Source organism: Luteimonas colneyensis (assembly GCF_014836665.1).
GTDB classification, from domain to species: Bacteria; Pseudomonadota; Gammaproteobacteria; order Xanthomonadales; family Xanthomonadaceae; genus Luteimonas; species Luteimonas colneyensis.
In genome coordinates, this window is the sequence record NZ_JACSQJ010000002.1 from 345,252 (window position 1) to 400,244 (window position 54,993).

The following is a 54,993-nucleotide window of genomic DNA, read 5'->3' on the forward strand; positions in this document are numbered from 1 at the left end:
ATTCGCAGCATGTGCTCGGTGGGCACGTCGCGCCCCGCGAGCCTGCGAAGCGGTGCGGTGGGTCGGTGGAGCGGGGAGGGCTCCGTGGTGCCGGTGGATGCGGCGGTATGTGCGTGGGGAGCACAATCGTGGATCTTCGTACGGGGTGATGCTCATGGCGCGCGCGGCGGGTTCGATGGTGGGGTTGGCGACGGCGTCGGTGCTGTCGCTTCTTCTGGTGGGCTGCAGTGCGCGGCCCGTGGCGGCCCAGGGGGAAGAGGGCGGTGACGCCGCAGGGGACGTAATCAGCGGGGACAGGCTGGCGGAGCATCTGCGCGTGCTTGCGTCGGACGGGTTCGAGGGCAGGGCGCCGGCGACGGCGGGGGAAGAGAAGACGGTCGCCTACATCAGCCGGGAGTTCGCGGCGGCGGGGCTGGGGCCGGCGGGCGAGGCCGGGGGCTGGACGCAGGCGGTGACCTTGGCGCGGACGGAAATCGCGGGGCCGGTGGCGGCGTCGTTCTCGGTCGGGGGGCGGGAGTGGGCCCTGGCGAACGGTGAGGACGTGGCGCTGGAGACGCTGCATCCGGAGGGCGACGTGTCGCTGCGCGGGGTGCCGGTGGTGTTCGCGGGCTTCGGGATCACGGCGCCGGAACTGGGCTGGGACGATTACGCGGGCCTGGACGTGAGCGGCAAGGTGGTGGTGGTGCTGGTCAACGATCCGGATTTCGGGACGGCGCCGGGGCGCTTTGGCGGGCCGGCGATGACGTGGTACGGGCGCTGGGCCTACAAGTACATCGAGGCGGCGAAGCGCGGGGCGGCAGGAGTGCTGATCGTGCACGAGACGGCGCCGGCGGCGTATCCGTGGGCGACGGTGCGCAACGGGCGCGCGGCACCGCAGTTCGACATCGTGCGCGCGGACGCGGCGACGTACCACCTGCCGGTGCGCGGATGGATGCAGCGGGCGACGGCGGAGCGTCTGTTCGGGGAGGCGGGGCTGTCGTTCGAGGCGGCGAAGCGGGAGGCGCAGCAGGCGGGGTTCCGGGGGCGCGCGCTGGACGGCGTGGCGTTCTCGGCGGGCTTCGCGGTGAAGCGCAGCCGGATCACCAGCCACAACGTGCTGGGGCTGCTGCCGGGTGCCGGGCGCGCGGACGAGACGGTCATCGTGTCGGGGCATTGGGACAGCTTCGGCGAGGGGACCCCGGATGACAGCGGCGACGCGATCATCAACGGCGCGGTCGACAACGCCACCGCAATCGCGTCGATGCTCGAGATCGCGCGGGTGATGGCGGCGGGGCCGGCGCCGGCGCGCAGCGTGCTGTTCATCGCGCTGACGGCGGAGGAGAGCGGGCTGCTCGGGGCGACCCACTACGCCGCGCATCCGCTGCGGCCGCTGGCGACCACGGCGGCGGCGATCAACATGGAGATGTGGAGTCCGGACGGGCCGACGCGCGACATTTCGAGCTGGGGCCAGGGCAAGGTCTCGCTGGAGCGCGCGCTGGCGACGGCAGCCCGGGCGGAAGGGCGCACGTACTCGCCGGATCCCGAGCTCGAGGCCGGCTTCTTCTACCGCGCCGACCATTTCGCGTTCGCGCAGGCGGGCGTGCCGGCGATCACCGTCGGCCCGGGCATGGACCAGGTCGAGGGCGGCGTCGAAGGCGGCCGGGCGGCGCGGGCGGACTATTTCTCCAGGCGCTACCACCAGCCCGGGGATGAATTCGACGACGGCTGGGACATGCGCGGTCCCACCGCCGATACCGCGGTGGTGCTGCGGCTGGTGCGCGAGGTGGCCAACGCGTCGGCGTGGCCGGAATGGGATGCCGGCAGCGAGTTCCGCGCGGTGCGCGAGGAGACGGCGGGCATGCGTGCCCGCTGACCGGATGGTTCACGGCGCGCGGGCCCTGGCGGGCGCGTCGATCGAGGCCCAGGCGCGGGCCACGCGGGCGGCGTTCCTGGTGCCGGGGCTGGTGTTGGCGGCCTGGGCGGCGATCGTGCCGTTGGCCAAGTGCGCGCGGGGCTCGATGACGCGGCGCTGGGACAGCGTGGGCAGCCTGGTGGGTGCGGTGGGCGCGGCGGGGTTGCTCAGGCTGGGGTCGGCGCAACGCTGGCGGAGCGACCGCCCGGCAGCGGGAGGGCGGGGTTTCGCGCTGCCGCGGGTCGTGGTGGTGGTGATCGGGGCGGTGTGCTTCGTGTCCTTGCCGGGCTGGTGCTGCTGGCCCTGGTGCCCGGCTTCTGGACGGCGATGCTCGGCTGCGCGGTGCTCGGCCTGGGCTGCACCAGCATCGTGCCGGTGATGTTCAGCCTCGCCGGCGAGCAGACCCGGATGCCGGCGGAGCTGGCGATCCCGGCGGTCACCACGCTGGGGTATGCGGGCGTGCTGCTGTGACCGGCGCTGATCGGTTTCATGGCCGAGGCGGCGTCGCTGACTTCGGCGCTGGTGCCAGCGTCCGGCGTGCGGCACGCTGGCGCGATGGATCCCGAAACCCCCAGGCCCCACGCCCCCGCCTGCGACCGCAATCGCGATCCGATCCTCGCCGTGCTGCGGCGGCACTTCGCCGACCGCCGTCGCGTGCTGGAGATCGGCAGCGGAACCGGCCAGCACGCGGTGTATTTCGCGCAGGCGATGCCGTGGCTGGCCTGGCAGGCGTCGGATGTCGCCGTGCACCTGCCCGGGATCCGGGCGTGGCTGGCGGACGCAGCGCTGGCGAACACGCCGCCGCCGCTCGCGCTCGATGTGCTCGATGCGCGCTGGCCCGCCACCGGGGCCGACGCGGTGTTCACCGCCAACACGCTGCACATCATGGGCATGCAGGGCGTCGAGGCGTTCTTCCGCGGCGTCGGCGCGGTGCTGGCACCCGCGCCGGGCGGCATGCTGGTCGCGTATGGGCCGTTCAACTACGACGGCGGCTATACCAGCGACAGCAACCGCGCCTTCGATGCCTGGCTGAAGGCGCGCGACCCGCGTTCCGGCATCCGCGACTTCGAGGCGATCGATGCGCTGGCCCGCGCGGCCGGGCTGGCGCTGGTCGAGGACGTCGGGATGCCGGCGAACAACCGATGCCTGGCGTGGCGGCGGGTTGAGGGCACCTGACGCGCTCAGCGCGGAAGCGGAGACGGCGGCGGCACGGCGCGAAGCTGGCGCACCTGGCCGACAGCCCAGGTGGTGGCGATACAGGTGGCGGCGATCGCCGTCCACGACAGCGTGTCACCGCCGAGACCGAGCCGCAGCGCCCGCCATGCGGGAGCGATCGCGCCCGCGGCCGCGAGCGGTGCGGCGATGCCCAGGAGCAGGAGCAGGCCCCCGGCCAGGCGCCGCTCGAAGCCGGTCTGGGCGGCGTCACTGCGCGCGTGGATGCCGACGCTGGCCGGACGCGCCGGACTCGCCGCACGCGCCGGACTCGCCGCACGCGCCGGACTTGCCGCACGCGCCGCTACCGCGGCCGCGAAGCCGGCGGGCGGGGCGCTGCGCGGCGCGGTGGCGATCGCCGTCGCCACGAGCCGGTAGTCGTTCAGCGCAGCGTCGTCCGTGACGGGCAGGGCGACGTCCGTGGGGTGTCCATGCGCCTCCGGGGCCGCACCCTGCGCCCGGCCCCGGGAGGCCTGCAGGCCGCGCTCCTGTCGTGCCCATTCCGCGGCATCGACCGCGGGGAGGATGTGCTTCCTGGTCATGCCGGTACTCCCATGCGTGCGTCCAGCAGGTCGCGCAGCCGCCTGCGCGCGCGGAACAGGTGGCTCTTGATCGTGCCTTCGGCCAGTCCGGTGATGCCCGCGATGCCGGCGATCGGCATCTCCTCCAGATGGTAGAGCGCGAGCAACGTGCGCTGCAGCGGCGGCAGTGCCTCGATGGCGAGGTGAAGGTAGCGGGCGCGCTCCTGGTCCGATGCCGCGGCCTCGAGGTCGAAGCCAGATCCCCATCACCCTCTTCATCGCCGTCGCCTATGCCATCAAGGTGACGGTGGAGGCCTACACCCGCCGCCGCATCATCGAGACCCGTGGCTCGGAGGAGCTAGTGCGCGCACTGCTCGAGGGCGAGACCCGTCGGCGCCGGCAGTCGTCGCTGCAGTGGGGCGCGGTGATGGTGGCGCTGGCCGTGGGCTTCGGCCTGGTCGAGCTGACCGGCGTGCGCGAGGTGACCCCGGGCGTGGTGGCGCTGCTGCTGGGCGCGACCGGGCTCGGGCACCTGGCGTACTTCATGCTCGAAAGCCGCGTGAAATGAGCTGCCGGCCGGGCATCCCGTGATAGAACGGGCGCCTGTCCCTGGAAGCGAGGAGCCACGCATGCTCACCCGGCGTGAGTACCTGAAGTTGTCCGCCGCGGCGGGCGTGACGCTGGCGATCCGTCCGGGGCTGTTGCTGGCGCAGGACGCCCCGCAGGCGCTCGTCACCCGCGCGATCCCCGGCACCACCGAGCGGCTGCCGGTGGTGGGCCTGGGCAGCTCGGCCTCGTTCGCGCGCGTGGCCGGCGAGGGCGACGCCGCGCGCATCCGCGACATCCTGGAAAAGCTGGTGCGCCAGGGCGGCCGCGTGTTCGACACCGCGCCGAGCTATGGCGCCTCGGAGGAGGTCGCGGGCCGCGCCGCGCAGGATGCCGGGATCACCGACCGGCTGTTCTGGGCGACCAAGCTCAACGTCGCCGGCCGCGGCGGCGGCAAGGCCGATCCCGAGGCGGCGCGTGCCCAGCTGGACGCGTCGTTCGCGCGCATCGGCAAGTCGCCCATCGACCTCGTGCAGGTCCACAACCTGGGCGACGTGTCCACCCAGCTCGCCATCCTGCGCGAGGCCAGGGCCGCCGGCCGCGTCCGCTACATCGGCCTGACCACCACCTTCGAGCAGCAGTACGCGGATCTCGAACGGCACATGCGCGAAGAGGACATCGACTTCATCGGCGTCGACTACGCGGTCGACAACCGGACGATGGAGGAGCGCATCTTCCCGCTGGCGCAGGAGCGCGGCATCGGCGTGCTGGCCTATGCGCCGTTCGGGCGCAGGCGGCTGTGGGAACTGGTCGAAGGCAGGACGCTGCCGGACTGGGCGGCCGAGCATGACATCGCCACCTGGGGGCAGTTCTTCCTCAAGTTCGTGGTCTCGCATCCGGCGGTGACGGTGGCCACGCCCTCCACCAGCCAGCCGCGCAACCTGGTCGACAACCTGGGCGCGGCCACCGGGCGGATGCCCGATGCGGCGACGCGCAGGCGGATGGTCGAATACATCGAAGCGCTGGGCTGAGCGCGGCAGATGGCCGACGAGGTGATGGACGCGCACGCGGTGCTGTCCGCGGGCGGCGCCGGACACTGATCCAGCGCAAGCGGTGGCCGCCGCGGCGCGGCCATACTCGGCCCCTCTTCCACTGCAGGAGACGGGCATGGATCTCGAACTCGGGGGCAAGGCGGCGATCGTCACCGGTGCGGCCTCCGGCATCGGCCGGGCGATCGCGCTGGTGCTGTCGCGGGAGGGCGCGGACCTGGTGCTGGCCGACCTCGACGCCGCGGGCTGCGAACGCACGCTGGCGCTGATGCGCGCGGAGCGCGCCGACGCCCGCGGCGTGGTGGTGCGCGCCGACGCTTCGCGGTACGACGACCACGAAGCGACGGTGAATGCCGCCCTGGACGAATACGGCGGCCTCGACATCGCGGTCAACAACGCCGGCATCGGCGGCGAGCCGAAGATCACCGGGGAACTGGGGCCGGAGGCCTGGCGCCGGGTGATCGACGTCAACCTCAACGGCGTCTACTACGCGATGCATGCGCAGCTGCCGGCGCTGCTGGCGCGCGGCGGCGGCGCGATCGTCAACATCGCCTCCATCCTCGGCCAGGCGGGCTGGCGCACGGCCTCGGCCTACGTGGCCTCCAAGCACGGCGTCGTCGGGCTGACGAAAACCGCGGCGCTGGAATACGCCACCCGCGGCATCCGCATCAACGCGGTGGGGCCGGGCTTCATCGAGACCCCGATCCTGGGCGACGACCCGGAGGCGCTGGCGCAGCTGGCCGCGCTGCATCCGGTCGGACGCCTGGGCCAGCCGCAGGAGGTCGGCGACCTGGTGGCATGGCTTTCCAGCGCCCGCGCCAGCCTGGTGACCGGCGCGTACTACCCGGTCGACGGCGGCTACCTGGCGCAATAGCGCCCCGGCGGCCGGCCCGGGCTTGACCTGGGTCAGCGCGCGCCGGCAGGTGCGGCGCCAGCATGGGCCATCGGCGCCCCCGGCGCCGCATGCAGGAGACGATGATGGAATTCCACGTGCGCGCGTCGCAGCCGCTGCCGCCGCTGGCGATCATCGAGGACGCGCTGCTGGCCTTCGATCCGGCATCGGTGGTCGACGTCGACCTGGTGCAGGGCCTGCGCGTGAACGCGGCGATCGACGCCGCGGCGCTGATGGAGCTGCTGAACGGCATCGGCGCACGGGTGCTGCCCGGCGAGGTCGAACAGCAGCCTTCGGTCTGCTGCGGAGGCTGCAGCGGGTAAGGGTCTGCCCCCTTACGCCGCCTGCACGATCCGCAGCGGGTTGTTCCACTCCCTGAGCAGGTCCGCCTCGCGCGCCTTCGCCTTCTCCAGGTGGGCGTGCTTGACGTGGCCGTAGCCGCGGATGTGCTCGGGCACCGAGGCGATCTCGGCCGCGAGGTCGACGTTGCCGCCGTCCAGCGTCTCCAGCAGGCCGCCGACCGTGCGCTCGTAGTCGTCGATCAGCCGGCGCTCGGTGCGCCGCTCGCCGGTGTAGCCGAACACGTCCAGCGGCGTGCCGCGCATGCGCCTGAGCTTCGCCAGCAGCCTGAACGCGCTGAACACCCACGGACCGAAGGCCTTCTTCCGCAGCCGGCCCTCGGCGTCGCGCTTCGCCAGCAGCGGCGGCGCGAGGTGGAACTCCAGCCTGAAGTCGCCCTCGAACTGCTGCTTCAGCCTGCGCTCGAACTCGCCGCTGGTGTACAAGCGCGCGACTTCGTACTCGTCCTTGTAGGCCATGAGCTTGAAGAAATAGCGCGACACGGCCTCGGTGAGGTCGGTGCCGCCGGGCGCGCGGGTGGCTTCGGCGCTGCGCACGCGGGCGACGAAGTCGGCGTAGCGACGGGCGTACTTCGCATCCTGGTAGTCGGTGAGGAAGGCGGTGCGGCGGGCGATCAGCTCGTCCAGGCTGCGCGACAGGCGCGCGTCGTCCAGCGGCAGGAAGGCGATGTCGTCGCCGTCGGCGGCGCCGTCGCTGCCCGTCGCGGCGCCGGTCGCCGACGCGGGCAGGTGGCGCAGCCCGTCGTCGCGGCGCTGCGGCTTCGGCGCGCTGGTCGCACCCCACTCGTTGCCTTCCCAGTCGCCGGGCGGCAGCGGATCGAGCAGCGACGGCGTGGCTTCGGCGCGCGTGCGCGGATTGCGCACGATGCCGGCGGCTTCGTACACCGCCTCGATGTCGACCGCGGCCAGGCGGCCCCAGGCGAAGGCGGTCTTGTTCATCTCGATCGCGGCGCCGTTGAGTTCGACCGCGCGCATCAGCGCGTCCAGCGACAGCGGCACCAGGCCGCGCTGCCAGGCGTAGCCGAGCATGAACAGGTTGGCGGCGATGGCGTCGCCGAGCAGCGCAGTGGCGAGCTGGGTGGCATCGACCACGCTCAGCGCGCGCGCGGCCGCCGCGGCCTCGCTCATCGCCGCCTCGTCGCCGCCACCCAGCGCCTTGCGCACCGCGCTGATGATGTCGGTGGCCGGGAACTGCATGTCCGGCCGCGTGGTGAAGGTGCCGGGCATCGCCTCGTAGCTGTTGAGCACCACCTGCGAACGGCCGGCGCGCAGCTTCGACAGCGTCCAGTAGTCGTTGACCACCACCATGTCGCAGCCCAGCACCAGGTCGGCTTCGCCGGCGGCGATGCGCACGGCGTGGATGTCGGCCGGCTTCGGCGCGATGCGGATGTGCGTGGTGACCGCGCCGCCCTTCTGCGCCAGCCCGGTCTGGTCGAGCACGGTCGCGCCGCGGCCTTCCAGGTGCCCGGCCATGCCCATCAGTGCGCCGATGGTGACCACGCCGGTGCCGCCGACGCCGGTGACCAGGATGTTCCAGGGCCGCGTGCCGTCGCTGGCGAACACCGGCTCGGGCAGGTTGGCGAGCTTCGACAGGCCGGTGGCCGGCTTGCCCTTGCGCGGCTTGCCGCCGTGCACGGTGACGAAGCTGGGGCAGAAGCCCTCGACGCAGCTGAAGTCCTTGTTGCAGGCCGACTGGTCGATCTCGCGCTTGCGCCCGAACTCGGTCTCCTTCGGCAGCACCGAGACGCAGAACGACTTCACGCCGCAGTCGCCGCAGCCCTCGCAGACCAGCGAGTTGATCGCCACACGCTTGTCGGGGTCGACCATCTTGCCGCGCTTGCGACGGCGGCGCTTCTCGGTGGCGCAGGTCTGGTCGTAGATGAGCACGCTGGTGCCCTTCACCTCGCGCAGGCGCTTCTGCACGTCGTCCAGCTCGCGGCGGTCATGGAAGCTGACGCCGGCGGGGAAGATGGAGTGATCGCTCCATTTTTCGATCTCGTCGGACAGCAGCGCGATCACCTCGACGCCTTCGCTCCGCACCTGGTGCGCGATCTGTGGCACCGACAGCGTGCCGTCCACCGGCTGGCCGCCGGTCATCGCCACGGCGTCGTTGTAGAGGATCTTGTAGGTGATGTTGACGCCGGTGGCGACCGACTGGCGGATCGCCAGCGTGCCGGAGTGGAAGTAGGTGCCGTCGCCGAGGTTCTGAAAGACATGCTCGGTCGCGGTGAACGGCGCCTGCCCCGACCAGGTCACGCCTTCGCCGCCCATGTGGGTGAAGGTGTCGGTGCTGCGGTCCATCCACGTGACCATGTAGTGGCAGCCGATGCCGGCCATGGCGCGCGAACCGTCAGGCACCTTCGTGGAGGTGTTGTGCGGGCAGCCCGAGCAGTAGTGCGGAACGCGCGGGAACTGCGCGCGCGGCAGCGCCAGCGCGCCTTCCTTCTCCTCCATCCAGCGCAGCACGTCGCGGATGTGCTCCGAGTCATGGAAACGCTGGATGCGGCGCGCGATCACGCCGGCGATGGTCGCCGGGGTCAGCTCGCCGGTGGACGGCAGGATCCACTCGCCGGCCTCGTCGTGCTTGCCGACGATCGACGGGCGGCGGCCGCCGGCGAGGCCGAAGTCGAAGTTGTAGAACAGCTCCTTCATCTGGCTCTCGATGAAGGACAGCTTCTCCTCCACCACCAGGATGTCCTCGAGCCCGCGCGCGAAGGCGCGGATGCCCATCGGCTCCAGCGGCCAGGTCATGCCGATCTTGTAGACGCGGATGCCGAGCTCCGCGCAGGCGCGCGCGTCCAGGCCCAGGTATTCCAGCGCCTGCAGCACGTCGAGGTAGCTCTTGCCGGTGGTGGCGATGCCCAGGCGCGCGTTGGGCGAGTCGATCACCACGCGGTCGATGCGGTTGGCGCGCGCGAAGGCCTGGGCCGCCTTGACCGCATAGCGGTGCAGGCGCATCTCCTGCTCCATCGGCGGGTCGGGCCAGCGGATGCCGAGGCCGCCCGGCGGCATCTCGAAGTCGTCGGGCGTGACGATGTCGAGCGCGAACGGATCGACGTCGACCGAGGCCGAGGACTCCACCGTCTCGGCGATCGTCTTGAAGCCGATCCAGCGCCCGGTGTAGCGGCTCATCGCCCAGCCGAGCAGGCCCATGTCGAGGATGTCCTGCACGCCGGCCGGGTTGAGGATCGGCATCAGCGCGCTGGTGAACTCGCCTTCCGAGCCGTGCGGGAGCGTGGACGAGCGGCAGGCATGGTCGTCGGCGGCCAGCGCCAGCACGCCGCCATGCTTCGAGGTGCCGGCGGCGTTGGCGTGCTTGAACACGTCGCCCGAGCGGTCCACGCCCGGGCCCTTGCCGTACCACATGCCGAACACGCCATCGACCTTCGCGCCCGGGAACAGGTTGGTCTGCTGCGTGCCCCAGACCATGGTCGCGCCGAGGTCCTCGTTGAGGCCGGGCTTGAAGTGCACGTTCGCGGCTTCGAGGTGCTTGCGCGCGCGCCACAGCTCCAGGTCGAAGCCGCCCAGCGGCGAGCCGCGGTAGCCGGACACGAAGCCGCCGGTGTCGAGGCCGGCGGCCTGGTCGCGCAGGCGCTGCATCAGCGGCAGCCGCACCAGCGCCTGGACGCCGGAGAGATAGATCCGGCCCTGCGTGCGCGCGTATCTGTCGTCCAGCGTGTAGTCGGGGTCGGTGACGCCGCGGGTGAGCCCCGTGCTGGCGGAGGCGGGCGAGGAGAGTTCGGCGGTGCTGGTCATGCGGGACCCCGTGCGGGCAAGGCGCTGGCTGAGGGCGCGGCCCGGCCGCCCGGCACGGTGCGTGGGGGCGGACGGGGACGCGGAAGCGGCGCGGATTCTATCAGCGACGCCATTTTCATGACCTTTTCTTAACTCCTGCGGGCGCTACATGGGCCGCGGGGCCGACGGGGGACCAGGAGGTGGCGGCCATGCAGGAGCGTTGCGCGGAGGCGCCGCCGGTGGACGACGGCAGCAGCGCACGCAGGCACAACCAGGCGCTGGTCGCGCTGGCGCGGCAGTGCTGGACCGGGCGGCAGAGCCTGGAATGGGCGCTGGCCCGCATCTGCGAGACGTCGGCCGAGGTGCTCGAGGTCGACCGGGTCAACGTCTGGCGCCTGCATCCCGCGCATGGCGTGCTGCGCTGCATCCACGCCTACGACCGCCGCAGCGGCGAACACAACTATCCGGGCTACGACGAGGCCCTGGACGCCGACTCCGAATACGGCCGCCGCCTGGACGAGGTCCGGGTGATCGATGCCGCCGACGTGCACCGCGATCGCGGGCTGTCGACGCTGCGGGGCTATTTCGACCGCCACCAGGTCGCGTCCCTGCTCGACGCACCGGTCCGCGGAGAGGGCGCGCTCGTGGGCGTGGTCTGCCACGAACAGATCGGACGCCCGCGGGCCTGGAGCGCGGTCGAGCAGGCCTTCGCCGCCAGCATCGGCGACTACGTGGCGATGGTGACCGAGATCCATCGCCGCCACGAGGCCGAGCGCCGCCTGCGCTACCTCGAACTGCACGACGCGCAGACCAACCTGCCCAACCGCGACCACCTGCTCGAGGTCGCGCATAGCGCGCTGCGCCCGGCCGGCAGCGGCGAGCCGGCGATCACGGCCATCCACCTGCAGGTGGACTGCGGGGATGACGATCGCGGCGCAGCGCTGGTGGCCGTGGCCGCGGCGCTGCGCGAAGGCCTGGGCGAGGAGGCGACGCTGGCGCGGGTGCGCGACGACGCCTTCGCCCTGGTGCCCCATCGCAGCCTGCGCGAGGCCGACGCGCTGGCCCTGGCCGGCCGCTGCGTCGAACTCGTCGAGCGTGCGGGCGGTGGCCGCGGCGGGCTGCGCGCCGTGGCCGGGATCGCGTTCTCGCACGACCTCGCGGCGCCGTCGGCGGACATGCTGCTGCGCAATGCCGAGCTCGCCAGCCACCGGGCGCGCAGCCTCGGCCGCTTGGACCGCTGCGAGGTCTTCGACGCCGGCCGCCACCGCGCGCTGGTGGAGCGCATGCACCTGGAGCGCGCGCTGCGCGAGGCGCACCAGGAGGGGCGCCTGCACGTTCACTACCAACCGCTGGCGCGGCTCGTGGACGGAAGCTTCGTGGGAGCCGAAGCCTTGCTGCGCTGGCGTGACGACGTCGGCCAGTGGCGGCCGACCGGCGAGTTCATCGACGTCGCCGAGGCCTCGGGCCTGATCGTGCCGCTGGGTCGCTGGCTGCTGGGCGTGGCCTGCCACGCCGCGGCGGCCTGGCCGTCGTCCGCGTCCGGGCCGCTGACCCTGGCGGTGAACATCTCGGCCCGCCAGCTCGAACAGCCGGGCCTGGTCGACGACGTGGCCGCGGCGCTCGAGGCCAGCGGGCTGGCGCCCGGCCGGCTGTGGCTGGAGCTCACCGAGACCGCCCTGCTGGCGGACGCGCCGTTCGCGATCGCCACCCTGGAGCGCCTGCGCGAACTCGGCGTCCAGGTCGCGCTGGACGACTTCGGCACCGGCCAGTCCTCGCTGGCCCGGCTCAGGCACCTCCCGATCGACGGCCTCAAGGTGGACCGCAGCTTCGTCGCCGGCCTGCCCGGGGATCCGCTGGACATGGCGATCCTGGCCGCGATCGCGACGGTGGCGGCCAAGGCCGGGCTGAAGGTGGTGGCCGAGGGCATCGAGCGCGCGGAGCAGGTGCAGGCGGTCATGGACTGCGGCATCGCCCTGGGCCAGGGCTATCACTTCGGACGCCCGGTCCCGGAGGCGGAACTGCGTTCCATCTTCAGCCTGCAGGGCTGAAATCCCGGGGCGGTTGCCGCTACCATGGCGGCGGGGTACAGGGGCCCCGCTACCCGTATCGATGCAATGAACCATGCTTTCGCACGCCGGCTCGCCGCCCTCGTGCTTGCTTCGCTGCCCTTCGGTCTGTGCGCGCAGGATGTGCCACGACCCAAGGAGTTCTACTTCGAACCCGACACCGACGTGGCCAGTCCGCTGGTGCTCTATCCCGGGAACGACGACGCCACCATCGAGCGCCTGCTGAAGGTCCATCGACAGGGACGCCGTGGCGCCAGCCTGGCCGCCGCGCAGCTCGCGCACCTGTCCTATGCAGCCGGCCGTACCGACACCGGGGCCGCGCTGTACCAGGAGGCCAAGCAGAATCCCGACAACGCGCGCCAGCTCGATTCGCTGCACTGGAACCACGGCTGGGACCTGTACCGCAGCGGCGACGTCGCCGGCGCGGTGGCCCAGTGGCGGATCGCCGGCGCCGAGCGCCTGAAGGGTCCGGCCTGGCTGCCACCGACGCTTGCACTGGGGCTGTGGCAGCTGGACCGCCGCGACGAGGCCATCCGCTGGTACGCGGCCGCCGTGCGCACCGAGCCGACGCTGTGGACCTCGCCCGACCTGGCGCGCCTGCTCCCGGACTGGACCGACGAGGACCGCGCCGTGCTGGCGCGCGTGGCCGAAGCCTGGAAGGTCGCGCCGCCGCCCTGGCCCTGAGCCGGGCGTGCCGCCCGTGGCGGGCGGTGCGCCGCGTTCAGCCGCCGCTGCCGGCTTCGAGCGGCACGTCGTGCGCGCGCAGCCAGGCGCGCACCGCCTCGCGTTCGTCGCGCGCCCGCGCGTTAAGCAGGGCCTCGCGCATCTGGAAGTAGTAGGGCTGGAAGGTCTCGCCGGCCGAATTGGTGGCGTGCGCCGGGGCGCCGGCCTCGAGCAGCTCCAGCACGATGCCGCCGGCATTGATCGACCCAGCCGCGTGCAGCGGCGTGGTGCCGTTGTGGTCGGCCGCGCCGGGGTCGGCGCCTGCGGCCAGCAGCATGCGCACCTGTTCGCGGCCGCCGCCGAGGATGGCGCGCACCAGCGGGGTCTCGCCGGTCACGCGGTTGGGCTGGTCGGGGTTGGCGCCGCGGTCGAGCAGCAGCTTCAGCAGCGCCGGGTCGTCGCCGAAGGCGGCCACGTGCACCGCGCTGCCGCCGCCCGGGGCCTGGCGATCGGGATCGGCGCCGGCATCGAGCAGCACCTCGACCACGTCGGCGCGCCCCGCGGCCACGGCCAGCTGCAGCAGGCTGCTGCCGTCGCTGCCCGGGGTGTCGGGGTGGACGCCGCCGGCCAGGCCGGCGCGCAGGGCGTCGGCATCGCCGCGCGCGACGGCGTCGGCGAGCGGGGCAAGCTGCGGATCAGTGAAGGGATGGTCCAAGGTGGGGGCTCGGCTGCACGCGGCCGCGCTCGCCGCCAGGAGGAGGATCAGGACACCGCTGCGCATGGAGCCCGATGGTGCCACAGGCGCGTGTTATCGACGGAACAGGCTGCCGACCAGGTCGAACCCCGTCTCCAGCACGTTGCCGCCGAAGTCGGCCACGCCCTCGACCACGCGGCCGCCGCCGGAGACCAGGCCCGCGGCGATGTCGCCGACCGGACCGCCCACGCTGTTGTCGATGCGCTCGGCCAGCGCGTCGGTGCCGGTGCGCACGGTGTCGCCGGTGGAGTTGAACACGCCCTCGACCACGTCGCCGGCGATGCGGATCCCGCCCTCGACCACGTTGCCGCTGGCGATGTTGGTCTCCCATTCGCCGGCGATGTCGCCGACCAGGTCATGCGTGTTGCGCGCGAAGTCGTCCTGCAGCACGTCCGGCACCGCGTCGATCAGGCTGCCGGCGGTGCTCTGCGGCGGGTTCTGGTAGCCGGGCTGCCAGGGCTGCTGCTGGATCATGGCCTCGGTCAGCAGCTCGGGGCTGTGGCTGACCGCGCCGCGCACCAGGCCGGCCACGCCGCCCAGCACCGGCACGTTCAGCCGGTCCGCCGCCTCGAGCCCGGCGCCCAGTACCCAGGCCACGGGCGTCGACAGGCCGGTCTCGGCGTCGAGTCCGCGCGGCACCAGGGTCAGGTCCTGCACGCCATCGGGATCGACCACGATCTGCGTGCCCAGCGCGTCGGGCGCGGCGAGCGCGAACGGGCTGTTCTCCTGGAAGTTGGTCAGCAGGTCGTCGCCCATCGAGTACCGGCGGATCAGGCCGCCTTCGGCCAGGTCGCGCGCGGCCTGCGGGTCGATGCCGAGGCGGTCGAAGGTGTTGGGATGGATGCCGGAGGCGTCGAAGGTGACCGCCGGCACGCCGGAGGCCAGCGAGGCCACCGAGGCCAGGCCGCCGCCCTGCGAGTGCCCGGTGATGGCGAGGTTGGTGGCGTTGCCGTCGGCGTCGGGCGTGCCGAAGCGGCGCTCGAACTCGACCGCGGTGCGCGTGGCCAGGCCGCTGAACTTGTCGATCTCGTCGCTGGTGGTGAAGCCCGCGCCCTGGCGGAAGTTGTTCATCCAGTCGGTGCCGCTGCCGTCGGTGCCGCGGTAGGCGAGGACGAAGTTGCCGTTGCAGTCCTGGTAGATCTCGGCCTTGAAGTGCTGGGCGGTGAGCTGGTCGCCGCCGTCGAGGTACTGGGCGCGCCAGGCGGCGGGATCGTCGATGCCGCGGGCGGCCAGGTCGGCGTCGGTGACTTCGGTCCAGCCGGCCGGCGGCGCGCCGCGCGTGCCGTAGACGGCGGTGGCGAGCTGCGACAGCACGACGTCGAATTCCTGCGCCTGCTGGCCGCTGGCCAGTGCCGAGAGCTCGCCTGGGCCGACGCCGCCGGGGGCGCACTGCGGCGACTGCGACTGCGGTTGCGGCCCCTGGGGCGCGGCGGGCGACAGCGCGCCCAGCTGCGGGTGGTAGCCGGGCTCGTGGCGGCCCTGCAGCGGCTGCAGCGCGGGGGCGTTGGCGGCTTCCGGCGGCGCGGGCGGCGGAGGCGACGGCTGCAGGCCGCGCAGATGGAGGGCGGAGGTCGAGTCGTTGTCCAGGCGCGCGTGCAGCATGGGAGCGGTCCCGCAGGAGTCTGCGGCCAGTGGACCGCTCCCGCCGCCGCGGTTCAATCGGGGGCGCACCCTAGGTGGGCTTGCTAAGGTCGCGCTTCCGCCATCCCCGGTCCGCTTGCGAATGTCCCTGCAGCCACGCCTCCTCCTCGCCGCCCTGCTGTTGGCCACGGTGCCGGCCACCCATGCCGCCGACCGCATCACCGGCCAGCCCTTCGCCACCCGCAGCGAGGTGCATGCCCCGCACGCGATGGCCGCGACCTCCCACCCGCTGGCGACCCAGGTCGCGCTGGACGTGATGAAGGCCGGCGGCTCCGCTGTGGACGCGGCGATCGCCGCCAATGCCGCGTTGGGCCTGATGGAGCCGACCGGCAACGGCATCGGCGGCGACCTGTTCGCCATCGTCTGGGACCCGGAGACGCGCCGGCTGCACGGTTACAACGGCTCGGGCCGCTCGCCGCGCTCGCTCACCGCGGCCGAGTTCAAGCGCCGCGGGCTGACCGACATCCCCGCGCACGGCCCGCTGCCGGTGACGGTGCCGGGCACGGTCGACGGCTGGTTCGCGCTGCACGAACGCTTCGGGCGGCGCACGATGGCCGAGAATCTGGCGCCGGCGATCCGCTACGCGCGCGACGGCCATCCGGTGCACGAGACCATCGCCTACTACTGGGCGCGATCGGTGCCGCGGCTGTCGAAGTGGCCGGGCTTCAGCGAGCAGTTCACCGTGGCCGATGCCGACGGCAGCCGCCGCGCCCCGCGCAGCGGCGAGACCTGGAAGAACCCGAACCTCGCCGACACCCTGCAGAAGATCGCCGACGGTGGCCGCGATGCGTTCTATGCCGGCGACATCGCGCGCGTGATCGGCGACTACTTTGCGGCCAACGATGGCTTCCTCGCCTACGACGACCTGGCCGCGCACCAGGGCGAGTGGGTCGACCCGGTGTCCACAAACTACCGCGGCCATGACGTGTGGGAGCTGCCGCCCAACGGCCAGGGCATCGCCGCGCTGCAGATCCTCAACCTGCTCGAACCGTACGACCTCGCGTCCTACGGCTTCGGCAGCCCCGAGCACGTGCACCTGTTCGTCGAGGCCAAGAAGCTGGCCTTCGCCGACCGCGCGCGCTGGTACGCCGACCCCGCCTTCCATCCGGCGCCGGTGGCGAAGCTGGTGTCGAAGGGCTACGCCCGCGAACGCGGCAGGCTGATGTCGCTCGACCGCGTGCTGCGCGAGGTCCAGCCGGCCACGCCGCGCGAGCTGGAGGAGGGCGACACGATCTACCTCACCACCGCCGACGCCGACGGCATGATGGTCTCGCTGATCCAGTCCAACTACCGCGGCATGGGCAGCGGCATGGCGCCGCCGGGATTGGGCATCATCCTGCAGGACCGCGGCGAGCAGTTCGTGCTCGGCGACGCCTCGCATCCCAACGCCTACGCGCCGGGCAAGCGGCCCTTCCACACCATCATCCCGGCCTTCGTGACGAAGGACGGCAAGCCCTGGCTGTCCTACGGCGTGATGGGTGGCGCGATGCAGCCGCAGGGCCACGTGCAGATCCTGCTCAACATGATCGATTTCGGCATGAACCTGCAGGAGGCCGGCGACGCGCCGCGCATCCACCACGACGGCTCCACCGAACCGGCGGGGCAGGCGACGGTGATGTCCGACGGCGGCTGGATCGAACTGGAATCCGGCTTCCCGCAGGCGACGCTGCGGGCGCTGATGGATCGCGGGCATTCCGTGCGCTCGGCGCTCGGGCCCTTCGGCGGCTACCAGGCGATCATGGCCAACCCGCACGGCGGCTGGACCGGCGCCAGCGAATCCCGCAAGGACGGCCAGGCCGCGGGCTACTGAGGCCGCGCCTCAGCCGCGCGGCTGCACCGCGACGCCGTTGGCTTCCAGCCAGGCGTCGATCTTCCCGAGGTCACGGCGCGTGCCTGCGTTGAGCAGCTTCGGGTCGCCCTTGAACAGGTAGTCCTGGAAGGTCGCGCCGGTGCGGTCGGTGGCGCGCGGATCGGCGCCGGCCTCGAGGAAGCGCACCACCGCGCCGGTGTCCTTCACCATCGCCGCGTGATGCAGCAGGGTGGTGCCGTTGCGGTCGGCCACGTCCACGCGCGCGCCGGCGCGCAGCAGCACGTCGACGTTGCCGTCGCTGTCGGCGCGCAGCGCGTCGTAAAGCGGCGTGGCGCCGGTGACGGTATTGGGCGTGTCGGGCGACATGCCGTGTTCGAGCAGCGCCTCCAGCCAGTCGCGCGACTTGCCCATCGCCGCCAGGTGCAGGGCGGTGCGGCCGTCGCGGTTGCCGCGCGCCGGGTCGGCGCCCAGCGCCAGCAGCAGGCGGAAGGCGTCGCGGTCGCCACGCTTCATCGCCCACTGCAGCAGCGGCTGGCCGTGGTCGTCCTCGGCGTTGGGGTTGGCGCCGGCGGCGATCAGTTCGCGCGCCAGCGCGTCGTCGCCCGCCAGCACGGCGTCGGCGAGCTGGGCGCTGCCCGGGTTTGCAAAGGCCTGGCCTTGGGTCACGTCTGTCCCTTGCCGGGCGCAGCCGGCGGTGGAGGCGAGCATCAGCGACGCGGCCACCAGCAGGCGCAAGCGACGCGGCGCCGTCCCGGGGGAGGGCGCCGCGACGGGCTGCGGTCTGGGGGCGTCGGACATGCGGGCCAACTTACTACGTCAGGGCCGCGCCTTGCGTGACCGGCGCGGCGGCTGCGGTCAGAACCAGTTCACCGGGTTGAGCTTCTCGCCCAGCCACGTCGCGCCGTCGCTCACGGCCTGGCCGACGTCGCCGGCCACGTCCGCGACGATCTCCACGCCGTCGCCGACCACGTCGACCACGGTGTCGACCGCGTCACCCACCGCGTCGGCAGCGTCGCTCACCACCTGGCCCGCGCCCTCGACCACGCCGGCCACGGCGTCGAGCGGGGCTTCGAGGCCGGTGGCGTCGCCGATGTCACGCAGCAGACCGCCGCCGGCGTTGGCGAGGTTCTGGGTGGTGTCCCCGACCAGGCCGATGGCGCCGTCGGCCAGGCTGCCGACGGTGTCGATGGCGAAGTCGGCGACGTCGCCCACCGCCTGCGCGGTGGCGTCGACCACGTCACCCTGCAGGAACTCGTCGCCCGCCTGCGACAGGCCGTCCATCATTTCCGAGGCGTTGCCGCGTGCTTCCTCGGCCACTTCGACGCCCTGGCGGATGACGCTGCCTAGCTGGTTCAGGTTGTACTCGCCGACGCGCTCGAGGCCGTCGATGGCGATGTTGCCGGCCGTGCTGATGCCGGCGTCGAGGACGTCGCCACCCACGTCGAGCAGGCCGTCTACCGCCCAGCCCAGCGCGGGCTCGCCGCCCGCGGTCAGCAGGCCACCGGCGAAGTCGCCGAGGCGGTCCAAGCCGGTGTTCACGGCGCCGCCGGCCTGCTCGGACAGGGTCGGGCGGGTCGCGGGGTCGTAGGCCGCGTTCTGGCGCAGGGCGTCGACGTAGGAGGCGCCGTCGCCGCCGCCGCCGTGCAGCGCGGCCAGGTCGCCCAGCCCGCCCATGCCAGCGGGCGGGTCGATGCGCAGCTCGTGGCCGACCGCGTTCGGCGGCGACATGTTGAGGATCGGGATCAGCGGCACGTCCTGTTGTGCGGCGTTGAGCGGGTCGCCATTGACGATGTAGCGGCGCAGCTGGCCGCTGTCGGCGGCGTCCTCGCGTACGGCGTTGGGATTGAAGCCCAGCGACTCGAGGGTCTGGTCGCTCAGGCCGGCGGCGTTGAAGGTCACGCCGGGCACGCCCGTGGCCAGCGAGGCGGCGGACGCCAGGCCACCGCCCAGCGAGTGGCCGGTGAAGGCCACGTTGCCCTCGCCGAACGCCTGCTGCGCGGCCTCGGCCAGCGCGACCGCGTCGCGGTACTGCCCGGTTTCGAAGCCCAGGCCCTGCAGGCCGTTGTCGTCGGCATCGCCCGAAGGCGCCAGGCCCCAGTCGTCGGTGCCGCGGTAGGCGACCACGTACTGGCCCTGCTCGTTCTGGTAGATGGCGGCGTCGAAGCCCTCGCTGGTGCTGAGCAGCGCCGGATCGATCGGGATCTCGTTGCCCTGGGCGTCGACCAGCGCGCTGCCGTCGGCGCTGGGCTCGAGCCGGTGCCAGCCGGCATCCTGCAGCGCCTGCTCGGTCTGCGGGTTGTCGGCGGCGTAGACGTCGTTGGCCATCATCGCCAGCTGCAGGTCCAGGTCGGGCTGCGGCTGGGTGCCGGCCACCTGGCTGGCGAAGCTGCCGTCGCCCTGCGGATACGCATTGGCCACCTGCTGCAGCGACGGGGGCGGCTGCAGCGCCTGCGTGAAGCGATCATCGATGCGCATCTGCTGCGCGACGGACAGTTGGCTGGCGATGGGCAGGCTCATGGCCGACTCCGGATCTGGATGCCACCAGACTAGGGACGCCGACGCCGGTCGCCAGCTGGGATCGACCCTAGGCAGCTCAGTCGGCGGGAACGGTGCGGCCGCGCGCCCAGTCGCGCAGCGCCTGGACCGGCTCGGCCATCACCACCGACAGCGGCCGGGTGCGCCTGAGCTCGGCGCGCAGCCCGAAGTCGTTGAGCGGGGTGCCGGCGGCGTGCGCGGCATACAGGCCGGAGACGATGGCCTGCTCGATCTCGGCGCCCGAGAAGCCGTCGGCGGCCGCGGCCAGGCCGTCGAGTTCGAAGTCCTCGGCTGCCAACCCGCGCCGGCGCAGGTGCAGGGCGAACAGCTCGCTCCGGGTGTCGGCGTCGGGCAGGTCGACGAAGAAGATCTCGTCGAAGCGGCCCTTGCGCAGCAGTTCGGCGGGCAGGTCCTGCACCTGGTTGGCGGTCGCGACCAGGAACACGTGCGACCTGCGCTCGGCCATCCAGGTCAGCAGGTAGCCGAGCACGCGCCGCGAGACGCCGCCGTCGCCGTCGCCGTTCGAGGACGCCAGCCCCTTCTCGATCTCGTCGATCCACAGCACGCAGGGCGCCAGCTGCTCGGTGGATTCGAGCGCGGCGCGCAGGTTCTTCTCGGTCTCGCCGTGGAACCTGTCGTACAGCGTGCCGAAGTCCAGCCGCACCAGCGGGACGCCGAAGCCGCCGGCGATCGACTTGGCCAGCAGCGACTTGCCGCAGCCCTGCACGCCCAGCAGCAGCACGCCCTTCGGCGGGTCGAGCCCCGGCGGAGCCTCGCCGGACACGAACACCGTGCGCCGCTGGTCGATCCAGCGCTTCAGCGCGCGGGCGCCGGCGACGTCGGAGAACCGGGCGGTGTCGTATTCGTAGTGCAGGTGGCCACTGCGGTTGAGCAGTTCGAACTTGAGCTTCGCCAGCCGCGGCAGGTCGTCGTGGCCGAGCGCGCCGTCGCCGAAGATCAGCTGGCGCGCGATGCGGCGGGCGTCCGGCAGCGACAGCCCGCCGAGGTTGCGGACGATCAGCTTCACCGCGTCGGCGTCGGCCTCGACGCGGCGGCCGCCGTGCTCGGCCTGGTAGCGCGTGGCCTCCTCGCGGACCATCTTCAGCAGGTCGTTGGCATCCGGCAGCCGGGTGCGGAAGCGCACCGCCTTGGCCTCCAGCTCCGCCGGCAGCTCCACCCGGTGGCCGACCAGCACCAGCACGTGGGGCAGGCAGTCCCGGCGCTGCAACAGGTCACGCAGCATGCGCTGGGTGCCGGCGTAGCCGAGGTAGGGGTGGAAGTCGAGCAGCAGGTAGACGCCGCGCTGTTCGGCGGAGTGGATCGCGCGCAGGGTGGTGGTGGCGTCGGGCGCGGCCTCGGCCGGATCCTCGCCGTCGAGGTCGATGCGGCGCAGGCCCTCGGTGATCGTCCAGCGGTACAGCGCGCGCCAGACGTGCAGCAGCGACTGCCGGAACAGCTCGACCACCCGCGGCTCGTCGGGCGTCTCGACGATGACCAGGGGGGTGTCGGCGCGGATCAGCGCGGCCAGGTCCTGCAAGTCGCTCATGGCTCGCGTGCATGATTCGGGAGAGTGGACATTCTATGTGCGCCAGCGCAGCCGGGGCGGTGTACCCTCGACTGCGAACGCGGACGGACGTGACCGGAGAGCGGATGAAGACGGTGCTGGTGGCCAGTTCGAAGGGCGGCGCGGGCAAGACCACGATCGCCACCCACCTCGCCGCGCACGCGGCCCTGGAAGGCCGGCGCACGGCGCTGGTCGATGCCGATCCGCAGCAGTCGTCCACGCGCTGGGCCGAGCGCCGCGCGGCGCTGGAAAGCGCGGTCCTGCCGGTGCCCGGCGCACGGCGTGCCAAGGCGGCCTGGAAGTCGCTGCCCGAAACCACCCAGCGCGTGGTGGTCGACGCGCCGGCCGGCGCGATGGCCGAGGACCTCGGGGTCTGGCTCGAGCATGCCGATGCGGTGGTGGTGCCGGTGCAGCCGTCGGCGCTGGACCTCGATGCCACCGTGCACTTCCTCAACACGCTCGCGCAGCACCCGCGGGTGCGCCGCGGCGAACTGCGCGTCGGCCTGGTGGCCAACCGCATGAAGCCGTGGACCAACGCTTCGCAGGCCACGCTCGACCTGCTCGGCCAGTGGCCCTACCCGGTGGTGGCCACGCTGCGCGACAGCCAGGCCTACGTGCTGCTGGTCGGCCTCGGGCGCAGCCTGTTCGACTACCGTTCGGCCCAGGTCCGCGACCATCAGGCGGACTGGGCCCCGCTGCTGAAATGGCTGGGCAGGCCCTGACCGCGCCCGGCAAGGAGAAGGACACGATGGCGATCGACACCCGGGACATCCTGCTGCTGCGCCACGCCCATGCCGAAGCCGCCGGTCCCGGGCAGGCCGACCTCGACCGCCCGCTGTCGCCCGAAGGCCAGGCCGAAGCCGAGGCTGCCGGGCGCTGGCTGCTCGAACACCGGCTGCTGCCGGATCTGGTGCTGTGCTCGCCGGCGCGGCGCACGCGCGAGACCCTCGAGGCCGTGCTCGCCGTGATCGGTTACGTCGACCAGCGCCTGGAGCCGGCGATCTACGACGCCACGCCCGGGACCCTGGCGGCCCTGGCCGATGGCCATCGCGATCTCGGCCGGCTGATGCTGGTCGGCCACAACCCCGGCCTGGAGCGGCTCGCGGCGCTGCTGCACAGCGGCCAGTCCGGCGACTACCGCGGGATGCCGCCCGGTGCGATCGCGCATCTGCGCCTGCCCGTGGCCGCCGAGGTCGAGCCGGGCGCCGCGAGCCTTGCCGACTTCTGGTGGCCGTGAGGCGTGCAGGCGTCATTGCATGGCTGTCCCTCGTCGCGGCCACGCTGGCCGCGCTGCCGGTGCGCGCGACCGGGATCGACGCCGCCGCCTCGCGGGTCGGCTTCCAGCTGGTCACCCGCTGGGGCGAGACGATCGATGGCCGCTTCCCGGTCTTCGACGGCGAGGTGACGCGGCTGCCTGATGGGCGGCAGCAGGTCCGGCTGTCGCTGTCGGCGGCCGACGTGGAGATCCTGGACAGCGCGCGCCGCTCGCAGATGACCCGCGGCGCCGGCTTCTTCGACGCCCGGCGGTTTCCCTGGATCACCTTCCTGTCCGACCCCTTCGATCCGGCCCTGCTCGAACTGGGCGGGCAGCTGCGGGGCGTGCTGAGCATCCGCGACATCCAGCGGCGCGAGGCCTTCACCGTGCTGGCGTCGGCCTGCGCGCGCCCGGCGCTGGACTGTCCGGTGCTGGCGGCCGGCGTGGTCGACCGCACGGCGTACGGCATGAACCGCTGGCCGATCGTGGTCGGACGCAAGGTCCGCTTCGAACTGCGCATCCGCATGGAGGGCGGCGGGGAGTGAAACCGCTGCTGAAACTCCTGCTGCTGGCCTGGATGCTGGCGACCGGCGCCTGCGCCACGCTGTCGGATGAGCAGGCCGGGGCGGCGGCGCGCATCGCGGCCCAGGCGCGGCCGGTGCTGGTGGATTGCGCGCGCGACGACGCCTGCGCCTCGCCCTCGTCGCTGCGCGCGCTGGGCCTCGACGCGATGGCGGCGAGCACGCCCGCCGCCTCCCGCCACCACGCGCTGATCCTCGACTACGGCCAGGACGCGCTGCTGGCGCGGCTGAGCCTGATCCGCTCCGCGCAGCGGTCGGTGGACCTGCAGACCTACATTTTCGACGAGGACGATGCCGGCCACCTGTTCCTCGACGAACTGCTGGCCGCCGCGCGCCGCGGGGTCAAGGTGCGGGTGCTGGTGGACCAGCTGTCGGCGCTGCGCGAGGTGGAGACGCTGGCGGCGCTGGCCGGCGCCCACGCCAACTTCGAGATGCGCATCTACAACCCGCTGCTCGGGCGCGCGCGCATCAACTATCCGCAGTACGTGCTGGCCGCAGCCTGCTGCTGGCGGCGGCTCAACCAGCGCATGCACAACAAGCTGCTGCTGGTCGACGGCCTGGTCGGCATCACCGGCGGGCGCAACTACCAGAACAGCTATTACGACTGGGACCCCGAGTACAACTTCCGCGACCGCGACCTGTTCGTCGCCGGCCCCACGGTGGCCGGCATGGCCGCGAGCTTCGACGAGTACTGGGACGCGCGCCTCACCCGCACGCTGCCGGAGCTCGCCGACGTCGGCCGCCTGCTGCTGCGCGAGGGCGTGCCGCCGGTGCCGCACGCGCCGTTCGAGCTGCCGGAGCGCGTGGAGCGGATCTCGCGCGACGCGGACGATCCGCTGCTCGTCGATGCGCTGGCCGCGGCGTCGATGCCGGTGGGCGCGGTCGACTTCATTTCCGATCCGCCGGAGAAGCATCGCTCGGGCTACGAGGGCGTGGCGCCGTCCACGCGCGGCCTGCTGGAGCTGATCGAAGGCGCGCGCGAGGAAGTGATCCTGCAGACGCCCTACCTGGTGCTGTCGCCCGGCGCACAGGACCTGTTCACCCGCCTGCACCGGCGCGACGACCCGCCGCGCGTGCTGGTGTCGACCAACAGCCTGGCAGCCACCGACGCCTTCATCACCTACGCGCTCTCGTACAAGTACAAGCGCCGCCACCTGCGCGAGTTCGGCTTCGAGATCCACGAGTTCAAGCCCTTCCCGCAGGATGCGCCGATCGACGTCGAGGCCACCGGCACGGTGGACCTGGGCGATCGCGGCGCACAGGCGCCGGTGGCACCCGCCGACGAATCGCGGGCGCCGCGCACGCGCCCGCTGGAACGGGAGTATTCCGCGCTGCGCTGGTCGGGCTTTTCCGCGCACGAACGCGTGCCGCTGAAGCGCGGCGGCGTGCGCTTCGGCCTGCATTCGAAGTCGCTGGTGGTGGACGAGCGCATCGGCGTGGTCGGTACCCACAACTTCGATCCGCGCGGCGACGACTACAACACCGAGAGCGCGGTGGTGATCGAGGACGACGCGTTCGCGCGCGCGCTCGCCGACAGCATCCGTCGCGACATGGCTCCGGCGAACGCCTGGGTGGTCGCGCCGCGCGACCGGCCGGTGGTGCTCTCCGGCCTCGACTACTCGCTGGGCAAGGTGTCGGAGTCGCTGCCGGTGTTCGATCTCTGGCCGACGCGCTATGCCACCGCCTACGAGTTCCGCCCGGGGCCGGACTGCCCCGTGCCCCTGCCGCCCGGCGATCCGCGCTTCCGCGACTGCCACGAGCCGGTGGGCGACTTCCCCGAGGTGCGCATCGGGCTGAAGGCGATCCTGACCCGGATCTTCACCGCCTTCGGCGCGGGCCTGGCCCCGATTCTCTGAGACCCCCCCGAAATGACCGTTCGTCGGCGCGCGGGCCCGGCGCGGGCACCTGTGACCTTTGACCTATTGCGGTAGGTGGGTGGTGTGGTAGTCTACCAACACACCGAGTCACAACCCCCCCGCAGGAGATCGCCATGTACCGCACCGACACCAACGCCGCCTCCGTCCGGACGCCCGCCGCCGCCCGCCTGCCGGTCCACGCCCCCCGCTACCGCGCCCGTGATTTCGGCACCGGCTACGGCAGCAGCAGCGGCTACGCGGCCAGCCGCCGCTACACCCCGGGCAGCCAGCCTGCGGCGCGCTTCCGCCTCGCCTGAAGGCCTGATTGACCCGGGGGGGACCCGGTCCTAGGCTGGCGCGCCCCGGCGCCAGCCCGGGACACCGGAGCCCAGCATGACCCCCCAGCCTTCGATCTTCCGCCGCGGCCTCGACCTGGCCGCCCTCAACGCCCTTTCCAGGGGCACGGCGATCGAGGCCTTGGGCATCGAATTCGTGGACATCGGCGACGACCGCCTGGTCGCGACCATGCCGGTGGATCCGCGCACCGTGCAGCCCTACGGTCTGCTCCATGGCGGCGCCTCGGTCCTGCTGGCCGAAACCCTCGGCAGCAGCGCGGGCAACATGTGCGTCGCCGAAGGCGAAGTCTGCGTCGGCCTCGAGATCAACGCCAACCACGTGCGCGCCGTCCGCGAAGGCCGGGTCACCGGCACCGCCAGGCCGCTGCACCTCGGCCGCAGCACCCAGGTCTGGGAGATCCGCATCGAGGATGCGCGCGGGCGCCTGGCCTGCGTCTCGCGGCTCACGCTCGCCGTCGTCCCGGCGACCTGATCGGCCTCTCCGCTACCGGCCTCCGACCCCATCCGGTATCGTGCCGCCATGCGTTCGACCACCGTTCCCAGCGCACGCGCCGGAGGCCGCCTGGTGCGCGCGGGCCGCTATGCCCTGCGCGTGCCGATGCTGCTCTGGCACGCGCTCGTCCACCTGCCGCCGGTGATGCTGGGCCTCATGCTGCCGGGCGACCTGCGCGACCGCGACGGGGCGGGATGGCATGCCAGGCTCGTGCGCCTCTGGCAGGGCGGGCTGATGCGCGTGTTCGGGATGCGCATGCGGCGGGTGGGGGAGCCGCTGCCCGGCGCGACCCTGTTCGTGGCCAACCACGTCAGCTGGATGGACATCTCGGCCCTGCACAGCCAGCGCATGATGGGCTTCGTGGCCAAGCGGGAGATCGACGGCTGGCCGCTGGTGGGGCGGATGGCGCGCCGCGGTGGGACCATCTTCCACCAGCGCGGCAGCCAGGAGTCGATGGGCGGCGTGATCGACGCGATGCTGTCGCGGCTGCGCGAAGGGCGCTCGGTGGGCGTGTTCCCCGAGGGGCGCACCCGCGGCGGCGACGAGGTCGGGCCCTTCCACGCCCGCATCTTCATGGCCGCGGTCGAGGCCGGGGTGCCCGTGCAGCCGGTGGCGCTGCGCTACGGCGCCGGCGGCGAAGGCCAGCGCGCGGTGGCGTTCCAGGGTCGCGAGAACTTCCTGCAGAACTTCCTGCGCCTGTTGGGTGAACCCGCGCGCACGGTCGACGTGGTGTTCCTCGAGCCGGTGATGCCGGGCGAGGCGGAAGGCCGCGCCGCGATCGCCAGGATCGCGCGCGAGCGCATCGTCGAGGCGCTGCGCGCGCCGTGAGCCCGGCCGCGCCCAGCGGCTACCGGCCGCCGCGCTGGCTGCGCAACGCCCACGTGCAGTCGGTGCTGGCGGGCAGCCCGCTGCGCCGCCGCCGCGGCCTGGCCGCGCTGGCCGCCGCGGGGGCTGAGACGCGCCAGGTGATCGTGGACGGCGGCGACGGCGTGCGCCTGCTCGGCCTGCACACGGCACGGCCCGGCGTAGAGCCGCAGGGCATGGCGCTGCTGCTGCACGGCTGGGAAGGCAGCGCGGATTCGGCCTATGTCTGCCTGGCCACGGCCGGCTTCCTGGCGCGCGGCTGGGACGTGTTCCGGCTGAACTTCCGCGACCACGGCGGCAGCCACCACCTCAATCCGGACATCTTCCACTCCGCGCGCATCGACGAGGTGGTGCACGCGGCGGTGGATGTCGCGCGGCGCATGCCACGGCCGCGCCTGGTGGTGGCGGGCCACTCGCTGGGCGGCAACTTCGCGCTGCGCCTGGCCCTGCGCGCGCCCGCGGCAGGGCTGCCGCTGGAGGCCGTGGCCGCGGTCTGCCCGGTGCTGGATCCGGCGCGCACGATGGCGGCGATGGAGCAGGGGCTGCCGCTGTACCTGCGCCACTTCGAGCGCAGCTGGCGGCGCTCGCTGGTGCGCAAGCGCGCGCTGTTCCCCGGGCACGTGGACGTCGACGACCGCGTGCTGCGCCTGCGCATGCGCGCGCTCACCGAATGGCTGGTGCTGCGGCACACCGACTTCGGCAGCCTCGACGCCTATTTCGACCGCTACTCGATCGCCGGCGACCGGCTGGCCGGGCTCGCGGTGCCGGCCTCCATCCTGACCAGCGCCGACGATCCGGTGATCCCGGTCGACGATTTCGGACGGCTGGTGCTGCCGGCCGACGCCCTCCTCGAGGTCGCGCCCTGGGGCGGCCACTGCGGCTTCCTCGAAGGTCCGCGACTGGACGGCTATGCCGAGCGCTGGATCGTGGAGCGCCTGGCGGGCGCGCGTCAGGGGCGGGCTACAATCGGGGGTTTCCGCGCCCAGCGCCCGTAGGAACCCCCTTCGATGCAAGACCAGATCCTCGACGCCCTGCGCCGCGGCGACACCGCCGCCGCCGTTGATGCCGCCCGCCGCTTCGCCGACGCCTCGCCGGAGGATGCGCAGGCCCAGCGCCTGCTCGCCCACGCGCTGCGCAGCAGCGGCGACGACGCGGGCGCGCGCGCGGCCATCACGCGGGCGGTGGCGTTGGCGCCGGACGACGCCGGCCTGCACCTCGAGCAGGCGGGCATGCTGCTGGGCATGCGCGACGTCGAGGGCGCCGGGCGTTCGCTGGACGCGACCATCGGCACCAATCCGAACGCGTTCGGGGCCTACATCGTGCAGGCGCAGCTGGCCCTGGGCCGCAACGACCTCGCCGAGGCCGAGCGCCTGGCGCGGCTGGCGGCGCGCGTTTCCCCGGACGAGCCGGCGCTGCTCGCGGTGAACGGCGCGCTGGCGCTGCGCCGCGGGCGCGTGGACGAAGCGCTCGCGATGCTGTCGCAGGCGGTGAAGCTCGATCCGGAGGATCCGGTGGCGCTGCACGCGTTGGGCATCGCGCACATGGAAAAGGGACACCTCGCGTTCGCCGAACAGGCGTTCCGCAGCCTGCTCGAGCGCGCCCCGGGCGCCGGCATGGTGCGCCTGCTGATCGCGCAGCTGCTGCAGCGCCAGGGCCGGACCGCCGAGGCCGCCGACGAACTCGCCACCCTGGTTTCGGACCCGGCGCTGGCGACGGCGGAGCTGCGCCGCCATGCCGGCCAACTGCAGCTGGCCGCGGGCCGGCCCGAGCGCGGACTGGAGCTGCTGCGCGGGGCGCTGGCGGCCGATCCGCGCGACGCGCGCACGCTGAGCGCGATCATGGCCGTCTGGGGCCGACTCGGCGCCATCGACGATGCGCGCCGCACGCTCGACGCGGCGCTGGCGACGGCGCCGGACAGCGACGACCTCTGGCGCGCGCGGCTGATGTTCGAATGGCGCGATGCGCGCGTGTCCTCCGGCCTGGTGGAGCGCTGGCGCTCGATCATGCCCGACTCGCTCGAGGCGCTGGACGCCGCGCTGGCCCTGCATGTCCGCGAGGGCCGGCAGGACGAGGCCGACGCGGTGGCGCGGACGCTGCTCGAGCGCGTCCCCGGCCACATGCGCGCCGAAATGCAGCTCGCCGACAGCATGGTGGCCAGCGATCCGGCCGGGGCCGCGCAGCGCCTGGAATCGCTGCTGGCGCGCGCCGTGACTCCGGGAGACCATGACGTGCTGCGCCAGCGGCTGGGCCTGGCCCACCACCACGCGGGCGATTTCAAGGCCGCGCTGGCCAGCTGGGAGCGCCTGAACGCGCGCCAGGCCTCGGACCGCGTGCCGCTGCCGCCGACCACGCCCGCGCCCGGCCAGTGGCCCGAGGCGGTTCCCGCCGAGGCCGATGCGCCGCAGGTGGTCTTCCTCGCCGGCCTGCCGGGCAGCCCGGTGGAACGCGTGGCCGACCTGCTGGCCGGCGCCGTTCCGGGGTTCCGCGCGGACCGCTTCGGTGCCCGCCCGCCGTCCGATGCATTCCAGAACATCGCCACGACGACCGCCATCGCCAGGGGGACCGTCGCCCCGGCGGCCGTCGCCGCCTCCTGGCGCGAGGCGCTTCCGGCGCGTGGCGTCGAGGGCGCGGTGATCGACTGGCTGCTGTGGTGGGACAACGCCTACGCCGCGGTCATGCGCGAGGCGCTGCCCGGCGCCACCCTGGTGGCGGTGCTGCGCGATCCCCGTGACATGCTGCTGAACTGGCTGGCGTTCGGATCCGCCACGCCGTTCGCGCTGGCCTCGCCGCAGGTCTCGGCCGAATGGCTGGCCGCGTCGCTGCAGCAGCTGGCCGACCTGCACGAGCAGGACCTCGTGCCGCATCATCTGCTGCGGCTGGACGACATCAGCGAGGATCCCGCCGCGATCGTGGCGCGCCTGCGCGAGGCCCTGGGGATCGAGCTGCCGGAGCCTCCGGCGGGCTACTTCGGTGCCCCGCGCTTCCGCGCAGGCGGCTGGCGCGACTATGCCGACCTGCTGGCCGGCCCCTTCGCCACCCTGGCCCCGGCCGCGCGCCGCCTCGGCTACCCCGACGCCTGACCCACGAGGACACCCACGATGCACATCGCCAGCGAAAGCTTCGGCCACGGCCAGCCCATTCCCGCGGAGTTCGCCCTTGGTGCGCCCGGCGGCGGCTTCGGCGGCAACCGCAATCCGCAGCTGTCCTGGGGCGGCGTTCCGGAGGGCACGCGTTCGTTCGCGCTGCTGTGCATCGACACCGACGCGCCGAGCGATCCGGCGCTGGTCGCCAACGACCAGGTGGGCATCCCGGTGGCGCATCCGCGTGGCGACTTCGCCCACTGGGCGATGGTCGACATCCCCGCCACGGTGACCGCGATCGCCGCGGGCAGCTGCAGCGACGGCGTCAGCAAGGGCGGCAAGCGTGCGCCGTCCGGGCCCGAAGGCGCACGCCAGGGACTGAACGACTACACGGGCTGGTTCGCGGGCGACGCGGAGATGGGCGGGGACTGGCTGGGCTACGACGGCCCGTATCCGCCGGCGCACGACCTGCGCGAGCACCGCTACTTCTTCCGCGTGTTCGCGCTCGACGTGGAGCGCCTGCCGCTGCCGGAGCGCTTCACCGCCGGCGACGTGCTGCGCGCGATCCAGGGCCACGTGCTGGGCGAGGCCGCCACCTGGGGCACGTACACCCTGTCGCCCGACGCCGCCTGACTCCCGCCTTTTGTAGGAGCAGCTACAGCTGCGACCGCAAGGGTCCGGCCTGACCGGTCGCAGCTGTAGCTGCTCCTACATGGGATGGGTGCGGCGGGGGCTCAGTCGCCTGCCGTGGCCGGGCCGGTCTCGACCACCATGTCGAGTACATAGGCCACGGACGAGGCATCGGCCGGCACGTTTCGGCGCTGGTAGCGGTCAAGGCGCAGCACGCTGCGGATGCCGGGCTGGTGTTCGAAGCCTTCGATCTCCTCGTACAGCGGGCCCCATTCGCCGGTGCCCTGCTTCAGGCCGCGGTCGTCGTAGCGCACTTCGCGCACCCGCAGGCAGCGGTGGTCGGGCATCAGCGGGTGCTGGCACTCGATGCGCTCGGCGGCGACTTCCAGGAACACGCGTTCGGGCGCGCTGCCGTGGCGCGTCTGCGCGGTGGGCACGCCGCTGAACACCAGGGTGTCGCCCAGCGCGTTGACCAGGCGCAGCCGCGGGGGCTCGCCCGGCTGCAGCTGGACCTGGTGGCGGCCCGCCAGGCGCGTATGGGCCTCGCGTTCCATGGCCATCAGCGGCTCCGGGCAGGCCATCTGCGTGCTGGTCATCGGCCCCAGGCCAAGTTCGCCGGCATCGAGCGTGAAGTCCGCGCCCATGGCGTTGCAGGCGTTGCTCACCGACACCCGCCCGTCGCGGAAGTCGAGCTGCAGCGGCGCGTCCGGGTTGCCGGACAGCGCGTCGATGCGGCTGCCGTCGGCGGCGCTGGCCGACTCCAGTCGCCAGTGGTGGCCGGCGAGCGTCGCGGACAGATCGGGGGCCGGCGGGCGGCCGGGAGGCGAGGGGGCCGCATCCGGCTGGCTGGCCGCGTGGCCGCGCGCCTCGGAGGCCAGACCTTCGTCGGCCGGAGCCGCGGTGTCCGGCGTGTCCCGCGGCGAGCAGGCAGCCAGCGCCAGTGCCAGGGGGAGTGCGAGCGGAAGCAGGTGTTTCATCGGAGACCTCCGGTGGGCAGGGACCCGGGCCAACGCGCGGGTGCCCTGGACGGGGTCGCCCCGCTCACTCGCCGGCCGGGATCCAGAGCAGCAGGGCGGCACCCAGCAGGATCCGGTAGACGGCGAATCCGGTGAACCGGTGGTGTTCGATATATCCCAGCAGCCATTTGACGACCATGAAGCCGGTGATCGTGGCCGCGGCGAAGGCGATGCCGACGTCGGCCCAGGCCTCGCCGCCCAGGCCGCCCTCCATGGCCAGTTCGAGGAAGGTGTAGGCGCTGGCGGCGAACATCGTCGGGATGCCGACCAGGAACACGAACTCGGCTGCGGCCGTGCGCCGGGACAGGCCCAGCAGCATGGCCATGAAGATCGCCGCCGCCGAGCGCGAGGTGCCGGGAAACACGCCGGCCACCACCTGCGCCAGGCCCACCGCCACCGCGATCGTCCAGGTCACTTCGCTGCCGTCGGGACTGCGGCGCTCGGCCAGCCGCTCGGCCACGATCATCCAGGCGCCGCCGATGATCAGCGCCCAGGCGATGGGGGTCACGGTTTCCGGCAGCTCCCAGCCGAGCAGGCGAACGGGCAGGCCGACCAGCGCCGTGACGAGGAACGCCACGGCCAGCTTCATCGCATAGTCGCGGTTGCGGGCTTCGCCCAGGCCGGTGGCCAGCGCCGTGATGCGCTCGCGGAACACCAGGGTGATGGCGAGGATCGCGCCGGCCTGGATGACGATGTTGAAGAAGTCGGAGCGCGCCCCGAGCCAGCGCTGCGCGATCAGCAGGTGACCGGTGCTGGAGATCGGCAGGAATTCGGTGAGTCCTTCGAGGATGCCCAGGAGCAGGGCGGCCAGCGGATCGGTCATCGGTGGAGTCCGGCGGGATGCGGTGGGTCGGTGAGCGGCCCGTGGGCCGCGCGGCAGCATAGCGGATCGAGGTATGCACCATAACCGGGCATTCCGGCTGCGGTTGGCACCTTTGTGGTGCGAATTCCTGTTCCGGTACTCCGCGGCTCCATGTGTTTCAATGACTTGCGGTCTGGCATGGCGCTTGCGTTGCCATGGCCGACGCCCGGATCCACCGGGCCACCTGCCTGCCCCGGAGCCCCGCATGACCTTCGAGAACGTCGAAAAGCTGATCGCCGACCACCGCGTCGAATTCGTGGACCTCCGCTTCGCCGACATGCGCGGCGTGCAGCACCACGTCACCTTCCCCAAGTCGATCGTCGAACCCGGCCTGTTCGAGGACGGCAAGATGTTCGACGGCTCCTCGATCGGCGGCTGGCGCGGCATCCAGAACTCGGACATGGTCCTGCTGCCCGATCCGTCCACCGCCTTCCTCGACCCCTTCACCGCCGACCCGACCCTGGTCCTGACCTGCGACGTGCTCGACCCGGCGACGATGCAGGCCTACAACCGCGACCCGCGCGGCATCGCGCGCCGCGCCGAGGCCTATCTCAAGGCCAGCGGCATCGCCGAGCAGGCGTTCTTCGGCCCCGAGCCCGAGTTCTTCATCTTCGACTCGGTGCGCTACGCCAACGACATGGGCCACACCTTCTTCCACGTCGACTCCGAAGAAGCCGCCTGGAACTCCGGCCGCGAGTACGCCGGCGGCAACAGCGGCTACCGCCCGGGCGTGAAGGGCGGCTACTTCCCGGTGGCGCCGCTGGACTCGCTGCACGACATCCGCGCCGAGATGTGCAAGACGCTCGAAGCCGTCGGCATCGAGGTGGAAGTGCACCACCACGAGGTGGCCAACGCCGGCCAGTGCGAGATCGGCACGAAGTTCAGCTCGCTGGTGCAGAAGGCCGACGAACTGCTGACGATGAAGTACGTCATCAAGAACGTGGCCCACCGCAACGGCAAGACCGCCACTTTCATGCCCAAGCCGCTGGTGGGCGACAACGGCAGCGGCATGCACGTGCACCAGTCGCTGGCCAAGGGCGGCGTGAACCTGTTCACCGGCGACGGCTACGGCGGCCTCAGCCAGACCGCGCTCTGGTACATCGGCGGCGTGTTCAAGCACGCGCGCGCGATCAACGCCTTCGCCAACTCGAGCACCAACAGCTACAAGCGCCTGGTGCCGGGCTTCGAGGCGCCGGTGATGCTGGCGTACTCGGCGTCCAACCGCTCGGCCTCGTGCCGCATCCCCTACGTGTCGAACCCGAAGGCGCGTCGCGTCGAATTCCGCTTCCCGGATCCGATGAACTCCGGCTACCTGATCTTCACCGCGCTGATGATGGCCGGCCTGGACGGCATCCGGAACCAGATCGACCCGGGTGGCCCCAGCGACAAGGACCTCTACGACCTGCCGCCGGAAGAGGCCAAGGGCATCCCGACCGTCTGCCACTCGCTCGACCAGGCGCTCGAAGCGCTCGACGCCGACCGCGAGTTCCTCAAGGCCGGCGGCGTGATGAGCGACGACTTCATCGACGCCTACATCGCGCTGAAGATGAAGGAAGTGACCGCGTTCCGTGGCGCGGTGCATCCGCTGGAGTACCAGCTGTACTACGCGATCTGACGCGATCCGCTCACTGCTTCCTGTAGGAGCAGCCATGGCTGCGACCCGGGCTCGCCGCACCTCCGGTCGCAGCTATAGCTGCTCCTGCAGGATTGTTTGCGAGGGCGCGGCCTCGTGGGCGCTTGCATTGGCCGCGCACGCAGGCTGCAATGCGCTCCATGAAGAAGCTGGTCGCCGCGGCCCTCTGCGCCGCCCTGTTGTCCGCGTGCGCCCACCAGGCGCCTCGCAACCCGATGGCGACGTGGGTCGCCTCGCCGAACTTCGACGAGCGCCGCCCGGTCGTCATCGTCCTGCACTACACCGAGCAGGAGTCGGTCGAACAGAGCCTGCACACCCTGCGCACCGCCAACAGCGGCGGCCCGGTGAGCTCGCACTACCTGGTCGGCGACGACGGCGGGATCTACCAGCTCGTCGCCGACGCGCACCGTGCCTGGCATGCCGGCGGCGGGCGCTGGGGCACGATCACCGACCTCAATTCGGCCTCGATCGGCATCGAGATCGACAACGACGGCCGCGAGCCCTTCACCGAACCGCAGGTCGAGGCGCTGCTGCGGCTGCTGGACGATCTCGCCACGCGCCTGCGCATCCCGCGCAGCCAGGTGATCGGGCATTCGGACCTCGCGCCCTCGCGCAAGATCGATCCCGGCGCGCTGTTCCCGTGGCGGCGCCTGGCCGAGGCGGGCTTCGGCATCTGGCCGGCCGACGACGCGCCGCCGGCGCCGGCGGACTTCGACGCGATGCGCGCGCTGGAGCAGGTCGGCTACGACACCTCGCACGGCGACGCCACCATCCGTGCCTTCCGCCTGCGCTTCCGCGGCGACGCCGCCACCGTGCTGGACGACGAGGACCTTCGCATCCTGCATGCGCTGACGCTGCCCGGCGGCGCCGGCCTGCTGCAGCCTGCGCCCCGGTAGGATCCTCCGGCCCGGCAGCGGGCGCTCCCGCCGCGATGCCGCGGCATCGACACGGATGTCCCCACGACCATGCGATTGCTCGTACCCATCCTGATGGCCTGCGCCCTCTACGGCGCCTGGGACTGGTGGCACGAACGTGGTCCCGGCGCGGCCGCCGCGACCGCGGCCATGACCAGCGACAACGGCTTCGTGCCGGTGGCGATGCCCGGCGGCACGCCGCGCAACGCGGTGCTGGTGCTGGCGCCGCGCAACTGCCCCTCCGACCAGGCGCAGCGCACCGAGGCGCTGGTCGCCGCACTCAGCCGCGCCGGCGTGCCGGTCGTGCGCGGCGACGGGTTCTCCTTCGACGTGGCCAATCCCACGCGCGAGCAGATGCAGGCGATGGACCGCACCGTCGAAGTCTTCAAGCGCGGCGCGCCGGCGGTCTACGTCAATGGCATGGGCATGTCGAACCCGAGCGCGGCGCAGGCGATCGCGGAGTACCGGGCGACGCGGGCACGGCGATAGGCACGGTTGCGGGACCCTCGCGCCATGGCGCCGCGGGGCCTGACAGGACGCCCGCCGTGCACTAGATTGGTGCAATGCCGTCCGCCTTCGATCCCGCCTTCGACCAGCTGAGCACCCCGCTGCTCGCGGTTTCGCCCGTGGGCACGGTCGAGGCCGGCAACCTGGCCAGCGGCCAGTGGTTCGGGGTCTCGCTGCGCCGGCTGGCGGGACTGCCGCTGGCGGCGCTGGAAGTGGACGGGGAGGCGCTGGCCGGCGCGCTGTCGCTGGATGCCGGTGCGGCGGCGACGTCGGGGTCCGCTGCGTCCGTGGCGGCGCCGGAAGCATTCGGCGTCCTGCGCCTGCCGCGCCTGGCGCTGGCCTGTCCCGGAGGCCCCGTGCGCTTCGCCGAGGCCTGGCTGACCCCGCGCGCGGACGGCGGCTGGCTGCTCGAGCTGCATCCGGTCGACGAGTTCCCCGGCGGCGATCCGCTGGCGGCGCTGCCGCTGGCGCTGTCGGCCGCACTCAAGGGCCTGGCCCACGAGCTGCGCAATCCGCTCGCCGGCCTGAAGGGTGCGGCCCAGCTGCTGGCGCGGCGCATTCCCGGCGACGACGCCTCCGCGCGCGAGCTGGTCGCGCTGGTCGATTCCGAGGTCGCGCGCCTGGCGCAGCTCGTCGACCGCCTGCTGGATCCGGCGCCGCCGAACCCGCACGTCCGGCTCAACCTCCACGCCGTGCTAGAACGCGTGCTGCGCCTGGCCGAGGCCGACGCCGGCTGGGCGGTGAAGCTGGTGCGCGACTACGACCCCAGCCTGCCGGAGCTGGAGGGCGACGCCGACCGCCTGGTGCAGGCGGCGTGGAACCTGGTGCGCAACGCCATCGAGGCCGGGGCCGGCGAGGTGGTGCTGCGCACCCGCGCCGAACACGGCGTCCGCATCGGCAGCGAGCTGCATGCGCTTGCGCTGCGCCTGGACATCGTCGACGACGGCCGCGGCGTGCCGGACGAGTTGGCCGGGCAGGTGTTCGTGCCGCTGGTGTCGGGACGGGCGGACGGCAGCGGGCTCGGCCTCGCGATGGCGCAGCAGGTCGCGCGCGAACACCGCGGCAGCATTGCCTTCCGCTCGCGCCCGGGGCACACGGTGTTCACCCTGCTGCTGCCGTACGCGGCTGCGGCCGCGGCCGCAGCGGATGCGATCCCGGCCGACGCCGATACCGACGCCGATAACGATGCCAATGTCGATACCGATACCGGCGTCGGCACCCAAGCCTTCGCGCAGGACATGGACAATGGCGCTGCGGCGGGCGGCTCCGGTGGCAACGCCGGCAGGCGGCGTGACGACATGAAGGAGTCCGGCGATGGCCGACGCTGAGGGCGCCCGCATCTGGGTGGTCGACGACGACCGCGCCGTGCGCTTCGTGCTCGCCACCGCGCTGCGCGAGGCCGGCTTCGAGGTCACCGCATTCGAGTCCGCCGCGGATGTGCTGTCCACCCTCGACCGCGGCGCCGCGCGCCCCCGGCTGCTGTTCACCGACGTGCGCATGCCCGGCGACGACGGCCTGGTGTTGCTCGACGCGCTCAAGCGCCGCCTGCCGGCGCTGCCGGTGGTGGTGATGAGCGCGCACACCGATATCGCCAGCACCGCCGGCGCCTTTCGCGGCGGCGCGCAGGAATTCCTGTCCAAGCCCTTCGACCTCGACGACGCCGTGGCCCTGGCCGAGCGCGCGCTGGGCGGGCGCGACGCCGCCGCGGACGTGCCCGCGCCCGGCGGCGACGATGCCGACGGACGCCCCGACGACGACACCCTGATCGGCGATGCGCCGGCGATGCAGCAGCTGTTCCGCGCCATCGGCCGCCTGGCGCAGGCGCCGCTGTCGGTGCTGGTCACCGGCGAGACCGGCACCGGCAAGGAGCTGGTGGCGCGCGCGCTGCACCGCGAGTCGCCGCGCGCGCGCGCGCCATTCGTCGCGCTCAATACCGCCGCCATCCCCGCCGAGCTGCTGGAAAGCGAGCTGTTCGGCCACGAGGCCGGGGCCTTCACCGGGGCCACGAAGCGCCACGTCGGGCGCTTCGAGCAGGCCCACGGCGGCACGCTGTTCCTGGACGAGATCGGCGACATGCCGCTGGCGCTGCAGACGCGGCTGCTGCGGGTGCTGGCCGAGGGCGAGTTCTTCCGCGTCGGCGGCCGCGAGCTGATCCGGGTCGACGTGCGCGTGGTCGCCGCCACCCACCAGGACCTGGAGGCGAAGGTGCGCGACGGCGGCTTCCGCGCCGACCTGCTGCATCGCCTGGACGTGGTACGGCTGCGCCTGCCGCCGCTGCGCGAGCGCCGCGGCGACGTGCCGCGGCTGGCCGAGCGCTTCCTGCAGCGCGCGGCCGCGCGCTTCGACGCGCCGGCCAAGCGCCTGTCGCGGCCGGCGCTGGCGCAGCTCGAGGCCCATCACTGGCCGGGCAACGTGCGCGAGCTGGAAAACCTGTGCTGGCGCCTGGCCGCGCTGGCGCCGGGCGATGTGGTGGAGGTCGCGGACCTGCACGAGGCCTGGGGCGTCCACGCTGGCGCGGCCACGCCCGCCAGCGCCACCGCGGCGGGCGAGCCCGGCTGGGAGGCGCCGCTGCGCGCCTGGGCGCTGGCCCGCCTGGCCGCCGGAGCGCCCGGCATCCACGCCGAGGCCCGCGACCGCCTCGACCGGGTGCTGCTCGAAGCCGCGCTCGAACAGACCGGGCAGCATCGGGGCGAGGCCGCCGCGCGCCTGGGGGTCGGGCGCAACACGCTCACGCGCAAGCTCGGCGCGCGGCGTCCGCCGCGCTGACATGGTCACGCATCCACAACCCGGGCGCGGCTACCCTTGTCGCCCCACCGGAGCCCATCGGAAGGCATGCGACGCATCCCCGCCGCCCTGGCCGCCACCCTGTTGCTGGCCGCCTGCGCCAGCACCCCGCCCACGCCGCGCGAACCTGGCCCCGCGGCGCCGCTTCCGCGCGCCGACGCTGGCACCGCCACCGCTGCGCGCGCCAACCTCGCCGCCGCCTCCGCCACCCTCGCCAGCGGCCGCATCGACCTGCGTGCCGAGGCCGCGGGCGTGCGCCTGTCGGGCGAGATCGGCGGCCTCAGCCGCCACGGTGCCCACGTGCTGCAGGTGCATGCCCGCGGCGACTGCAGCGCGGTCGATGCTTCGAGCGCCGGACCGTATTTCGACGCCACCGGCCAGGGAGCGACGGACGGCGGCAGCGACCGGATCGTCGCCGACGGGCGCGGCGTGTCGCGGGTCGACCAGCTCGTCCGCGGCGCCGTGCTCGGCGGCGGCGCGGCCAACGACATCGCCGGGCGCTCGCTCGTCGTGCTCGGTTCCACCCCCGGTGCGACCGGCGCGCGGATCGCCTGTGGCGTCATCACCCTTGCGCCTGACGGCGCGCCCTAGGAAGGAGTAGCACCCCATGCGCACGATCCCCATGACCCTGCTGGCCGCGTCGCTGGCCTTTGCCCTGGCGGCCTGCGCCGAGCGCAGCGACGATGCCGCCACGCCGTCGACCGACGCCGCCACCGCGGCCGCTGCCGTCGACGCGCCCGCGGACGGCATCCCGCCTCCCGCCATGTCCGACATGACCACCACGCCCGCGCCGCACACCGTGGCGGTACTGGCGGCGACCGAAGGCAATTCGGTCACCGGCGAGCTCGCGTTCGAGGCGGTGGACGGCGGCGTCGCCATCACCGGCCAGGTCAACGGCCTGGCGCCGGGCAGCGAGCACGGCTTCCACGTGCACGAGAACGGGGACTGCAGCGCGCCGGACGGCACCAGCGCCGGCGGCCACTTCAACCCGGCGGGCGCGGCCCATGGCCGCATCGGCTCCGGCGAGCACCACGTGGGCGATACCGACAACATCACCGCCGACGACACCGGCGTGGCCGTGGTCAACACCCGGCTGGAAGGCGCGACGCTGGCGGATGGCGCGCCGAGCGACGTCCTCGGCCGCGGCGTCATCGTGCACGCCGATCCCGACGACTACGCCACCCAGCCCACCGGCAACGCCGGCGCGCGCCTGGCCTGCGGCGTGATCACCCAGGCCGGCGCCCAGGCGCAGTAGGCGGGCGCCGTCAGCGCGCGGGCAGGGCCGCGAGCTCCGCCCGCGCGTCGTCCCGGCAGTGGATGAACTCCACCGCCAGGCCATGCGCGCGCAGCAGGCTGGCCAGCTGGCGCTGGCGCGCCTCGAAGTGGGCGTAGAGGCGTTCGAGGCGGGCGACCGACGCCGCGTCCCCGTCTCCGGCGGACGTGCCTCCGGCGTAATGCGCGTGCCAGGCCGCCGGCGCGAACAGCGCCATGCGCACCTGGCCGCCCCCCGCGTAGTGCAGCAGCGGTTCCGGCGGCGCATCCATCCACGCCTCGCGCGCCGGCGACAGCAGCGCGGTCTCAAGCAGCGGCCACAGCGCTTCGAGGCCGGCGTGTTCGTACTGCATCGCGGTCATCGCGCACAGGTCGTGCACGGTCAGGTAGCGCGCGTGTTCGACGCGCATGCCGAAGGCCTCCTGCGCCGCCAGCGCGGTGCCTGCGCCGGCCATGCCTTCCTCCATCAGGTCGGCTTCGAAGCGCGCGGACACGCGGGCGACGGTGGCGGCGTCGCCGTCGAGCACGAAGGGCAGCAGGCGCAGCGGCCCTCCGGCATGCTCCGGCGCCGGTGACAGCGCGCCGGGAAGCTGGCCCTCGTGGCTGCCGAAGGCCAGGATCCGGGCGCCGCCGCCGGGGGCGCGCGGCGCCTTGGCGGCGAGCTGCCACAGTTCCTGGTGCAGCGGCCAGCCGGGGCGCAGCAGTTCCACCGGATCGAAGTGCGCGGCGACCAGCGTGCAGTCCAGGCCCGCGGCCTCGGGCGCGAAGCCGGCCAGGTCGGCCGCGACCAGCGCGGCAAGCGCGCCGGCATCGGCCTGCGTGATCGCGTCGCGGCCGGTGTCGCTGCCCGGCGAACGTTCGAGTGCGAGCGCGCCGAGCACGCGCGCGGGTCCTTGCCTGGTGGTCGTGGTCTGGTTCATTGGCCCTGCGCATGAGCGGCGCTAAACTCGTCTCCATTATGCCTGCCACGGTCGGCGGGCCGCCTGCGAGGTTCCCGATGCTGCATGGTCGTCCCGTCGCCGTCCTCGGCGGCGTCCGCATCCCCTTCTGCCGCCAGAACACCGCCTACGCGGACGTCGGCAACCTCGGCATGTCGGTGCGCACGCTGGGTGCCCTGGTGGAGAAGTTCGGCCTGCACGGCCAGCGCCTGGGCGAGGTCGCGATGGGCGCGGTGATCAAGCACTCCAGCGACTGGAACCTCGGCCGCGAGGCCGCGCTGTCGTCCGGGCTGTCCCCGCTGACGCCGGGCATCACCCTGCAGCGCGCCTGCGGCACCTCGCTGGATTCGATCATCACCATCGGCAACAGGATCGCCGCCGGGCAGATCGACAGCGGCATCGGCGGCGGCAGCGACACCACCTCGGACGTGCCGATCGTGTACGGCAAGTCGCTGCGCCGACGCCTGCTGGCGGCCAACGCCGCCAAGGCGCCGCGCGACCGGCTGGCGCAGTTCCGCGGCTTCCGCCTGCGCGAGCTCAAGCCGGAGTTCCCGGGCGTGGCCGAGCCGCGCACGGGCAAGTCGATGGGCGAGCACTGCGAGGACATGGCCAAGGAGTGGAGCATCTCGCGCGACTCGCAGGACGAGCTGGCGGTGACCTCGCACCACAGGCTGGCCGCGGCCTACGAGCGCGGCTTCTTCGACGACATGGTGGTGGCCTTCCGCGGCGTCTCGCGCGACAACATCCTGCGCGCCGATTCCACGCTGGAGAAGCTGGCGACGCTGAAGCCGGCCTTCGACCGCAGCTCGGGGCGCGGCACGCTCACCGCAGGCAACTCCACGCCGCTCACCGACGGCGCCGCGGCCTGCCTGCTGTCGACCGACGAATGGGCCGCCGCGCACGGCCACGAAGTGCTGTGCCACGTCCGCGACGCGCACGTGGCCGCGGTCGACTTCGTCCATGGCGAAGGCCTGCTGATGGCGCCGACCGTGGCCGTGGCCGAAATGCTGGCGCGCAACGGCCTCACCCTGCAGGACTTCGACATCTACGAGATCCACGAGGCCTTCGCCGCCCAGGTGCTGTGCACGCTGCGTGCGTGGGAGAGCGAGGACTACTGCCGCAACCGCCTCGGCCTGGACGCGCCGCTGGGCCGCATCGACCCGGCGAAGATCAATCCGGTCGGCTCGTCGCTGGCCACCGGCCACCCCTTCGCCGCCACCGGCGCCCGCGTGGTCGCGACCGCCGCACGCCAGCTGCAGGAGCGCGGCGGCGGCCGCGCGCTGATCTCCATCTGCACCGCCGGCGGCATGGGCGTGGTCGCGATCCTGGAGCGCTGAGTCCGGGGGTTGGCAAGAGCTTTTTCTGCCACGGATTTACGCGGATGACGCGGATTTGCACGGATAGAGCAAAAACGGCTTGGTGGGGTCGTGGCGAGCTTGGGTGCCATGCTGCGTAGGGCTGCGTAGGGCTGCGGATGGAGATGTCCGGATGTCCACTGTTCCGTACGCCGGCAGTTTCCGCGCCCATGACTCGCGGAGCCATGATCACTCACGCCCCGTAACAGCACACCTCTGGACAGCACGCCCTGAACAGCACGCGTTTGCTCTATCCGTGCAAATCCGCGTCATCCGCGTAAATCCGTGGCCAAGGCTGTTACAGCTCTTCCACCCCCGGTTCGAAGCCCCGCACCGGCGCGCGGTCGACGAGCGGAGTGACCGGTTCGCCGCGCTGCATGCGCAGGGCGTTGGCGTAGGCGATGCGGGCGCGGGCGTCGTCGCCGGTCGCGGCAAGGCCATCGCCCAGTTCCTCCCAGGCATCGGGGCCCGCGCCCTGCGCGATCGCACGCTGCAGGTGGTCTTCGGCCTGCATCCAGTCACCACGGGCCCGCGCCATCCGCGCGAGGGTGAGCAGCAGGGCCGGACTGCCGGGATGCTGCTGCAGCCAGCGCTGCGCCGTGGTGTCGCGGTGTTCGACGCGGCCGATCGGCAGGCGGCCGTAGCGGGCGGCCAGGTCCTCGTCCCAGCGGGCGTCGAGCGCATGCTCGATGCTGGACGTCGCGGCATCCTCCCAACCCAGCGCGGCCGCGCGGTCGGCATAGGCGGCGACCACCTCGGGATCGTTGCGCAGTCCCTTCGGCACGCTCTCCCAGCGGTCGGCCAGCGCGTTGGCGTCGGCGGCCTGGGACAGCGCCTGCGCGGCCCAGGTGCGCTCACGCTGCGCCAGCGCGGCTTCCGGCAGGGCCTGCTGCTGGCGCATGGCGCCGAGCAGCGCGTAGGCGTCGGCGGCGCGACGCGAGGCGGCGTAGGCGTCGGCGCGCAGGGCCAGGCCGCGCGGTGACAGCGGCTGGGCGGCGGGGTCGTCCAGCGCGACCAGTGCGTCCGTGGGACGGTCCTCGGCCAGCGCGAGCTCGGCGCGGCCGATGGCGCGGGTCAGCGCGTGGCCGGCGTCGATCGCGTCGAGGTGGCTGCGCGCGGCGGCATGGTCGCCGCGCGCCATGGCGGCGCGGGCGGCGGCCAGGCGCGCGACCGCGGCATCGCTGTCCTCGGCCGCTTGCGGCAGCAGCTTCTCCGCACGGGCGTAGTGGCCCTGGTGCAGGGCCTCGAGGCCGCTGCCCAGGCGCTCGCGCGACTGGCGCTCGCGGCGGCTGCGCCACGCGCGCAGCGGCAGCGCCACCAGCGACCACAGCAGCCACAGCGCGAGCAGCCCGGCCACGACGGCCACCGACACCCAGAGCAGGTTGGTGGTGTAGTCCCAGCCGCGGTAGCGCACCAGCACGTAGCCGGGATCCTGCGCGAGCAGGTGCCAGGCCATGGCGCCGATGATCGCCAGCAGGATCCAGACAAGCAGGTTTCGGAACAGGTTCATGGCAGCCTCCGATGTCGCCGCCACCCTAGCCGCGGCGATGTCGCGGCCGTGTTCACATTGGCGCGCGGGCGTCGGCGCGGCGGCCGCGCTGCAGGCGCAGCTGGTCGAAGGTGGTGCCCAGCGTCGGCAGTTCGACCGCCAGCGGCAGCGCGGCGATGGCGTCCAGGTCGCGCAGGCGGGCGTCGCGCGCCGCCGACCGGGGCCACAGCCGCGGTACCAGGGCGCGGACGCGGGCGAGGGCGGCGACGTAGCCGGCGCGGTCGCGGCGCTCGGCCGCCGTGCGCGCCAGCGACAGCTCCAGGCGCAGTGCGGCCAGGCCGGCCGCGCGTTCGCCTGCGTCGACCACCAGCACCTCGTCGCTGCGGCGGACGTCGACGATGCGGCTGGCGACGCGCTGCCACCAGGGCTGCGCCGACGCCGCGGCGTCGCGCTCCGGCACGGCCGTGGCAGGCGCGCCGGCCGCATCGTCGAGGCCCGCCTCGAACGCGTCCAGGCGCGCGACCGCGGCGACGCGCGGGTCCGCGCCGAGCGCGTCGAGCATCGCGCGCTCGTCGGCCAGGACCTGGCGCAGGTCGATGTCGGCCGGGGCGTCGAGGGCATCGAGCAGGCGCGCGGCCAGCGCATAGGCGCTGCGTGCGCCCTGCAGGTCGCCGGCGAGCAGCAGCCGCTGCTTGCCCTGCGCCAGCAGCAGTTCCACCTCGTCCAGGCGAAGCGCGCGCGCGGCATCCTGCGCCGGGTCGGCCAGGCGCTGCACGCTGTCCTCGAGCAGCGCCGCGCGCTGGCCCATCGCCAGGAGCTCGTCGCGCAGCAGGCGGTTGGTGGCCTCGGCCTGCTGCAGGCGCTTGCCCTGGGCCTGCTGGCCCTGGCGCAGGATGGCTACGCGCTGCTGCAGGGCTTCGATGCGCACGCCTTCTTCGGCGTCCGCGGCGCGTCGCGCGTCGCGCTCGGACTGCCACGCGCGCCAGCCCAGCGCCGCGGCCAGCGGCAGCGCCACCAGCAGGAGCAGCCAGGCCAGTGCGGAGGTGCGGCGACGGGGTGCCGCGGGAGACTCGGGGGCGTTCAAGGGCGCGCGCGGAAAGGTGCCGGGGCGCACATGTTAGGGCGTCGCGGGCGCCCCTGCGCAGGCCGCGAGCATGTCCGGAACGCGCGCGCTGGCGGCGACCGCGGCGACGTGCAGGCCGTGGTCGCGGGCCAGGTCCGCGAGGCGGTCGCTGGCCGCGACCACGCGCGCGCGGCGCAGGCCGGCCAGGGCGTCGGCGGGCAGGGTCGCGAGCACCCGCTCCAGCGCTTCGCCGCTGCTCGCCAGCAGCCACGCCGGCGCGTCCAGCGCCCGCAGCGCCGCGGTTGCGCGCGGCGACGGCGGCACCGGTACGCGCGCGTAGACATTGGCGCGCAGCACCCGCGCGCCGCGATCTTCCAGGGTGGCGGCAATCACCCCGCGACCGCCGGGCGCGGTCACCAGGCCGACGTCGAGGCCGTCGACGTCCTGCAGCTGCGGCAGCGCCAGCAGCCCCTCGCTGTCCATGCGCTGCGGCGAGGCGACATCGCACGCGCCCGCGCGGCGCAGGGCACGCGCGGTGCCGGCGCCCACCGCCACCCATGCCTGTCCGTCGACCGGTCGCAGCGCCCGCAGGCGGCGCGCGGACGCCACCGCGGCCGGGCTGGTGAACACCACCCGGTGCGCCGCGAGTGACCGTTCCAGGGCGCGTCGCGCGTCGTCGTCATCGAGATCTTCGATGCGCCAGGGCGACAGCGCGAGGGTGCGCGCGCCCAGCGCGGCGGCGGCACGCCGCACGCCGCCGTGGCCGCCGACCGGGCGCAGCGAGATCACGTAGCATCCGGACAGCGGCCCGGTGGAGGCGTGCGCAGGCATCGCGCCAGCTTGGTGCCTGGCGCCCGCACCCGCAAGACGGCCACAGGCAGGACTCTGGAACGCGACGCATGCAACTGGACGAAGAACTCCGCGCGCTGGATGCGCACTACCGCTCGATGCCGCCGGTGGCGGCCATGGACATCGCCATCGCCGGCCGCGACGTCGAGGCCGACACGCTGACCCTGCGCGCGCCGCTGGCGCTCAACGTCAACGACAAGGCCTGCGCCTTCGGCGGCAGCCTGGTGTCGCTGCTGACGCTGGCCGGCTGGGGCCTGGTGACCCTGCGCTGCCACCAGCTCGGCATCGACGCCGACGTCTTCGTGGCCGACAGCGAGATCCGCTACCTGGCCCCGCTCTATGCCGACCTGCGCGCCACCGCGGCGCTGGCCGACGGCAGCGGCTGGGCGCCGTTCGACCAGGCGCTGCGCAGCCGCGGCCGCGCCCGCGTGCGCATCGCCGCCAGCGTGCCGCTGCCCGACGGCGGCGTCGCCACCACCCTGCGGGCCGGCTACGCCGCCATCGCCAGGGGTTAGGATGGCCGCCGCCATCCGACGGGAACCCCATATGCGACCGACGTACGCCCGTACCGCCCTCGTCCTCTTCGCGCTGCTGGCCTGCGCGCTGCTGCTGCCCGGCTGCGCCAGCACCGGCAAGGGCGAGGCGCTGCAGCGCGCGCAGTACGCCTGGTCGGCCGCGATCCGCTGGGGCGACTTCGAGGGTGCCTGGAACCTGGTCGACCCGGACTACCGCGAGCAGCACCCGCTGACCGACGTCGAGCTGGAGCGCTATGCCCAGGTCCAGGTGTCCCATTACCGCGAACTCGGCGTGCAGCCGACCACGGACGGCACGGCCGTCCGCGACATCGACATCGGCGTGATCAACCGCCACACCATGGCCGAGCGCGGCATGCGCTACCGCGAGTCCTGGCGCTGGGACGAGGCCGCGAACACCTGGTGGAACACCGGCGGCCTGCCCGACTTCTGGCGCGGCGAGTAGCCGCCGCGCGCTTTGCGCCGCCGGCGGCGCTGGGAGACAATCGCCGCCCGCCGCCGGATCGCCGACCAACGTGAACTTCGAAGAACTGTGGGCCTTCCTCGGCCGCAACCCCATGCTGTCGCTGGCCCTGGCCGGCATCACCGTGGCGATCGCCTACACCGAACTCATGCGCGTGTTCCGCGGCTTCAAGGGCCTGCGCCCGGCCGAGCTCACCGCGCTGGTGAACCGCGAGGACGCGCTGGTGGTCGACCTGCGCCCCGCCGCCGAGTTCGAGAAGGGTCACATCCCCGGCTCGAAGAACGTGCAGATGGCCCAGTTCGATCCCGAGAACAAGGCACTGGCCGGCGCGAAGTCGCTGCCGGTGGTGGCCGTGTGCAAGACCGGCGTCACCGCGGTCGACGCTGCCAAGCGCCTGCGCAAGGCCGGCTTCGGGAAGGTCTACGTGCTCGAAGGCGGCATCGGCGCCTGGCAGCAGGCCGACCTGCCGCTGGCCAAGGGGCGCGGCAAGTAGCCGACGGCCCCGTGCGATAATCCCCTCCTTATCCGAATCCCGCTGGAGCAACACGAGATGTCCGACCAGGAAGCCACCAACGCCAATGGCGCCGCCGGTGCGCAGCAGCCGAACGGCCCGCAGTTCACCGTCGAGAAGATCTACGTCAAGGACGTCTCCTTCGAGGCCCCCAAGACCCCGCAGGCCTTCGGCGAGCAGGGCCAGCCGCAGCTGCAGATGAACCTCAACCAGCGCGTCACCCGCATCGCGGACAACTCGTTCGAGGTGGTGCTGGGCATCAACCTGACCTGCAAGCTGTCCGACGAGAAGACCGTGTACCTGGTCGAAGTGCAGCAGGCCGGCCTGTTCAACCTCTCCGGCTTCGACGACCAGTCGCTGGACGCGATGCTCGGCACCCACTGCCCGACCATCCTGTATCCCTATGCGCGCCAGGTCATCGGCGACCTGATCCAGGCCGGCGGCTTCGCGCCCTTCCTGCTGCAGCCCATCAACTTCGAGGCGCTGTACGCCGAAGGCCTGCGCCAGCGCGCGCAGCAGTCCGCGCAGGGCGTCGACCTGGCCAGCGGCGAGACCAGCGGCAACGCCTGAGTGTCCGCCAGGCCTTCCATCGCACCGTCGGGCAGCAAGCCGGCGGTCGCGGTGCTCGGTGCGGGCTCCTGGGGAACCGCGCTCGCGGCGCTGATCGCGCGCCACGAACACCCGACCCTGCTCTGGGGTCGCGACCGGGCGGTGGCGGATGCCATCAATGCCGGCAGTGGTAATCCACGCTACCTGCCGGGCATCGACCTGCCGCCGGCGCTGCGCGCGACCACGGACATGGCCGAGGCCCTGGCCGGCGCCGACCTGGTGCTGGTCGTGGTGCCGTCGCATGCGTTCACCGACACGCTGCGCACGCTGGCGCCGCTGCGCCCTGCTCACGCCGGCGTGGCCTGGGCGACCAAGGGCTTCGAGCCCGGCTCCGGCCGCTTCCTGCACGAAGTCGCGGGCGAGGTGCTGGGGGCCGGGGTGCCGCTGGCGGTGGTCACTGGTCCTTCGTTCGCGAAGGAAGTCGCGGCGGGCATGCCGACCGCCGTCACCGTCCACGGCGATGACGAGGAGTTCGCGCAGTCCGTCGCCGACGTGCTGCACGGGCCGGCCTTCCGCGCCTATACCGGCAGCGACATGCGCGGCGCCGAGCTCGGCGGGGCGATGAAGAACGTGCTGGCGGTGGCCACGGGCGTGGCCGATGGCATGGGCCTGGGCCTCAATGCCCGCGCCGGCCTGATCACCCGCGGCCTCAACGAAATGCTGCGACTGAACATCGCCATCGGCGGCCAGCCCGAGACCCTCATGGGCCTCGCCGGCCTGGGCGACCTGGTGCTGACCTGCACCGGCGACCTCTCGCGCAACCGCCGCCTGGGCCTGGCACTCGGCCGCGGCCAGAGCCTGGACGACGCCGTGCGCGGGATCGGCCAGGTGGTGGAGTCGGTGCAGACCGCCGACGAGGTCATGCGCCAGGCCGACGCCCACGGCGTCGAGCTGCCGATCTCCAGCAACGTCCGCGACGTGCTGCATGGCGACATCACCCCGGCCGAGGGCCTGGCCCGCCTGCTCGCGCGCGAGCAGAAGGCCGAGTACGCCGGCAAGCTGATCGGCTGACGGCACTCCCGCGCCTGGCGCGGGCAAAAGAAAACCCCGGCCTTGCGGCCGGGGTCATGTCGCGGAGCGGGGAGAGAGGTCGCCCCGCGACCCGGGGACTACCCGTTTTACCAGGTGAAGCGCGGGCCGATGAACCACTCGGTCACGTCGCCGTTGAACTTGACGTCGCCGTTGAGGCCCCAGTTGGCGTTGAAGGCCACGTTGGCGCCCAGGCGGCCGTAGAAGTCGCCGTCGATGCCGCCGTCGTAGTCCTCGTAGCCGACCAGCGCATAGCCGTCGAAATTGCGCGCCAGCAGGCCGCGTACGCCGACCTCGGTGCTCCAGCCGTCGAAGTCGAGCTCCTGGCCGAGCACGCGGCCGGCGTCGAGCTTCTGGTAGGCGACGCGCGCCAGCAGGTCGGTGCGCGGCGCGATCTCGAGGTTGTAGCCGACGCCGATGCGGTAATCGTCGATGTCGAGGCTGGTGTTGTCGATCTCCTGGCTGCCGAAGCCGCCGAAGACGTGGAAATTGGGGTGGAAGGCGACCGAGCCGTTGACGTCGTAGCCGTCGGCGTCGACATCGCCGCTGCTGGCCTGGTAGCCGGCCTGGAGGTAGTTGTAGGTGACGCCTTCGGCGGCATTCGCGGCGAGCGGCATCGATGCCGCCAGTGCCATGGCGATCAGGGAACGCTTCATCAGGGGGGATCCTCTGTTTAGTTCTTGCTTTAGGAAGAGGACCGGCCACGGGGGCAGGGGAGGGGAGAGAACCGATCGGGGAAATCGGATACCGCCCGTGGCCGGTGGACGCATTCTCCCAGCGTGAAGACAACGCCACCTGAATATTGAACCGTCTGGTGCAGGAACTTTTCGCGAAGCTGTGTGCCAGCGCCGGAACGTTGGCCTGGCGCATCAGCCGGCGCCGGTGAATTCCAGCTGGCGCCAGGCCTCGTAGGCCACCACCGCGACGGCGTTGGACAGGTTGAGGCTGCGGTTGCCGGGGCGCATGGGCAGGACCAGCCTGTGTTCGCCCGGGACGCGCGCCAGCGCCGCGTCGGACAGCCCGGACGTCTCGCAGCCGAACAGGAAGGCATCGCCCGTCCGGTAGCGGGGAGCGTCGTAGCGGACGGCCCCGCGCGTGGTGAGGGCGAACAGCCGTGTTGGCGCGATCGCCGCCAACGCCGCGTCCAGGTCGTCGTGCACGGCGACGCGTGCGTACTCGTGGTAGTCCAGGCCTGCGCGCCGCAGCTGCCGGTCCTCCATGTCGAAGCCCAGCGGCCGCACCAGGTGCAGGCGCGCGCCGGTGTTGGCGCACAGCCGGATCACGTTGCCGGTGTTGGGCGGGATCTCGGGCTGGTGGAGGATGATGTCGATCATCGTGCGCTGGCGGCTGCGGCGGGCGGGCAGGATACCCGGGCGGCCCCGCTCACCAGGGCAGTGCGGTCCCGCGCCAGTCGAGGAAGCGCCCGCTGTCGCCTTCGCCGAGGCCGTCGATGACGTCCAGCAGGCCGGCGGCGGATTCGCCGACGCTCTCGGTGGCCTGCTCGCCGCCCATTTCGGTCTGTACCCAGCCCGGATGCAGGGCGATCACCCGGATGCCGCGGTCGGCCAGCGCATGCGCCAGCAGGGCGGTCGCCATGTTCTGCGCGGCCTTGCTGATGTTGTAGCTGGGCGTGCCGAAGCGGCTGCACCCCGCGATCGAACCGAGCTGCGAGGACAGGTTGGCGACCGTAGCGCCGTCCGCCAGCAGCGGCGCCAGCGCCTGGGCGAGCAGCAGCGGCCCCGCCGCGTTGACGCGGAAGCTGTGTTCGAGGTTGGCCTCGCCCAGGCGCCCGAAGCGCTCGCCCGAATGCAGCACGCCGGCGTTGTTCACCAGCAGGTCGATGCCGCCGGCCTCGCCCAGCACCAGCGGCAGTTCGGCGGCGAAGGCCGCGCGGGAGCGGGCGTCGGCCACGTCCAGCGGCAGGACGTGCAGGCGTCCGGGATGCTCGCCGGCCAGGCCGTTGAGCGCGGTGGCGCGGCCCGGTGCGCGGCATGCGGCGATGACGTGGTCGCCGCGCTCGAGCAGGCGCCGGGCCAGTTCCAGTCCCAGGCCGCGGTTGGCGCCGGTGACCACCGAGGTGCGGATGCGGGGGGTGTCCATCCCCGGAGGATGCACCAGTCGCGGTGGCGGCGCCGTGCGGACCGGGACCAATGACCCGCTCGGGCGCGGCCGCGGCGCGCCTACCATGGCCGTTTCGATCCAGCAGGAAGCCCCATGCCGACCTCCAAGCCCCAGCCGCGCCGCGCCACCGTCCTCGCCATCGCGCTCGCCGCCGCCCTCGGCATGGCCGCGCCCCTGGCCTGGGCCGCGGCCCCGCCGGTGCCGGCGGACACCGGCGTGGACATCGCGTACGAGCAGTTCACCCTGCCCAACGGCCTGCGCGTGGTGGTGCATACCGACCGCAAGGCGCCGATCGTGGCGGTGAACCTCTGGTACCACGTCGGCAGCAAGGACGAGCCGTCCGGGCGCAGCGGCTTCGCGCACCTGTTCGAGCACCTGATGTTCCAGGCCTCCGAGAACCACGATGGCGAGTACTTCGCGCCCTTCAAGCAGGTCGGCGTGACCGACCAGAACGGCACCACCAACACCGACCGCACCAACTACTTCCAGAACGTGCCGACCACCGCGCTCGACACCGCGCTGTGGATGGAGTCCGACCGCATGGGCCACCTGCTGGGCGCGGTCACCCAGGCGGCGCTGGACGAGCAGCGCGGCGTGGTCCAGAACGAGAAGCGCCAGGGCGAGAACCAGCCCTATGGCCAGGCCTGGACCCGGCTCATGAAGGCCCTGTACCCGGCCGGCCATCCCTACCACCACACCGTCATCGGCTCGATGAACGACCTCGATGCCGCCGCGCTCGAGGACGTGCACGCCTGGTTCCGCGCCTGGTACGGCCCGAACAACGCGGTGCTGGTGCTGGCCGGCGACATCGACCTGGCGACCGCGAAGGAGAAGGTGGCGAAGTACTTCGGCCACATCCCCGCCGGCCCGGACATGGCCCAGCCGGAGGTGGACGTGGCGCGCCGCGCGCAATCGACGCGCGAGGTGATGGAGGACAAGGTCCCGCAGCCGCGCATCTACCGCGTCTGGAACGTGGCCGAGGTCGGCAACCCGGACCTCGACCGCCTGCAGCTGCTGGCCCAGGTGCTGGGCGGCAGCCGCTCCTCGCGGCTGGACGCGCGCCTGCTGCACCGCGACCAGCTGGTCGACAGCATCAGCGCCGGCGCCTACGGCAAGCAGCTGGGCTCGAACTTCATGGTCATCGCCAACGTGAAGCAGGGCGTGGACCCGGCGGCCGTCGAGGCCGCGATCGACGAGGAGATCGCGCGCCTGCTGGCCGAAGGCCCGACCGCCGAAGAGCTGGAGCGCGCGCGCGCCGTGTTCCGCGCCGGCTTCATCCGCGGCATCGAGCGCATCGGCGGCTTCGGCGGCAAGGCCGACGCGCTGGCCGAATGCGCGGTGTATGCCGACGATCCGGGCTGCTTCCGCGAGTCGCTGCGCATCATCGACACCGCGACCGCGGCCGAACTGCAGGCCACCGGGCGCGAGTGGCTGGGCAAGGGCGAGCACACCCTGGTGGTGATGCCCGGCGAGCGCACGCCGCTGGCCGAAGAGCCCGCGGGCGTCCCGCGGCCCTGGAACCTGCCGGAGGTCGACGCCCGCTACTCCACGCTGGCCGCCGCGGTCGACCGCAGCCAGGGCGTGCCGATGCCCGAGGCCTTTCCCGAGCTCAAGTTCCCGGCCGTCGAACGCGCCGCCCTGTCCAACGGCAGCACGGTGGTGCTGGCGCGGCGCAGCGGCGTGCCGGTGGTGCAGCTCAACTACCAGTTCCCGGGCGCGGGCTACAGCGCGGACGGCGAGAGCCGCATGGGCACCGCCAGCTTCGCGATGGGCATGCTCGACGAAGGCGCGGCCGGCGTCGGCCCCCTGGAGTTCGCCGAGCGCGCCGAAGCGCTGGGCGCGCAGCTGGGCGCGGGCGCGTCCCTGGACGCCGGCACCGCCTGGCTGTCGGCGCTGAGCGACCGGCTCGACGCCTCCGTGGCCCTGTTCGCCGACATGCTGCGCCGGCCGGACTTCGCGGCCTCCGAGATCGAGCGCGTGCGCGCGACCTGGATCGCCAACATCGCCCAGGAGAAGGCGCGGCCGCAGACCGCGGCGCTGCGCGTGCTGCCGCCGCTGCTCTACGGCGAGGGCCATCCCTATGCGATGCCGTTCACCGGCAGCGGCACCGAGGCCACGATCGCGGCGCTCGGCCGCGACGACCTGGTCGCCTTCCACCGGGCCAGCGTCCGCCCCGAGGGTGCGACCCTGGTCGTGGTCGGCGACACCACCCTGGCCGAACTCGTGCCGGTGCTGGAAAAGCACCTCGGCGACTGGCGCGGCACCGGCGCGGCGCCGGCCGCGACGAAGATCCCGGAGGTCGCGCGCCCGGCGCAGGCGCGCGTGTTCCTGATCGACCAGCCCGGCGCGGTGCAGGCCAACATCTACGCCGGCCTGCTGGTCCCGCCGAGCACGGATGCCGGCGCGGTGCGCCTCGACATCGCCAACGGCGTGATCGGCGGCGACTTCACCGCGCGGCTGAACATGAACCTGCGCGAGGACAAGCACTGGTCCTACGGCGCGCGCAGCGGTGCGTCGGGCGCCCTGGGCCAGCGCCCGTGGCTGGCCTCGGCGCCGGTGCAGATCGACCGCACGGCCGACGCCATGGCCGAGATGCAGCGTGAGATCGCGGGCTTCGCCGACGGCGAGGCGCCGCCGACGGCCGCCGAGGTCGACCGGATCCGCGCGATCAACACCCTGAGCCTGCCCGGCGCCTACGAGACCGCGGCCTCGGTGGCGTCCACCATCGCCGGCAACGTGATGTACGGGCGGCCGGACGACTACGTGGCGCGCCGCAAGGCCGAGATCGAGGCGATGACCCCGGCGCAGGTGGCCGAGGCGGCAAAGGCCCTCGATCCCGACGCCCTGACCTGGGTCGTGGTCGGCGACCTCTCGCAGATCGAAGCCCCGGTGCGCGCGCTGGAGCTGGGCGAGGTCACCGTGCTCGACGCCGACGGCAAGCCCGTCGCGCGCTGAGCCGCGCCGCCGCCTCGCCCGCCCACCCACCGCCCCGCCGTCTCCCTGTAGGAGCAGCTACAGCTGCGACCCACTCACCCCGCAAACCCTGAACCGGGCTCGCACACCGGGTCGCAGCAGTAGCTGCTCCTGCAGTGGGCGGAGTGATTCCTGGGCACAATCGGGGCCTTCGCCACGGAGCCGATCCATGCGTCCACTGCTGCTGATTCCCCTGCTCGCCACGCTGTCCGCCTGCACCTGGGTGCACATGGCGCCCGGCGCGTCCTCGGTGCGGGTCGCGGCGTCGCCGCCGGCCGGCTGCGAGAAGCGCGGCGAGGTGGAGGTCGCGGTGAAGCACAGCGTCGCCTTCATCGACCGCAACCCGCTGCGGGTGCGCGAGGAACTGGAGACCCTGGCCCGCAACGAGGCGCCGGGCCTGCAGGCCGACACCATCCACCCGCTGTCGGATCCGGTCCGCGGTGCCCAGCGCTGGGCGGCCTGGCGCTGCGGAGGCTGACCGTTCCCGCCTTCCGGAGCCAACCGGAACCGCGCACCCCACTGTAGGAGCAGCTACAGCTGCGACCTCTGTCCCGTATGAGCGGATGTCCTGGCTCTCCGGGTGGTCCGGTAGCAGCTGTAGCTGCTCCTACATGAATGTGAGAGGCCGCCGGGAGCAGCCATGTGGACGGCCGCGGAGCAGCAACGTGAACGGATCTGCGGGCCGGAAAGTGCGCCGGGGGGCGGAAGCCGGTACCCTAGGAAATCTTTGTTCCTGCAATCTGGCGGCAAGCCCATGTTGTTCCAGCACGTAGCCATCGCCGGTCTCGCCCACATCGACGCTCCGCGCCGGCTGTCCTCCGACGAGATCAACGCCCGCCTGAAGCCGACGCTCGACCGGCTGGGCATCAAGGCCGACGTTCTCAAGGACATCGCCGGAATCCACGCCCGCCGCCTCTGGGACGGTGACGTCCAGGCGTCCGACGCCGCCACGCTGGCCGGCGTGAAAGCCCTGGCCGACGCGGGCATCGACCCGGACAAGGTCGGCCTGCTGGTCAACACCTCGGTCAGCCGCGACTACCTCGAGCCGTCCACGGCCTCGATCGTCAGCGGCAACCTGGGCCTGCCCGACACCTGCCAGAACTTCGACGTCGCGAACGCCTGCCTGGCCTTCATCAACGGCATGGACATCGCCAGCCGCATGATCGAGCGCGGCGAGATCGACTACGCCCTGGTGGTGGACGGGGAGACCGCCGACCTGGCCTACGAGAAGACCATCGAGCGCATGACCCGCGCCGACGTCACCGACGAGGCCTTCCGCAACGAGCTGGCCACGCTGACGCTCGGCTCCGGCGCCGCCGCCATGGTGCTGGCCCGCGCCGAGCTGGCCCCCGGCGCGCCGCGCTACCGCGGCGGCGTGACCCGCGCGGCCACCGAGTGGAACAAGCTCTGCCGCGGCAACCTCGACGGCATGGTCACCGACACCCGCCTGTTGCTGATCGAGGGCATCAAGCTCGCCACCAAGACCTTCGAGGTCGCCAAGCAGAAGCTGGGCTGGGTGGCCACCGAGCTCGACGAATTCGTGATCCACCAGGTCAGCAAGGTGCACACCGCCGCCATCACCAAGGCCATGGGCATCGACCCGAAGAAGGTCATGACCATCTTCGGCGAGCACGGCAACATCGGCCCGGCCTCGGTGCCGATCGTGCTGAGCAAGCTGCGCGAGGAGGGCCGCCTGAAGAAGGGCAACCGCATCGCCCT

General features: G+C 72.9%; 52 protein-coding genes and 1 pseudogene (1 of these 53 cut by a window edge). 36 read left to right on the forward strand and 17 right to left on the reverse strand.

Annotation, left to right across the window (positions count from 1 at the left end; all coding sequences use genetic code 11):
• The first annotated feature begins 175 nt into the window (after window positions 1-175).
• The 3 genes from H9645_RS05710 (at window position 176) to H9645_RS05720 (ending at window position 3,067) form a co-directional block, all read left to right on the forward strand.
• Complete coding sequence (locus H9645_RS05710; protein WP_191728975.1) at window positions 176-1,852, forward strand: M28 family peptidase; 1,677 nt, start codon at window positions 176-178, stop codon at window positions 1,850-1,852.
• A 306-nt stretch (window positions 1,853-2,158) separates the two neighbouring features.
• Complete coding sequence (locus H9645_RS05715; RefSeq protein WP_191728756.1) at window positions 2,159-2,362, forward strand: hypothetical protein; 204 nt, start codon at window positions 2,159-2,161, stop codon at window positions 2,360-2,362.
• Between the two features lie 84 nt (window positions 2,363-2,446).
• A complete protein-coding gene (locus tag H9645_RS05720; RefSeq protein WP_191728976.1) occupies window positions 2,447-3,067 on the forward strand; it encodes a DUF938 domain-containing protein in 621 nt (206 codons plus the stop codon).
• A 5-nt stretch (window positions 3,068-3,072) separates the two neighbouring features.
• Here the strand turns inward: H9645_RS05720 and H9645_RS05725 are convergent, their stop codons facing one another.
• Together H9645_RS05725 and H9645_RS05730 are read right to left on the reverse strand one after the other, a co-directional pair.
• On the reverse strand, window positions 3,073-3,645 hold the full coding sequence (locus H9645_RS05725; protein ID WP_191728757.1) for a hypothetical protein: 573 nt from the start codon (window positions 3,643-3,645) through the stop codon (window positions 3,073-3,075).
• Window positions 3,642-3,827: pseudogene (locus tag H9645_RS05730) on the reverse strand (RNA polymerase sigma factor); the annotation flags it as partial. The gene H9645_RS05725 and the pseudogene H9645_RS05730, both read right to left, overlap by 4 nt.
• Window positions 3,828-3,856: 29 nt before the next feature.
• On the opposite strand from H9645_RS05730, the gene H9645_RS05735 reads away from it, so the two are divergent.
• From H9645_RS05735 to H9645_RS05750, 4 genes are all read left to right on the forward strand, one after another.
• A complete protein-coding gene (locus H9645_RS05735) occupies window positions 3,857-4,192 on the forward strand; it encodes a hypothetical protein (protein ID WP_191728758.1) in 336 nt (111 codons plus the stop codon).
• A 61-nt stretch (window positions 4,193-4,253) separates the two neighbouring features.
• Entirely contained in the window at window positions 4,254-5,201 is a 948-nt protein-coding gene (locus tag H9645_RS05740) for an aldo/keto reductase (protein WP_191728759.1), read from the forward strand.
• Between the two features lie 136 nt (window positions 5,202-5,337).
• Window positions 5,338-6,093, forward strand: a complete 756-nt coding sequence (locus H9645_RS05745; RefSeq protein WP_191728760.1) for an SDR family NAD(P)-dependent oxidoreductase — start codon at window positions 5,338-5,340, stop codon at window positions 6,091-6,093.
• Window positions 6,094-6,197: 104 nt separating this feature from the next.
• Window positions 6,198-6,434, forward strand: a complete 237-nt coding sequence (locus H9645_RS05750) for a hypothetical protein (protein WP_191728761.1) — start codon at window positions 6,198-6,200, stop codon at window positions 6,432-6,434.
• 12 nt (window positions 6,435-6,446) lie between these two features.
• Here the strand turns inward: H9645_RS05750 and H9645_RS05755 are convergent, their stop codons facing one another.
• On the reverse strand, window positions 6,447-10,226 hold the full coding sequence (locus H9645_RS05755) for an indolepyruvate ferredoxin oxidoreductase family protein (protein WP_191728762.1): 3,780 nt from the start codon (window positions 10,224-10,226) through the stop codon (window positions 6,447-6,449).
• 188 nt (window positions 10,227-10,414) lie between these two features.
• Between H9645_RS05755 and H9645_RS05760 the strand changes: the two genes are divergently transcribed.
• Both H9645_RS05760 and H9645_RS05765 read left to right on the forward strand, forming a co-directional pair.
• Window positions 10,415-12,253: a putative bifunctional diguanylate cyclase/phosphodiesterase gene (locus H9645_RS05760; RefSeq protein ID WP_191728763.1), complete on the forward strand. Its 1,839-nt coding sequence runs from the start codon at window positions 10,415-10,417 to the stop codon at window positions 12,251-12,253.
• A gap of 66 nt (window positions 12,254-12,319) precedes the next feature.
• Window positions 12,320-12,955 carry a tetratricopeptide repeat protein gene (locus tag H9645_RS05765; protein ID WP_191728764.1) on the forward strand — a complete coding sequence of 212 codons (636 nt, stop codon included), beginning with the start codon at window positions 12,320-12,322 and terminating at the stop codon, window positions 12,953-12,955.
• Between the two features lie 37 nt (window positions 12,956-12,992).
• On the opposite strand, the gene H9645_RS05770 is transcribed toward H9645_RS05765, so the two are convergent.
• A complete protein-coding gene (locus tag H9645_RS05770; RefSeq protein ID WP_189497895.1) occupies window positions 12,993-13,649 on the reverse strand; it encodes an ankyrin repeat domain-containing protein in 657 nt (218 codons plus the stop codon).
• A gap of 93 nt (window positions 13,650-13,742) precedes the next feature.
• Window positions 13,743-15,290, reverse strand: coding sequence for a Tle-like phospholipase domain-containing protein (locus H9645_RS05775; protein ID WP_191728765.1), 1,548 nt, complete (start codon window positions 15,288-15,290; stop codon window positions 13,743-13,745).
• Window positions 15,291-15,411: 121 nt separating this feature from the next.
• Here H9645_RS05775 and ggt point away from each other — a divergent pair, with 121 nt between their 5' ends.
• Window positions 15,412-17,139, forward strand: coding sequence for a gamma-glutamyltransferase (gene ggt, locus H9645_RS05780; RefSeq protein ID WP_191728766.1), 1,728 nt, complete (start codon window positions 15,412-15,414; stop codon window positions 17,137-17,139).
• A 9-nt stretch (window positions 17,140-17,148) separates the two neighbouring features.
• Here the strand turns inward: ggt and H9645_RS05785 are convergent, their stop codons facing one another.
• From H9645_RS05785 to H9645_RS05795, 3 genes are all read right to left on the reverse strand, one after another.
• Entirely contained in the window at window positions 17,149-17,805 is a 657-nt protein-coding gene (locus H9645_RS05785; RefSeq protein WP_191728767.1) for an ankyrin repeat domain-containing protein, read from the reverse strand.
• Between the two features lie 189 nt (window positions 17,806-17,994).
• Window positions 17,995-19,656, reverse strand: coding sequence for a Tle-like phospholipase domain-containing protein (locus H9645_RS05790; protein WP_191728768.1), 1,662 nt, complete (start codon window positions 19,654-19,656; stop codon window positions 17,995-17,997).
• A gap of 76 nt (window positions 19,657-19,732) precedes the next feature.
• Complete coding sequence (locus tag H9645_RS05795; protein WP_191728769.1) at window positions 19,733-21,220, reverse strand: AAA family ATPase; 1,488 nt, start codon at window positions 21,218-21,220, stop codon at window positions 19,733-19,735.
• Between the two features lie 104 nt (window positions 21,221-21,324).
• Here H9645_RS05795 and H9645_RS05800 point away from each other — a divergent pair, with 104 nt between their 5' ends.
• From H9645_RS05800 to H9645_RS05845, 10 genes are all read left to right on the forward strand, one after another.
• Entirely contained in the window at window positions 21,325-21,960 is a 636-nt protein-coding gene (locus H9645_RS05800) for a ParA family protein (RefSeq protein WP_191728770.1), read from the forward strand.
• 26 nt (window positions 21,961-21,986) lie between these two features.
• Window positions 21,987-22,475 (forward strand): SixA phosphatase family protein, encoded by a 489-nt coding sequence (locus H9645_RS05805; RefSeq protein ID WP_191728977.1) that lies wholly within the window; start codon window positions 21,987-21,989, stop codon window positions 22,473-22,475.
• Window positions 22,472-23,038: a YceI family protein gene (locus H9645_RS05810; protein WP_191728771.1), complete on the forward strand. Its 567-nt coding sequence runs from the start codon at window positions 22,472-22,474 to the stop codon at window positions 23,036-23,038. Before H9645_RS05805 ends, H9645_RS05810 begins: the two co-directional genes overlap by 4 nt.
• Window positions 23,035-24,930 (forward strand): phospholipase D family protein, encoded by a 1,896-nt coding sequence (locus tag H9645_RS05815; RefSeq protein WP_191728772.1) that lies wholly within the window; start codon window positions 23,035-23,037, stop codon window positions 24,928-24,930. Before H9645_RS05810 ends, H9645_RS05815 begins: the two co-directional genes overlap by 4 nt.
• A 134-nt stretch (window positions 24,931-25,064) precedes the next feature.
• The gene (locus H9645_RS05820) at window positions 25,065-25,247 is read left to right on the forward strand and encodes a hypothetical protein (protein WP_191728773.1); all 183 of its coding nucleotides are present in this window, start codon (window positions 25,065-25,067) and stop codon (window positions 25,245-25,247) included.
• A 76-nt stretch (window positions 25,248-25,323) separates the two neighbouring features.
• Window positions 25,324-25,758, forward strand: coding sequence for a hotdog fold thioesterase (locus H9645_RS05825; protein ID WP_191728774.1), 435 nt, complete (start codon window positions 25,324-25,326; stop codon window positions 25,756-25,758).
• Between the two features lie 48 nt (window positions 25,759-25,806).
• Window positions 25,807-26,607 carry a lysophospholipid acyltransferase family protein gene (locus H9645_RS05830; RefSeq protein ID WP_191728775.1) on the forward strand — a complete coding sequence of 267 codons (801 nt, stop codon included), beginning with the start codon at window positions 25,807-25,809 and terminating at the stop codon, window positions 26,605-26,607.
• Window positions 26,604-27,638: a YheT family hydrolase gene (locus H9645_RS05835; RefSeq protein WP_191728776.1), complete on the forward strand. Its 1,035-nt coding sequence runs from the start codon at window positions 26,604-26,606 to the stop codon at window positions 27,636-27,638. Before H9645_RS05830 ends, H9645_RS05835 begins: the two co-directional genes overlap by 4 nt.
• A 12-nt stretch (window positions 27,639-27,650) precedes the next feature.
• Entirely contained in the window at window positions 27,651-29,723 is a 2,073-nt protein-coding gene (locus H9645_RS05840) for a tetratricopeptide repeat protein (protein ID WP_191728777.1), read from the forward strand.
• A gap of 18 nt (window positions 29,724-29,741) precedes the next feature.
• Window positions 29,742-30,356: a YbhB/YbcL family Raf kinase inhibitor-like protein gene (locus tag H9645_RS05845; RefSeq protein ID WP_191728778.1), complete on the forward strand. Its 615-nt coding sequence runs from the start codon at window positions 29,742-29,744 to the stop codon at window positions 30,354-30,356.
• Window positions 30,357-30,457: 101 nt separating this feature from the next.
• Here H9645_RS05845 and H9645_RS05850 read toward each other — a convergent pair whose 3' ends face one another.
• Both H9645_RS05850 and H9645_RS05855 read right to left on the reverse strand, forming a co-directional pair.
• On the reverse strand, window positions 30,458-31,330 hold the full coding sequence (locus H9645_RS05850) for an META and DUF4377 domain-containing protein (protein ID WP_191728779.1): 873 nt from the start codon (window positions 31,328-31,330) through the stop codon (window positions 30,458-30,460).
• A gap of 64 nt (window positions 31,331-31,394) precedes the next feature.
• Window positions 31,395-32,192 carry an undecaprenyl-diphosphate phosphatase gene (locus H9645_RS05855; protein WP_191728780.1) on the reverse strand — a complete coding sequence of 266 codons (798 nt, stop codon included), beginning with the start codon at window positions 32,190-32,192 and terminating at the stop codon, window positions 31,395-31,397.
• Between the two features lie 244 nt (window positions 32,193-32,436).
• Between H9645_RS05855 and glnA the strand changes: the two genes are divergently transcribed.
• The 7 genes from glnA (at window position 32,437) to H9645_RS05890 (ending at window position 39,324) form a co-directional block, all read left to right on the forward strand.
• Entirely contained in the window at window positions 32,437-33,846 is a 1,410-nt protein-coding gene (glnA, locus tag H9645_RS05860) for a type I glutamate--ammonia ligase (RefSeq protein WP_191728781.1), read from the forward strand.
• A gap of 158 nt (window positions 33,847-34,004) precedes the next feature.
• Window positions 34,005-34,760, forward strand: a complete 756-nt coding sequence (locus H9645_RS05865) for an N-acetylmuramoyl-L-alanine amidase (RefSeq protein WP_225218031.1) — start codon at window positions 34,005-34,007, stop codon at window positions 34,758-34,760.
• A 69-nt stretch (window positions 34,761-34,829) separates the two neighbouring features.
• Window positions 34,830-35,267 (forward strand): hypothetical protein, encoded by a 438-nt coding sequence (locus tag H9645_RS05870; protein ID WP_191728783.1) that lies wholly within the window; start codon window positions 34,830-34,832, stop codon window positions 35,265-35,267.
• Window positions 35,268-35,341: 74 nt separating this feature from the next.
• Complete coding sequence (locus H9645_RS05875) at window positions 35,342-36,613, forward strand: two-component system sensor histidine kinase NtrB (RefSeq protein ID WP_191728784.1); 1,272 nt, start codon at window positions 35,342-35,344, stop codon at window positions 36,611-36,613.
• Window positions 36,600-38,051, forward strand: coding sequence for a nitrogen regulation protein NR(I) (gene ntrC / locus H9645_RS05880; protein WP_191728785.1), 1,452 nt, complete (start codon window positions 36,600-36,602; stop codon window positions 38,049-38,051). The genes H9645_RS05875 and ntrC overlap by 14 nt, the downstream gene beginning before the upstream one ends.
• A 66-nt stretch (window positions 38,052-38,117) precedes the next feature.
• Complete coding sequence (locus H9645_RS05885; RefSeq protein ID WP_191728786.1) at window positions 38,118-38,660, forward strand: superoxide dismutase family protein; 543 nt, start codon at window positions 38,118-38,120, stop codon at window positions 38,658-38,660.
• A gap of 16 nt (window positions 38,661-38,676) precedes the next feature.
• Window positions 38,677-39,324 (forward strand): superoxide dismutase family protein, encoded by a 648-nt coding sequence (locus H9645_RS05890; protein ID WP_191728787.1) that lies wholly within the window; start codon window positions 38,677-38,679, stop codon window positions 39,322-39,324.
• A gap of 10 nt (window positions 39,325-39,334) precedes the next feature.
• On the opposite strand, the gene H9645_RS05895 is transcribed toward H9645_RS05890, so the two are convergent.
• Window positions 39,335-40,261 (reverse strand): hypothetical protein, encoded by a 927-nt coding sequence (locus H9645_RS05895; RefSeq protein WP_191728788.1) that lies wholly within the window; start codon window positions 40,259-40,261, stop codon window positions 39,335-39,337.
• Window positions 40,262-40,338: 77 nt separating this feature from the next.
• On the opposite strand from H9645_RS05895, the gene H9645_RS05900 reads away from it, so the two are divergent.
• On the forward strand, window positions 40,339-41,616 hold the full coding sequence (locus H9645_RS05900) for an acetyl-CoA C-acetyltransferase (RefSeq protein WP_191728789.1): 1,278 nt from the start codon (window positions 40,339-40,341) through the stop codon (window positions 41,614-41,616).
• Window positions 41,617-41,932: 316 nt separating this feature from the next.
• On the opposite strand, the gene H9645_RS05905 is transcribed toward H9645_RS05900, so the two are convergent.
• Genes H9645_RS05905 through H9645_RS05915 form a run of 3 tightly spaced genes read right to left on the reverse strand, consistent with a single transcriptional unit; the run spans window position 41,933 to window position 45,017 of the window.
• Window positions 41,933-43,144, reverse strand: a complete 1,212-nt coding sequence (locus H9645_RS05905; protein WP_191728790.1) for a heme biosynthesis protein HemY — start codon at window positions 43,142-43,144, stop codon at window positions 41,933-41,935.
• 52 nt (window positions 43,145-43,196) lie between these two features.
• Window positions 43,197-44,207, reverse strand: a complete 1,011-nt coding sequence (locus H9645_RS05910) for a uroporphyrinogen-III C-methyltransferase (protein ID WP_191728791.1) — start codon at window positions 44,205-44,207, stop codon at window positions 43,197-43,199.
• Between the two features lie 33 nt (window positions 44,208-44,240).
• Window positions 44,241-45,017 carry a uroporphyrinogen-III synthase gene (locus H9645_RS05915; protein WP_191728792.1) on the reverse strand — a complete coding sequence of 259 codons (777 nt, stop codon included), beginning with the start codon at window positions 45,015-45,017 and terminating at the stop codon, window positions 44,241-44,243.
• A gap of 68 nt (window positions 45,018-45,085) precedes the next feature.
• Here H9645_RS05915 and H9645_RS05920 point away from each other — a divergent pair, with 68 nt between their 5' ends.
• The 5 genes from H9645_RS05920 (at window position 45,086) to H9645_RS05940 (ending at window position 48,162) form a co-directional block, all read left to right on the forward strand.
• Window positions 45,086-45,550, forward strand: a complete 465-nt coding sequence (locus H9645_RS05920; protein ID WP_191728793.1) for a YiiD C-terminal domain-containing protein — start codon at window positions 45,086-45,088, stop codon at window positions 45,548-45,550.
• A 31-nt stretch (window positions 45,551-45,581) separates the two neighbouring features.
• The gene (locus H9645_RS05925; protein ID WP_191728794.1) at window positions 45,582-46,013 is read left to right on the forward strand and encodes a hypothetical protein; all 432 of its coding nucleotides are present in this window, start codon (window positions 45,582-45,584) and stop codon (window positions 46,011-46,013) included.
• Between the two features lie 70 nt (window positions 46,014-46,083).
• Window positions 46,084-46,524 (forward strand): rhodanese-like domain-containing protein, encoded by a 441-nt coding sequence (locus tag H9645_RS05930; RefSeq protein ID WP_191728795.1) that lies wholly within the window; start codon window positions 46,084-46,086, stop codon window positions 46,522-46,524.
• A 57-nt stretch (window positions 46,525-46,581) separates the two neighbouring features.
• A complete protein-coding gene (gene secB / locus H9645_RS05935) occupies window positions 46,582-47,112 on the forward strand; it encodes a protein-export chaperone SecB (protein ID WP_191728796.1) in 531 nt (176 codons plus the stop codon).
• Between the two features lie 18 nt (window positions 47,113-47,130).
• Window positions 47,131-48,162, forward strand: a complete 1,032-nt coding sequence (locus H9645_RS05940) for an NAD(P)H-dependent glycerol-3-phosphate dehydrogenase (RefSeq protein WP_191728978.1) — start codon at window positions 47,131-47,133, stop codon at window positions 48,160-48,162.
• Window positions 48,163-48,269: 107 nt separating this feature from the next.
• On the opposite strand, the gene H9645_RS05945 is transcribed toward H9645_RS05940, so the two are convergent.
• The 3 genes from H9645_RS05945 to H9645_RS05955 all read right to left on the reverse strand — a co-directional run bounded on the left by H9645_RS05945 (window position 48,270) and on the right by H9645_RS05955 (window position 50,280).
• A complete protein-coding gene (locus tag H9645_RS05945) occupies window positions 48,270-48,836 on the reverse strand; it encodes a porin (RefSeq protein ID WP_191728797.1) in 567 nt (188 codons plus the stop codon).
• A 213-nt stretch (window positions 48,837-49,049) separates the two neighbouring features.
• Entirely contained in the window at window positions 49,050-49,514 is a 465-nt protein-coding gene (locus H9645_RS05950; RefSeq protein WP_191728798.1) for a tRNA (cytidine(34)-2'-O)-methyltransferase, read from the reverse strand.
• A 49-nt stretch (window positions 49,515-49,563) separates the two neighbouring features.
• Window positions 49,564-50,280 carry an SDR family oxidoreductase gene (locus tag H9645_RS05955; RefSeq protein ID WP_191728799.1) on the reverse strand — a complete coding sequence of 239 codons (717 nt, stop codon included), beginning with the start codon at window positions 50,278-50,280 and terminating at the stop codon, window positions 49,564-49,566.
• A 114-nt stretch (window positions 50,281-50,394) separates the two neighbouring features.
• On the opposite strand from H9645_RS05955, the gene H9645_RS05960 reads away from it, so the two are divergent.
• The 3 genes from H9645_RS05960 to H9645_RS05970 all read left to right on the forward strand — a co-directional run.
• Window positions 50,395-53,256, forward strand: coding sequence for a M16 family metallopeptidase (locus tag H9645_RS05960; protein ID WP_191728800.1), 2,862 nt, complete (start codon window positions 50,395-50,397; stop codon window positions 53,254-53,256).
• Between the two features lie 187 nt (window positions 53,257-53,443).
• A complete protein-coding gene (locus H9645_RS05965) occupies window positions 53,444-53,752 on the forward strand; it encodes a DUF4156 domain-containing protein (protein WP_191728801.1) in 309 nt (102 codons plus the stop codon).
• Window positions 53,753-54,028: 276 nt separating this feature from the next.
• A protein-coding gene (locus H9645_RS05970; protein ID WP_191728802.1) for a 3-oxoacyl-ACP synthase III crosses the window boundary here: on the forward strand, window positions 54,029-54,993 show its 5' portion. Its footprint extends 52 nt past the window's final position; only the first 965 of its 1,017 coding nucleotides appear in the window; it begins with the start codon at window positions 54,029-54,031; its stop codon lies off the right edge, out of view.

Excerpts from the sequence above, each read along its gene's own strand:
- H9645_RS05885 (WP_191728786.1), top strand. The coding sequence starts at position 38,118 with ATGCGACGCATCCCCGCCGCCCTGGCCGCCACCCTGTTGCTGGCCGCC.
- H9645_RS05820 (WP_191728773.1), top strand. The coding sequence starts at position 25,065 with ATGTACCGCACCGACACCAACGCCGCCTCCGTCCGGACGCCCGCCGCC.
- H9645_RS05960 (WP_191728800.1), top strand. The coding sequence starts at position 50,395 with ATGCCGACCTCCAAGCCCCAGCCGCGCCGCGCCACCGTCCTCGCCATC.
- H9645_RS05915 (WP_191728792.1), bottom strand. The coding sequence starts at position 45,017 with ATGCCTGCGCACGCCTCCACCGGGCCGCTGTCCGGATGCTACGTGATC.
- H9645_RS05745 (WP_191728760.1), top strand. The coding sequence starts at position 5,338 with ATGGATCTCGAACTCGGGGGCAAGGCGGCGATCGTCACCGGTGCGGCC.
- H9645_RS05760 (WP_191728763.1), top strand. The coding sequence starts at position 10,415 with ATGCAGGAGCGTTGCGCGGAGGCGCCGCCGGTGGACGACGGCAGCAGC.
- H9645_RS05895 (WP_191728788.1), bottom strand. The coding sequence starts at position 40,261 with ATGAACCAGACCACGACCACCAGGCAAGGACCCGCGCGCGTGCTCGGC.
- ggt (WP_191728766.1), top strand. The coding sequence starts at position 15,412 with ATGTCCCTGCAGCCACGCCTCCTCCTCGCCGCCCTGCTGTTGGCCACG.
- ntrC (WP_191728785.1), top strand. The coding sequence starts at position 36,600 with ATGGCCGACGCTGAGGGCGCCCGCATCTGGGTGGTCGACGACGACCGC.
- H9645_RS05875 (WP_191728784.1), top strand. The coding sequence starts at position 35,342 with ATGCCGTCCGCCTTCGATCCCGCCTTCGACCAGCTGAGCACCCCGCTG.
- H9645_RS05765 (WP_191728764.1), top strand. The coding sequence starts at position 12,320 with ATGAACCATGCTTTCGCACGCCGGCTCGCCGCCCTCGTGCTTGCTTCG.
- H9645_RS05830 (WP_191728775.1), top strand. The coding sequence starts at position 25,807 with ATGCGTTCGACCACCGTTCCCAGCGCACGCGCCGGAGGCCGCCTGGTG.
- H9645_RS05850 (WP_191728779.1), bottom strand. The coding sequence starts at position 31,330 with ATGAAACACCTGCTTCCGCTCGCACTCCCCCTGGCACTGGCGCTGGCT.
- H9645_RS05720 (WP_191728976.1), top strand. The coding sequence starts at position 2,447 with ATGGATCCCGAAACCCCCAGGCCCCACGCCCCCGCCTGCGACCGCAAT.
- H9645_RS05870 (WP_191728783.1), top strand. The coding sequence starts at position 34,830 with ATGCGATTGCTCGTACCCATCCTGATGGCCTGCGCCCTCTACGGCGCC.
- H9645_RS05925 (WP_191728794.1), top strand. The coding sequence starts at position 45,582 with ATGCGACCGACGTACGCCCGTACCGCCCTCGTCCTCTTCGCGCTGCTG.
- H9645_RS05775 (WP_191728765.1), bottom strand. The coding sequence starts at position 15,290 with ATGCTGCACGCGCGCCTGGACAACGACTCGACCTCCGCCCTCCATCTG.
- H9645_RS05790 (WP_191728768.1), bottom strand. The coding sequence starts at position 19,656 with ATGAGCCTGCCCATCGCCAGCCAACTGTCCGTCGCGCAGCAGATGCGC.
- H9645_RS05750 (WP_191728761.1), top strand. The coding sequence starts at position 6,198 with ATGGAATTCCACGTGCGCGCGTCGCAGCCGCTGCCGCCGCTGGCGATC.
- H9645_RS05800 (WP_191728770.1), top strand. The coding sequence starts at position 21,325 with ATGAAGACGGTGCTGGTGGCCAGTTCGAAGGGCGGCGCGGGCAAGACC.
- H9645_RS05920 (WP_191728793.1), top strand. The coding sequence starts at position 45,086 with ATGCAACTGGACGAAGAACTCCGCGCGCTGGATGCGCACTACCGCTCG.
- H9645_RS05905 (WP_191728790.1), bottom strand. The coding sequence starts at position 43,144 with ATGAACCTGTTCCGAAACCTGCTTGTCTGGATCCTGCTGGCGATCATC.
- H9645_RS05795 (WP_191728769.1), bottom strand. The coding sequence starts at position 21,220 with ATGAGCGACTTGCAGGACCTGGCCGCGCTGATCCGCGCCGACACCCCC.
- H9645_RS05890 (WP_191728787.1), top strand. The coding sequence starts at position 38,677 with ATGCGCACGATCCCCATGACCCTGCTGGCCGCGTCGCTGGCCTTTGCC.
- H9645_RS05725 (WP_191728757.1), bottom strand. The coding sequence starts at position 3,645 with ATGACCAGGAAGCACATCCTCCCCGCGGTCGATGCCGCGGAATGGGCA.
- H9645_RS05755 (WP_191728762.1), bottom strand. The coding sequence starts at position 10,226 with ATGACCAGCACCGCCGAACTCTCCTCGCCCGCCTCCGCCAGCACGGGG.
- H9645_RS05840 (WP_191728777.1), top strand. The coding sequence starts at position 27,651 with ATGCAAGACCAGATCCTCGACGCCCTGCGCCGCGGCGACACCGCCGCC.
- H9645_RS05865 (WP_225218031.1), top strand. The coding sequence starts at position 34,005 with ATGAAGAAGCTGGTCGCCGCGGCCCTCTGCGCCGCCCTGTTGTCCGCG.
- H9645_RS05955 (WP_191728799.1), bottom strand. The coding sequence starts at position 50,280 with ATGGACACCCCCCGCATCCGCACCTCGGTGGTCACCGGCGCCAACCGC.
- glnA (WP_191728781.1), top strand. The coding sequence starts at position 32,437 with ATGACCTTCGAGAACGTCGAAAAGCTGATCGCCGACCACCGCGTCGAA.
- H9645_RS05965 (WP_191728801.1), top strand. The coding sequence starts at position 53,444 with ATGCGTCCACTGCTGCTGATTCCCCTGCTCGCCACGCTGTCCGCCTGC.
- H9645_RS05710 (WP_191728975.1), top strand. The coding sequence starts at position 176 with ATGGTGGGGTTGGCGACGGCGTCGGTGCTGTCGCTTCTTCTGGTGGGC.
- H9645_RS05735 (WP_191728758.1), top strand. The coding sequence starts at position 3,857 with ATGCCGCGGCCTCGAGGTCGAAGCCAGATCCCCATCACCCTCTTCATC.
- H9645_RS05900 (WP_191728789.1), top strand. The coding sequence starts at position 40,339 with ATGCTGCATGGTCGTCCCGTCGCCGTCCTCGGCGGCGTCCGCATCCCC.
- H9645_RS05740 (WP_191728759.1), top strand. The coding sequence starts at position 4,254 with ATGCTCACCCGGCGTGAGTACCTGAAGTTGTCCGCCGCGGCGGGCGTG.
- H9645_RS05825 (WP_191728774.1), top strand. The coding sequence starts at position 25,324 with ATGACCCCCCAGCCTTCGATCTTCCGCCGCGGCCTCGACCTGGCCGCC.
- H9645_RS05950 (WP_191728798.1), bottom strand. The coding sequence starts at position 49,514 with ATGATCGACATCATCCTCCACCAGCCCGAGATCCCGCCCAACACCGGC.
- secB (WP_191728796.1), top strand. The coding sequence starts at position 46,582 with ATGTCCGACCAGGAAGCCACCAACGCCAATGGCGCCGCCGGTGCGCAG.
- H9645_RS05845 (WP_191728778.1), top strand. The coding sequence starts at position 29,742 with ATGCACATCGCCAGCGAAAGCTTCGGCCACGGCCAGCCCATTCCCGCG.
- H9645_RS05945 (WP_191728797.1), bottom strand. The coding sequence starts at position 48,836 with ATGAAGCGTTCCCTGATCGCCATGGCACTGGCGGCATCGATGCCGCTC.
- H9645_RS05805 (WP_191728977.1), top strand. The coding sequence starts at position 21,987 with ATGGCGATCGACACCCGGGACATCCTGCTGCTGCGCCACGCCCATGCC.
- H9645_RS05855 (WP_191728780.1), bottom strand. The coding sequence starts at position 32,192 with ATGACCGATCCGCTGGCCGCCCTGCTCCTGGGCATCCTCGAAGGACTC.